This is a genomic window from Methylobacterium oryzae (assembly GCF_036441375.1).
GTDB classification, from domain to species: Bacteria; Pseudomonadota; Alphaproteobacteria; order Rhizobiales; family Beijerinckiaceae; genus Methylobacterium; species Methylobacterium oryzae_A.
Map to the genome: position 1 here is coordinate 240,353 of NZ_MLCA01000001.1, position 54,787 is coordinate 295,139.

Genomic DNA, 54,787 nt, shown 5'->3' on the forward strand with positions numbered 1-54,787 from the left:
GTACGTGGCCTACGTGTCGGAGCAGAACCTCCTGCCCGACACGTCGGGCGAGGCCCTGCGCCACGCCGGCATCGCCGAGATGTTCGAGCGCGACGCGGGCGGCGCCTACCGGATGCGCGACCGCGCCACGAACTGAGCCGGTTCCGGGTCGTCAAGAACCTGGCAAGCCCGCCGCGCTAGCCTCCCGCGACGGCCGGTGCCGTCGCACGGGCCCGACGCCATGATCCGCCCCGCCGCCGCGCTGCTCGCCGCCGGACTGCTCGCTGCCCCGGCCCGCGCCAACGACAGCGCCGCCGAGCTCGATGCCGGCGGCCTCGTCCTGCGGCGCGAGCCCGGCATCGCGCTGGCGAGCGAGGACCTGTCGATCGCCCCCGGCCGGATCAGCGTGGCGTACCTGTTCCGCAATCAGCTCCAGGAGCCGCGCACGGTCCGCGTCGCCTTCCCGCTGCCGCCGATCGACGGGCGCGAGCTCAGCTTCTCGGCCCTCGCGCTGCCGCATCCCGAGAGCCCGAACTTCGTCGGCTTCACCGTCACGGTCGACGGCAAGCCGATCGCGCCGGAGCTGGAGGAGCGCGCCTTCGTGGGCGAGCGCGAGGTGACCGACCTGCTGCGCCGCCACGGCCTGCCCCTGAATCCGCTGCGCTTCGACGCGATCAACGTGGCGGCCAAGCGCATCGGCGCGCCCGAATGGGCCGAGCTGGTCAAAGCCGGCCTGTTCCCGGACGCGGACGGCATGACCGAGGGCCTGTGGCGCGGCGAGGCGAAGTTCCACTGGCTGCAGACCTTCCCGGCCGGCCAGGAGGTCCGGATCGCGCACAGCTACGCGCCGGTGAGCGGGTTCCACCTCCTCGACCTCAAGGAGGCGGCCCGCGAGGGCTACCGGACGACCTACTGCCTGGACGAGGCGGGCCTGACCGGCATCCGGCGGCTGCTCGCGCGAGCGCCGAAGGACGGCGGCTACCTGCGCGCCGCCGTGGTGCCCTACATCGTGACGACCGCGCGCAACTGGGCCGCGCCGATCGGGCGCTTCACCCTGACGGTCGACAAGGGCAGCCCGGAGGCGGTGGCGAGCTTCTGCCGCACGGGCATCCGGAAGACCGGGCCGACCACGTTCCGCTGGGAGGCCCGGGACTACGTGCCCGACCAGGACCTGCGCGTGCTGATCGTCCAGCCGGGCTCGGGGCCCGCGGGGAAGCGGTAGAGCCCGCCGCCGGACGGATCCAACGCGAAGGGCCGGACCTCGCGGCCCGGCCCTCGACGACCCGCCAGGGGCGGGCCGGTGCACATCGCGTGTCCGAGTCGCTTACTTGGCGGCCGGGGCCGCGGCGCCGGCGGCCGGAGCGGCGCCCTGCTGCTGCTCGAGCTTCTTGCGCATGTCCTCGGAGCGCTTCTCGAGCTCGGCCTGGAGCTTCTTCTGCTGCTCCTCGAGCACCTTCGGGTCGATGGCCGGGCCGTCGAAGGCCTTGCCGAAGCCGGCCAGCGGCACCGCGAAGGTGACCTCGCGCTGGGTCTGGTTCTGGACCGAGACGTTCAGGGTCGTGCCCTTCTTCATCGCGGCGATCACGCCGGCATCGACGCCGCCGGCCTCGGCGAAGCAGCCGTTCGGGAAGCAGACCGCGAAGCGGCCGGCGGTCGCCGCCTGGCCGTCGACGCTGAAGCGGATGCCCGGCTGCAGCAGCAGGCCCAGCGGCAGCAGGTAGCGCACCACGCGCACCTCCTGCTTCTGGGCGGGGTTCTTCATCTCGTAGACCGCCACCGCCAGCACCGGCTGGCCCTGGTCGGACACGAAGTCGCGGGTCGTGTAGCAGATGTCGGTGCCCGAACCCTGGTCCTTGCCGCAGACCTTGGTCCAGTCGGCCTGGCTCGGCTCGGACTTCACGGCGACGATCTGCGGGCCCGTCTGGGCGGCCGGGGTGTTGGCGGCCGGGGTGCCCGGGGCGGTCGGCGCCGGCGCGGCCGGTGCGGGCGCGGCGGGCTTCTTCGGCTGCGCCAGTGCCGGCGCGGCCGCGAGGCCGGCGACGGAGATGATCCAGTCGGCGAGAGCCGAAACCGCGATCGAGCATAGAGCGGGGCTGCATACCGTCTCGATGACTGTGCCCGCGCCCGACGACGCGACTTCCCGGCCGCACGCGGACGGTCGCGAGTTTCCCGTATCTCAGGCGCGCGTGGTGGACATCAGCGTCTGAGCCTTGCTTATTCAGGCTGCTGTTCTGCGGCTGCGGGGACGGGGTGGGGGCGGCCTGTGCGGCCGCGCATCTCGACGCGCTGCCCCTGACCGCGGACGAGCGGGTCCTGACGCTCCTGCCCGGCCACGACCTGCGCGGCCTCGTGACCGGCCTCGGTGCCGCCCTGGCGGCCGGCGCCGGACTGGAGACCGTCCTGCCCTTCGACGAGGCCGGGTTCCGCGCCGCCCTGCTGCGGCCGGTGCCGACCCGGCTCGTGGTCCCGGCGCGGGTCGAATCGGCCCTCGCCGGCCTGCCGCTGCCCTGGACCGTCCGGGTCCTCGACGTGGTCCACCGCGCGCCCGCGCGGCTGACCCCGCGGAGCGCCGGGCCCGCGGGCCCGCAGCGCCTCGAGACCCTGGTCCTGGGCGAGGCGCTGGTGCTCACGCGCCCCGGCCCGGACGACCTCGCCGCGACCCTGGCCGAGCCCGGGCAGGCCTTCCTGCCCCGCGATCTCCTGGACCTCGCCGGCGGCGCCGGCGGCGACCTCGTCTGCCGGGGACCGGCCTGCGCAGCGGCCGCGCTCGTCCGCGGCGAGACCCCGGCGACGGATCCCCTGGCGTGGCGGAGCACGGGCTTCCGGCCGCTCCGCGCGGACGGCACGGTGACGGCGATCGCCGCGACCGCCCCGTCCGCCTGAACGGCGGACGATCGCCGGTTCATCCGCCACTCAGGCGGCGCGGATAATCTCGCATCTGCACACGAACCGACGGATCCGATCCGCCCGTTCGCGGGTTCTGCATCGGATTGTCGTGACGGCTATCTTTCCAAGCCGTCCCGGATGGAGTACCGCTCAAGCTTATGGGTGCGCTGCAACAAGTGCTCGTGGTCGACGACGGCGTCCGCGCCGTGGACCGGTCCCTCTCGGGCGAGCTGGCCAGCCTCGGATACGCGAGCGTGACCGCCTCGATGGAGGCGGCGGACGACGTCCTCGCCGTGATCGCGCGCCCGGCGGCGGTGCTGCTCCAGGCCCCCACCCGCCGGAACCCCACCTATGCCCGCCGCGCCGCTCGCCTCCGCGGCCACCTGCGCGACCGCGGCATCCCGGTGATCCTCATCGGCGATTCGGGCGAGGCCCGCGCCGGCGGCCCGGTCGATCTCGCGACCCGGCTCGGCGCCTACGTGGCCGCCCAGCCGGATCTCTGAGGCCGGTCCCCGCCGTCAACGCGCACGGACGGCTGCCCTGCCCGGCCGCGTGCGACGCGACGGAGGCCGCTTCCGGTGACGGCCGCCCAAACCCCGCCCCGGACATGTAGAGGCGACAGCGCCGCGCGCCTCGAGGGCGCCCTCCGGGGACCGGGCGCCGTCTGGACGGCCCGTTCGTCGCCTCCTCTGGCGCTCCGGCACCCCAGGCCGGGGACGCGAATCGGACCGCCGTCGCCCGGGACGGGGCCGACAGCCGAACCCGTCCGTGCCGAGAGACGTGCGGGTTCCCTCTCCGGCACGGGAGAGGGCGCGCGCCTGTCCCGACCGGAGACGCCTCTCCTCCGGGCTGTTTGCGCGCCGATCGGGAGCGGCCCTAGCGCGCCGCCCGCATCAGCTCCGGCGCGCCGATCCGGGGCAGCACGCCCTCCCGCATCACCAGGCGCCGCAGCGGCCCGAGCTGCGTCATCGCCAGCAGGCCGAGGCCGCGCAGCGCGTCCACCGGCAGCAGGTCGGTGAGCAGGCTGCGGTTGAGGAGATCGACCGCGGCGGTGCGCGCCGCCGTGTCGACGCGGCGCGCCCGCGCGTAGCCGTCGAGCACGGCGCGGGAGCCGGGATCGCGGCGGTCGCGGGCGGCGGCCAGCACCGCGTCGCGCAGGGTCGCGGCGTCGCGCAGGCCGAGATTGAGTCCCTGCGCGCCGATCGGCGGGAAGACGTGGGCCGCCTCCCCGATCAGCGCGAGCCGCGGGGCCACGGGGGTCGCCACCGCGAGGCCGCGCATCGGCACGAGGCCGCGGGGGCCGTCGACCCGCATGGCGCCGAGCATCGCCCGGGCCTGCCGCTCCACCGCCTGCCCCAGCGCCGCGTCGTCGAGGGCGGCGAGCCGCTGGGCCGCCCCCTCCCCGGTCACCCAGACGAGGCTGGACCGGTGGCCGCCCGGCAGCGGCACCAGGGTGAAGGGTCCCGACCGGGTGTGGAACTCGGTGGAGACGTCGCGGTGCGGGCGCGCGTGGGCCAGGATCGTGGTGATCGCGCTCTGCGGGTAGGTCCAGTCGCGCACGCGGACGCCGCTGGCGGCCCGCAGCGGCGAGCGGGCTCCGTCGGCCCCCACCACGAGCCGGGCCTCGACGCTGGTCCCGTCCGCCAGAGCGACGCGGGCGGCGGTCTCGCCGGCCACGGCGCCGGCGGCGTCCGCCTCGACCAGGGTCAGGTTGTCCTGCGCCCGGGCGCAGGCGCGCAGGCTCTCGACCAGGCGGGCGCTCTCGACGTTCCAGCCGAAGGCCTCGAGGCCGATCTCACCGGCGCGGAAGCGGGCCGGCGGCGGCCGGAACAGGCTGCCGGTGTCGTCGACGATCTGGAGTTCGCAGAGCGGGCTCGCGTGCGGCGCCACCGCCGCCCAGGCGCCGAGCGCCTCCAGGAAGCGCACCGACCCGTCGAGGAGCGCGACGGTCCGCCCGTCCGCCACCGGGGCGTGGCGGCCGACCAGCNCTTGGGAAATGGTCGGCACGAAGCAGCTTGAGCTCCGCACCCGCGACGGTATGTACATCCCAATCGGCACCGTGACGTTCACCCCGGGGGCGGACGCCACGCGGTTCGTCGTCACCCTCGTTCCGGGCCGGCGGCCGACTCAGCGCAGGAACGCCGCCAGCTCCGCGAGAACCGCGTCCGGCCGCTCCTCCTGGAGGGTGTGGCCGCAATCGAGGGCCCGGCCCGACACGTCGGTCGCCTTCTCGCGCCACGTCTCCAGCACGTCGTAGGTCCGGCCGACCACGCCCTTCGCGCCCCAGAGCGCCAGCAGCGGCGCCGCGATCCGGGCCTCCGCATCGGCGGCGTCGTGCTCCAGGTCGATCCCGGCCGCCGCCCGGTAATCCTCGCAGATCGCGTGGCGGCAGGCCGGATCCGAATAGCAGCGCAGGTACTCGGCGAAGAGCTCCGGCGGGGTCGAGCCGGGCGTCTTGGACTGGCCCTCGACGTGGTGGCGCAGGAAATATTCCGGATCGGCCCCGATCAGCGTCTCCGGCAGGGGATGGGGCTGGATGAAGAAGAACCACCAGAAATAGCGGGTGGCGAAATCCTTGTCGGTGCGCGCGTACATGGTCGCGGTGGGCGCGATGTCGAACAGGGCGATCCGCTCCACCGTCCGGCTGTGGTCGAGGGCGAGGCGGTGGGCGACGCGGCCGCCCCGGTCGTGCCCGACGACGGCGAAGCGCGCGTGCCCGAGCGCCCGCATCAGGGCCGCCGCGTCCGCCGCCATGGCGCGCTTGGAATAGGCGGCGTGGCGCTCGCCCCCCGGCGGCTTCGACGAATCGCCGTAGCCGCGCAGGTCCATCGCCACCACGGCGTGCCGCTCCGCGAGGCGCGGCGCGACGTGGAGCCACGTCGACAGGGTCTGGGGATGGCCGTGCAGCAGCAGCACCGGCGGCCCGGATCCGGCCGAGCGGGCGTTGATCGTCACGCCGGGCGCGGTCTCGATCCGGTGCCGGTCGAAACCCGGCAGGAAGTCGCGGGCCATGGATTCGGTCTCCGGGGTCGGTCTCCATCCTGCCGCACTGGCGCGCCGGGATGCACCGGATGATAAGGCGCCTCCGGCACCATGTCCGCCGAACCGCCATGACAGATGCACGCCCGACTCAGGACCCGGCCTTGAAGGATTCCGACGCGGCCGAGGCGCCGGAGGCGGAGGCCGCCCCCGCGCCTGCCGTCGCCCCGACTCTGCGGCCGAGCATCCTCGACCCGCTCTTCGCGCCGGCCCGCGCCCTGCCGGGGATCGGGCCGAAGATGGCGCCGCTCATCGAGAAGCTGCTCGGCACGCCCGAGCGCGAGGCCCGGGTCGTGGACCTGCTGTTCCACCTGCCCCAGGGCGGCGTGGCGCGGAAGCTCATGGGCTCGATCAGCGAGGCGCCCACCGGCGAGCCGGTGACGATCGGCGTCACGGTGGTGGCGCACCGCCCGGCCCAGGCCGGGCCCGGCCGGCGCCCGCACCGGGTGCTGGTGGAGGATCCCTCGGGCGAGATCTCCCTGGTCTTCTTCGGCATGCCCCGCGCCCGGGTGGAGAAGATGCTGCCGCTCGGCGCGCACCGCTACATCACCGGCCGGATCGACCTCTGGGACGGCACCCGCCAGATGGTCCACCCGTCCCGGATCGTGGACGAGGCGGGCCTGGCCGAACTCCCCGCCGTCGAGCCGGTCTACGGCGCCACCGAGGGGCTGACCTCCCGGGCGATCAACAAGCTCGCGGTCGCGGCCCTCGACCGGCTGCCGGTCCTGCCGGAATGGCAGGACGCGGCCTGGCTGGAGCGGAATCGCCTGCCCGCCTTCGCGGACGCGCTCCGCCTCGAGCACCGCCCCGAGGAGGCGCCCCCGAAGGCCGAGGACCCGCTCCAGCCGCCGCCCGCGACGCCGTCCCGGAAGCGGCTCGCCTACGACGAGCTCCTCGCCTCGCAGCTGGCGCTCGCCCTGCTGCGCGCCCGCCAGCGGCGCAAGGCCGGCCGGGTCAATGCCGGCGACGGCGCCCTGAGCGCCCGCCTCGAATCCGCCCTCCCCTTCGCGCTGACCGGCGCCCAGGCGCGGGCGGTGGCGGAGATCCGGCAGGATCTCGCGGCGCCCCGCCGGATGCTGCGCCTGCTCCAGGGCGATGTCGGCTCGGGCAAGACCGCGGTGGCGCTGCTCGCCATGGCCTCGGCGGTCGAGGCCGGGCGTCAGGCCGCGCTGATGGCGCCGACCGAGATCCTGGCGCGGCAGCATTTCGAGCGGCTGAAGCCCCTGGCGGGTCCCCTGCGCCTGCGCCTGATGACCGGCCGCGACCGGGCCGCGGAGCGGAAAAGCACGCTCGCCGACCTCGCCGCCGGCGAGATCGACATCCTGGTCGGCACCCACGCCCTGTTCCAGGAGGCGGTGACGTTCCGCGACCTCGGCCTCGCGGTGGTGGACGAGCAGCACCGGTTCGGCGTGCACCAGCGGCTGGCCCTCGGCGCCAAGGGCGAGGCGGTCGATTTCCTGGTCATGACCGCGACGCCGATCCCCCGCACCCTGGCGCTGACCTTCTTCGGCGACATGGACGTGTCGATCCTCGACGAGAAGCCCGCGGGCCGGCAGCCGATCCGCACCATCACGCTGCCGACCGAGCGGATCGACGAGGTCGTGGCCGGCCTCGCCCGGGCGATCGCCGGGGGCGAGCGGGTCTACTGGATCTGCCCCCTGGTCGAGGAATCGGAGTTCGTCGACCTCGCCGCCGCGGCCGAGCGCTTCGACGACCTGCGGAAACATTTCGGCGACGCGGTCGGGCTGATCCACGGCAAGATGCCGGGTCCCGAGAAGGACGCCGCCATGGCGCGGTTCGCCGCCGGGGAGACCAAGCTCCTGGTCTCGACCACGGTGGTGGAGGTCGGGGTCGACGTGCCCGAGGCGACCATCATGGTGATCGAGCACGCGGAGCGGTTCGGGCTGGCGCAGCTGCACCAGCTCCGCGGCCGGGTCGGGCGCGGCTCGAAGGCCTCCTCGTGCCTGCTGCTCTACCGGGGCCCCCTCGGGCAGGTGTCCCGGGCCCGGCTGGAGATGATGCGCGCGAGCGAGGACGGCTTCCGCATCGCCGAGGCCGACCTGAAGCTGCGCGGCGAGGGCGAGGTGCTCGGAACCCGGCAATCCGGCATGGCCGCGTTCCGGCTGGCGCGGCTGGAGAGCGACGCCGCCTTGCTGGAGGCCGCCCGCGACGACGCGCGGATGATCGTGGAGCGCGATCCCGGGCTGAAGAGCCCGCGCGGGCAGGCGCTGCGGGTGCTGCTCTACCTGTTCGAGCGGGAGGCCGCGATCCGGCTGATCGGGGCCGGATGAACGGATTCGTTCAGCTTCGCCCGGCTTTCCTGAACGGCCGGGGCCGGAAACGCCGCCGCTCGGCCGGATCGGTAATCCGATGCGGCAATGTCACAGGCGTTCCGAAAAGTTGAGCTCTGTCAGAGGCTTGGCGGGACCGTGCGGAAGCTTGGCGGCGCCGGGCTGGCGGTCCGGCGGGCGCCGGACAGGCCTCGTGACCTTGCATCAGCCATATTCTTCCCTTAACTGGAGATGAACGAATGGCCCGGTAAGCCGGGACATCACGGACGAATCTGGAGGACGGACATGTCGAACGGACTGTTCCAAGGCCTGCCGGGCTCCCACGAGATGGCCGGTGCCCACGCCCTGCCGACCGAGCCCTGGCTTCTGCCGATCTCGGATCGCGCCGCCGAGGCGGCGAGCAAGACCGCGGACGAGCTTCAGGCCGCCGTGCGCCGGGCGTCCCGGCCCTTCTGGCTGGCCGCCAACGGGCTCTGCATCGCGCTGGGGCTGGCTCTCACGCTGCAATGCGCGTCCGGCTGGGGCCCGGCGGCGCCGCGCAGCGCCGTGACGGTCGCGCAGGCGACGCCGCCGACCATCGCGCCGCAGACGGCCTCGCTGCAGCGCTGAGCCGCTTCAAGCAGCCCGACCCTTCAGGGCCGTCCCGCGCGAGCGGGGCGGCCTTTCTCGTGGCCGGCATCCGCCGTCGGGCGACCGGCCGTAGGTGCGGGGCGGACGATCACGCGGTGCCGCGCGCGTGGACGGAGCAACCGCTCGCGCGTCTCGATCAACGATCGAGCGCTTCGGGCCCGGCGCTCACGCGTCCTGCGGTTCCCGCCGCGGCACCGGGCCGCCGGCCTGCTGGGCCGTTCGCAGGGTGGCCGCCATGGCGTTGAGGCGTCCCTGTGGGTCCTCCGGCTGGATCACCCCGGCCGACATCACCAGCTTGGCGGCGTCGTCCACGCTGATGGCGAGTTCCACCACCTCCGCGCGCGGCAGGTAGAAGAAGAAGCCGGTGGTCGGGTTGGGCGCGCAGGGCAGGAAGACGCCGACGAGATCCTCCGCGGGCGCCCCCCGGGCCCGCAGCGCCCCCTCGACCTCGTGGGCCGCCGGGGCGGACAGGAACACCACCGACCACGTGCCCTTCACGGGGAACTCCACCAGCCCGACCGTCCGGAACGAGGTGCCGTTGGCCGAGAACAGCGTCTCGAAGATCTGCCGCAGGCCCTTGTAGAGGCCGGAGATCACCGGGGTCCGGGCCAGCAGGACCTCGCCGAACTCGATCACCGAGCGTCCGACGAGGTTCGCCGTGAGGAAGCCCAGCAGCGTCACCGCCAGGAACGCGATCACGAGGCCGAGGCCCGGGATCGAGAACGGCAGGTAATGGTCCGGCAGGTAGCTCGCCGGCACCAGCGGCTTCACGAACGAGTCGATCAGCGCGATGAACCACCACGTGATGTAGGCGGTGATGGCCAGCGGGCCGGCGACGATGATGCCGGTGAGGAAATAGGTGCGCAGCCGTCCGCGCGCGCTGACCCGCGTCTTCGGGGCACCGCCCGCCGCGGCGGTATCGGGCTCGGGAACCTGGATCGGCGGGGGAATCGGCGCCACGGGTGCCCTCTCGGCCGCACCACGCGCGGCGATGACGCTGCGAGGGTCGTCCCCCGCTGGTCAGAGAGGTAGCGGTTGCGCTTGCCCGCCTCAAGGGCGGCCCCGCGGCCCTCAGGCGTGCGGGCCGGGCGGTCGGGCGGCGGGGACCGGCATCGCGTCCCGGGGAATCACGGCGCCGCGATGCCCGATCACCGCTCCGGCCAGGCGATGCGCCTCGGCGGCGGCGGCTTCCGGCACCAGCCCGGCGATGCGCGCCGCGAGGTAGCCCGCCGCGAAACTGTCGCCCGCCGCCGTCGTGTCGACGACCCGCGCCGCGCGCCCGGCCGGCACGGCGGTGTCGGCCGTACCGTGCAGCACCCGGGCGACGGGGCCGGACCCGTCGGAGGCCTTCAGCACGATCTCGGCCCGTCCGCGGTGGCGCAGCACCTCGTCCGCGCCGGACGGGCCGAAGAGCCAGTCCAGATCCTCCGCCGAGGCGAAGATCACGTCGGCCAGCGCCAGGGCAGCGCGGAAGGCCGCCCAGGCCTCGTCCCGGTCGGGCCAGCCGCGGGGACGGTAATTGGTGTCGAAGGCGACCTGGCCGCCCCGGCCCCGCAGGCGCGACAGCGTCTCGAACAGGGCGGCGCGGCCGGTCTCGCCGTAGAGCGAGAGGCTGATCCCGGACAGGTAGACGAGGTCGTAGCGCTCCAGCTCCGCCTCCGTCTCGGCCGCGCCCGGCTCGGTGAAGAGGTCCCGGGCCGCCGCGCGGTCGCGCCAGTAGTGGAAGCTGCGCTCGCCGTCGGCATCCGTGCGGATGATGTAGAGTCCCGGCATCCGGCCCTGCAGGCGCCGGACCCGTTCGAGGCCGATGCCCTCGCGGCCCCAGGCCGCCGCCATCTCGTCGCTCCAGATGTCGTCGCCCAGCGCCGTCACGTAATCCACCGCGACGCCGAGGCGCGCGAGGTAGAGCGCGGTGTTCAGCGTGTCGCCGCCGAAGCCCCGGACCAGGTTTCCGTCCGGGCGTTCGGACAGTTCGACCATGCACTCGCCGATGCAGGCGACTCTCATGCGGTTTCTCCCCGTGCGCGACCTCGTCTCCCCGCATTGTTCGGCCCGACCTGTCAATCGCCGGCCTGTCTCCATCCCGGCCCGACCGAGGACCTACTCCCTCCCGTGGCGCGATCCGCTTCCGGGGCGCGCCGATCTGCGGACTTGCGCGCCTGTCGGGCGGTTCTCGATGTCTTCCTATGTCATTTCACGTCAAAATCTGATTGTATTAGAACTAATATTGTCCAAAAGCTCAGATAAAAACGTACAAAAACTCAAAAATAGAAGCCTTTGCCCGTTGATTTGGCTCGATAATCTCCCTGGCCGGGCGATTTTCCCGCGGGTCGATTCAAATTTGACACGGGACATGACGATTCTGAAACGCCCTATGCTCAACATCGCCTTCGCGGCAGGGACGTGCCCGAGCTGCCCGGGGGGCAGAGCTCGCTTCACGCCGTCGGAAACTTGTTTCCACGGAGATATAGAATTAAATCTGCCAACTTATAATAATACGTATGATTGTCACATGTTAAAATACGGACTTCGTGGAATAAATGCGGCTGTGAAATGACATCATGTATCCACTGGTCGTTATTTTCAGCTGAAATTTGAATTTTTATGCTGGAAAAATTCTCGTGGCCGAACGGAGGAAACGGTGATACGGCTCAGGCGGTGCTGAGATGTTTCATACTGCTTTAAGCGCTCTGACTTTTTCGTCGGGAGAGTTCCTGACTCTCACGGAAAGCCGGGGCATGAGCGGTGCCTGGAGCTGGATCTTCGCGGGCGGGGAGCAGGTCTGGTCCCCCGGGTTCTACCGGCTGCTCGGGCTCGTTCCGAATGCCGCGAGGGCGCGCTACGAGCTGTTGCTGAGCCTGATCCATCCGGAGGACCGGCATCTGATGCCGGCGCTCGCCGATATCCGGCAGGGGCACGTCCCCCGCGAGGTCATCGTCCGGGTGATCCGGACGAACGGCACGGTGCGCACCCTCTCGCTGACGATGGAGGTGCGCGTCTCGGCGGAAGGGCGCCCCGTCGCCCTCAACGGCACGGCGCTCGATGTGAGCGACCGCGAGCAGCTGGCGCGACTGCGCCAGGAGGAGCGCCGCCGACAGAGCGCGCTCTACCTCACGGAGCATATCGCGGCCTTCTCGATGGGGCCCGACCGCATCCGGGACATCCCGTTCGCGGTGGCCCAGGTCCACGGGCTCTCGCTGGAGGAGATCTGCGCCGAGCCGTACCTCCTGATCGTTCCCGAGGAGCGCGAGGTCTTCCGGGCGGCGGCCCTGGAGCAGATCGAGCGGCGGGCGTTCTTCCAGGGGAGCGCCCACGAGCGCCTCGCCACTGGCGAGCTCTGGCACTTCCGGATCCTGACGATGCCGGTCTGGGATCCGGATGGAACCTATCTGGGCCGCTGCGGGCTCAAATACCCCCTCCGCAACCACGCACCGCCCCTGATCGGCCTGCAGGAGGGGCTGGAGCATTGCGTGACCGGTCACCACCTGCGCGCCGCGCGGGCGCTCCTCGACTGGTCGATGATGGAGCTCGCCCAGGCGAGTGGCCTGTCGCATTCCACGGTGCGGCGTCTGGAAGAGGACAGCGAGCATCGGGGAAGCCGGTCCCGCCTGCACGCGGTCGAGGCGCTGCGCCGGGCGGGTGTCCGCTTCGTCCCCATCGATGACGGGACCCTGGCGGTCGCGCGGGTCTGAGCGCCCCCGCGCGGGTCTGAACGCCCCGCGCGGTCGACGGGCGCTCGTGGGGGCCGCCCTGCCCTCCCTTGCCCCGCGCGTTGGAGACCGGCTCCGCGCCGGTGCCCCCTGAGGGACCCTCGACGCAGGCGCGGAGACCGGACGGGCGGATCGGGCGATCCGCCGGCGGGCGCGTCCGCGCTCGTGTCCCGCGGCGGCCCGGACGGGGCCGCCGATCCAGGGCGGTGCGGGCCTGGCCGCCTCAGGCCGCCTTGTGTCCGAGCTGGATCGCCTTGGCGATCTCCGAGCGCTTGGCGGCGTAGCCCGGGGCCACCATCGGGTAGTCGGCCGGCAGGCCGTACTTCGCCCGGTAACGCTCCGGCGTGAGGCCGTGCGCCGTGAGGTGACGCTTCAGGGTCTTGTAGGACCGGCCGTCGATGAAGCTGATCAGGCCGTCCTGCTGGATCGAAGCCTCGATCTGCGCCGCCGTCGGGCCGGTCCAGCCGGGACCGGATCCCGAGCCGCCGCCCTGCAGCACCGATATGGCCGTGTGCACCTGGTCGATCAGAACCGGCAGGTCGCCCACGCCCACCGCATTCCGAGACACGTAGGCCGCGACCAGTGATGCCGTGCACTTGATCAGGTCTGTGTTCAGGTCCGAGGTCTTTTCGTTCAGATCGATGGTGTTCATGAATCCCACAGTACCGAAATTCGAGTCATGAAAACCGGCGCATCGATAAAACTGAGGCTAGGATCAGCTTTTAACGCCCAAGCATGCGCCGAATTGCTTCGAGTGTGCCAAGATTGGCGCGTAACTATACAAAAACTGTCTATTTTGTCTATACTTTATCTTAGGATGTTCTTTGAACATTTTCTGTTCTTGCGAGGCAACATGAGGTTGCCAGGCCGGCGGCGTCTCGCAAACAGTGCGCAATTTCGGCCTCCGGTCCGTGAGGCTGTCCGCGATGACTGCGAACGGCCGCGCGATGACGGGCTGCAGGGGCGCGAATCAGCGGCGGAGACAGGGACGGATCGCGGATGCCGCCCGGTTACGGGTCGATCGGACCGCGGCCTGCGTCCCTGCTGACCATCGGTCGGGCGGCGCGCGGCGGGATTCCGGGGGCCGTGGGGCCTCTCCACGGCCTCTCCGCGGGCGCTGACGCCGCGACCGGGCCGCGATTAACAAAGTTCTCAGGCAAGGCGTGGATCGTGCGCGCCGGGCGCGTCGCGAAACGCTCGCGCGTCGGGAGCCTCGTTCCGGCCGTGACGGCACGGCGGCATCCGTGCGAGAGGCTCGTCGACGCGCGCTATCGAGGGCGACCCCTATGTCCGGACCCTGTGCGACCACTATCCCGCGCGCGCTCTCCGCGCTCGAAGCGCCCGGACCGGGCGCCGCGGACGCGGTCGGCGGCCGGATGCCGCCCCTCTGGATGCTGCTCGTCGGCCGGGCCGCGGTCCGCCGTCACTGGCACCTCATCGCCGCCACCGGCCTGCTGTGGTCGTCGCTCGGCCTCCTGGTGGTGATCGATTCCCTCGACGGTGCGCTCCACGTCCCGGACCGGTGGTTCGGCCTGATCCTCCTGGCCGAGGGCGTGAGTTCCCTCCTCGTCGGCGCGTCCGCGATCGGCGCCGCGCGCCGCCTACGCCTCGCCAAGGGCGCGCTGCTGTCGGTCATGGCCGTGCTGATCATGATGGCCACGAAGCACAGCACCTTCCTGCTCGCCATGATCTTCGGCGTCGCCTTCGTGGCCGACGGCCTCGTCCGGATCACGATCGCCGGCCTGCTGAAATTCGCTGGCTGGCGGATGTCGGTCGCCCTCGGCGGCCTCAGCATCGCCTTCGGCCTGTTCCATCTCCAACCCTGGCCGACCTGGTACGCCGGCACGGTCGGCTACTGCATCGGCATGTTCCTGATCCTGAACGGCGCCAACCTCGCGCTGGTCGGGCTGCGCACCCGGCGCCTGGGCACCGCCGAGCCGGCGGTGTCGGTCGGCGGCGACGAGCCCGGCAGCCTGACGGTCTATGTCTGGACGCCCACCGGGCAGGCGACCACCCCCGCCGGCCAGCGGCTGATCCGGCGCTACGTCGCCTCCGTCGACAAGGCCGGGCGGTTCTCCACCGGCCACGCGGCCCTGCAGCAGGGCGACGACCTCTACGTCAGCCACTACCCCGCGGTGGAGATCGACCGCTCGCCCACCAACCTGCGCTCGAGCCTGCGCGCGGGCCCCGAGAACGACGTGCCCGGGCGGTTCCTGCCCTCGCACGCGGCGGAGGTGGCGGATTGGTGCCCGGCGACGGTGGCGGTGACGCTGAACGGCATCGACGCCGCCCGGCTGCGGGCGTTCTGGGCGCAGTACAGCCGCGACACCACCTACAACTTCATCAGCCGCAACTGCTCGACCACGGTGGCGCGGGCGCTGGACATCGCCGTGGAGGGGGCATTCAGCCGCGGCGGCCATCCCTGGCGTCGGCTCGCCGCGGCGCTGACCACGCCGGAATTCTGGGCGGCGGCCTTCCTGCGCAACGGGGCGCGGTCGATGACCTGGACCCCGGGCCTCGTGCTCGACTACACGCGGGCGCTGAGCGCCCTCGTGGACCCGGCCTCGCCGGTGCCGTCGATCGCCTGGAAGCGGGTCGGGTGGCGGCTCCTGCGCAACTGGCGGGCGCGGGACCTGACGCCCTTGAGCCCGATCGCCCGGAAGCCCTCCGTGCCGGGAGCCGGCCCGAGAGAGGCGTGATCGAGGCCTGATCGAGGTCTGATCCGGACCTGAGCGAGTCCTGATCGAAGTTCGACCCCGGTCTCCCGCTCAGGGGGCCTCGCGGGCGGCGGGGCGGCCGGCCGCGAGATCGCCCGCGATGGCCTGCATCACCGCCAGCGTGTCGACCTCGTCCTGCTCGGCGCCGTGGTCGCTGAGCTTCACGATCACCGTGCCGGTCGCGCGATTCACGTAGATGTACTGGCCGTAGACGCCGATCGCCGAGATGTCGTCGTCCTCGCCACCCGGCGCGTGCCACCACTGGGCCGAGTATTGCCAGCCGTCGACGTCGCGCCGCGCCGGCGTCATGATCCGCTCGATCCAGCGGCCCGGGATGATGCGGTGATCGCCCGACCGGCCCTGGTCGGCCACCAGAAGGCCGAGGCGGGCGAAGTCGCGGGCCGTCGCGTTGATGCAGCAGAACGCCTTCTCGATGCCGCCGGGCCGGTCGAGGTTCCAGGTGGCGTCGGCCTGGGCGCCCATCGGCTTCCAGATCCGCTCCGAGAGGATGTCGGCCAGCGGCTTGCCCTCGACCCGGGCGAGGATCAGGCCGAGCAGCTCGGTGTCGATGCTGCGGTAGCGGCCCTTGGTGCCGGGCTTGAACGCCAGGTGGGCGTTGTCGCGCACGAAGGCTGTCAGATCGCGCGTCAGGTACATCCCGGCGGTGCCGGTCAGGGGATGCCGGGGATCGTAGTTCTCCGGCACCGCGATCCCGCTCGCCATGTCGAGGAGGTTGCGCACGGTGATCTGGCCGAAGACGGCGCTGTTCCTCAGGTCGGGTAGGAGGGTGGAGACCCGGTCGGTCTCGGCGAGCTGGCCCCGCGCCACCGCGGCGCCGACCAGCAGCGAGACGATGGACTTCGCCACCGACCACGAGGGGAACAGCGTCTCCGGGCCGGTGCCCGCGCGCTGCCATTCGTGGATCAGGACGCCGTCCTGCACCACCAGGAAGGCGTTGGTGTGGGTCGCGTCCAGCACGGTCGTCAGCGGGACCGTCCTCCCCTTCCAGGGGACGCGGTCGAGGATCGGGCGCGGCCGCACCGGCAGGTCGCTCGCCCGGGCCGGGGCCTGGACGATCCGGCTCGGGAACCACGTGCCCACCGACGACGGCTCGATGACCGCGAGCGCCGTCAGGGTGACGGGGTCGGGGACGTTGATCAGCGCGGCGGCGGTCCAGGCGCAGCCCGCGACGGCCGCGCCGCCCGCCGCCGCGATCACGCCCCAGCGGCGGCCCCGGCGTGCGCGGGCCGGAGAATCCGGGATCGCCAAGGACGCGGTCATGCTGGGTCTGTATCGCTCTGGATCGTCGCGGTCGCGCGGCCGGCCTCGCGGCGAGGCGGCGCGCGGTCACCTTTATCCGGACGCCTTAACGAAAGCCCCAATCGGCCCGTGCCCGCACGCGCTGCCGGGCGCGGCGCACCGGATCCGTCGCCCGCGAAGCCCCGGTGCGCCGGTTCGGAAATGTTCACGGATCTGTGGCCCTGTGTCCGGCGGCCGCCGATGTCCCGCGGCCGATTCGACGCAGATTCGAGCCGGCCCAGCGCCTCTCCGTCTGCTCGGGCGTCCGATGCGAACCTGGTTCTCACGCCTCGCTGCCCGACTCACCCAGCCTGTGCAGCCCGAAAGTCCGCCGTGCCATGAATCCGTACCTGATCCTCGGGCTCGCCATCGGCGCGGAGGTGACCGCCACCCTGGCGCTGAAGGCCGCCGAGGGCCTCACCCGCCCGGGGCCGACCGTGATCGTGGCCGTCGGATACGGCACCGCCCTGTGGCTGATGTCGACCAGCATGGACATGCTGCCGATCGGGGTCGTCTACGCGATCTGGTCGGGAATCGGCATGATCGGCGCGGCGCTCGGCGGTGCGTGGCTGTACGGCGAGCCGATCAACCCGACGATGCTGGCGGGCATCGGGGTGATCGCCGTGGGCGTGACCATCCTGGCCGCCGGCCAGGGCCAGCACTGAGGTCGGGGTCCGGGCCGGTCCCGAAACGGGACGCCCTCGCCACATCCTCGCCGCGAACGTGCCGTCAAGCTTGGCCCTCGCCGGTCGGAGCGGAACACCGCCCGACGGGTCAGGCCGGAGGAGCACGGAGCGCGGATGCATGCGGGGTAGCGAGAGGACGAAGGTCGGTCCTGCACTGATCGTTCTGGCGGCGGCCGGCGGCCTGGGGGCCTGCAACACCGCGTCGCCGGTGCTCACGACGGGATCGATCCCCGACCGCAAGCCGCCGATGGTCGTCAGCGACACCGAGCGCGATTGTCTCGGCCGCGCCATGTACTTCGAGTCGAACCGGAGCGACAGCGACGGCCTGGTCGCCGTCGGCACGGTGGTGATGAACCGGCTCGAGAACGCGATCTTCCCGGGCGGCATCTGCGCGGTGGTCGGGCAGCCGGGACAGTTCGCGCCGGGCGTCCTCACCAAGCCGATGCAGGAGAAGGACCTGCAGAAGGTCGCCGACGCCGCCGACGCCGTCCTGGCCGGCGAGCGGCACCCGAAGGTCGGGAAGGCGATGTACTTCCACACCGCGGGCCACCACTTCCCCTACACGAACATGCACTACGTGGCCGTCGCCGGCGGCAACGCCTTCTATGAGAAGCGCGACAGGCGCACGGCCAAGCTGGACAAGCAGGAGAGGCCGGCGCAGCTGGACAAGCCGGCCACGCCCGCCCTGCCCGCGACGGCCCTGACCTTCGCGGCCGTACCCGCGCCGCCCGCCGCGAGCCCCTGATCGAGCCGGCCTGATCCGATCGGACCCGTCGCGATCCGGTCGCCGCGCGCCAGGGTCTCGGCGACGGGGTCCGGTCAGCCGGCCGCCGCATCCTCCGCGCGGGCCGCGCGGAGGGTCCGGGCCTCCTGCCGGGCGGCGGCCAGCACCCGCTGCCGGCTCACCGGCTCCCGCAGCGTCTCCCACAGACGGAGCAGCTCCAGCGTCGGCAGCGCGTCGCAATCCGGAAATGCGTCGCCGGAGGTGCACCCGGCTGCGTGTGTGGACTGGGGAAAGAAGATTTCCACCGGGCACCCCAGCGCCTCGGCCAGTCTCCCCAGCAGCGCGTCGGCCTGGACGGTCGGGATCATGGGGAATCCTGTTTCTGCGCGGGCGGTCGAACCGGATCCGTACCTTTAAGTTGTATGCTCGGCATTCAACCAGGTTACTGCGCCGCCATGTCCGACGACGACGGTTTTGACCGCATGGTGGAGGCGGCCATCCTGGCCCATCAACTCGTGGCCGCGCACGGCACGGAGACGATGCAGCTCCTGTCCCGGTTGCTGCTCCTGGAAATCGGGACGGAGATCGCGGCGCGACGCGGCACCGACCCGGCCGCCAACGACAATCCGGACGCCGCGGAGGATTAGAGCGCGCTTCGCCGGCACCGCCGCGGCCGGCTCTCACCGGGAGAACCGGTGCGACCCGTAATCCTTCGGGCCGTGCAATGGAGCGGGCGCCAAATCTGTTGATCGGCCCATCGATCCGAGCAGGCGGCATTTACAACGATGGATAACGGCCTAGCTTCTGGGTAGAAACTACCCACGAATCACGGATCCTGCGCCGATGATCGCCAAACGGGTAGCACTCGCTGGTGCGCTCCTCCTGCTGAGCATCACGCCCTCGCTCTCCCAGCTGCGCCGTCCGATGACGTGTACGGTGGAGGCGTCGACCGGTCTCGAGGGCGCCGCACCCGAAGGGGCGAAACCGCAGCCCCTCAAGGCCCGGACATTCTCGCTGGTCTCCAGCGGCGGCCTGCTGACCGTGATCTCGGCCGGACGCTCCGACTATTACGAGTGTCAGACCGCCTCGCCGCGGCTGAACGAGCGCACGCCGCGCAACGCGATCAAGTGCCAGAACGGCGTCTACTTCCTGCTGATCGATCTGAACAAGATGAACTTCGTCGAGGCGCAGCTCAATCCCGAGGATCGCAACGATATCAAGGTCAGCTACGGGAATTGCCGGACCCTGTAGGAGCGTCGCCCGGCCGCCTAGTCCATGTGGATCAGGATGTAGGCGGCGGCGACGACGGCCGTGAGGGTGAGGGCGACCAGCAGCGCCGTCTTCCCGGACGGCCCGTCCGGCGGGTCTGGGTCGTCGGTCATGCGGCTCCTCCAGGCCGGTGAACTGACGGGGCCTCTGCCGAAAGGCCCCGGTCTGTCCCTTGGTTCCCCGTCCCGCTCCGGTCCGGGGCCGCCCTCCCGGCCTCGCAGGGCCCATCACCGGCAGAAATGCGCCGCAGCCGGCGTCCACTGGCCGAAGCCCGTCGCGACCATGTTCGCCACGACCCGGCAGATGTAGATCCTCTGCGCCGCGTTGTTGTGCGGGCCGGCGTGATAGCGCGCCACGGCCATCGTCCAGCTGCCCTCCCGCTGCTTCAGGTCCCTGAGGAATTGCGTCGCGTAGTCCACGTTCGCGTGCGGGTCGATCATGGCCTCGACCGAGGCGAATTTGCCGCCGTGATAATGGTGGTTGATCTGCATGCAGCCGAGATCGATCAGGCGCGCGCCCCTGCGGCGCGCCGCGGTGAAGTGGGCGAGCACGTCCTGGGGACCGGTCGCGAAATAGGCCGCCCCTTCGATGTTCATGGCATAGGGCTGGAGCGACCCGCGCTTGCCCGTCTCCGTGAGGCCGACCGCGTAGAGCACGCCGAGGGGCACGCCGTAACGGGCCGAGGCACGGCCCATCTCGGCCTCGCACACGTTCGCGGCGACCGGGGCGGCGCTACAGATAAACGCCGCCGTCACGAGGACGCACCGTCTCATCCATCCGCTCCACGTCGCGTCCGTTGATCGCCGGCCGCTGCTCCGCCTGCCGCTGCCCGCCCCCGCCGTGACCCGACCGGGGACCGCCGTCGGTGAAGGCGGATTGGCCCTGTGACTGTGATCCTCCCGCGGAAGGCCCGGCGTCACCCGGGCGAACCGGCCCGACGGTGATCTCGGGCCGGTAGTGGGCCTGCTTGAGCAAGTCCGTGAGGATCGCCGAATCCCTCTGCAGCATCGCTGCCGTCTCGGGGCGCGAGGCGCGCAGGTGCGTCTCGAGCTGGCCGTTGGTGAGCCGCAATTCCACGGTGACGGTTCCAAGGTCCTCCGGCCGGAGCTGGATCTTGAGCACCCGCAGCGGTCCGTCCGGAGCCGTGGGGATCGCCGGATCGGCGCTGACGCGCAGCTCCGGTTCGGCCGCGGCCGCGCGCTCGATCCCGTCCTTGATGGCCGCCGCGATCGTCGGCAGGGCGGGGGCGAGTTGGCCCGGCCCGGTCCCGGATCCGTAACTCCCGCCCTGGACGGGATCGCCCGCCGGCCCCTGGCGGCCGGTGGCGGCGAGGACGGTCCTGGCGATCCCGGAGCGGGAACGGCTGTCCGCGCCGGTCGCGAGGTCTCCCTCCACGTCGAGCCCCGTTGCAGCGGCGCTGGCCGTCGCGGGCCCGGATCGCGGCTCACGATCGGTGTCGAGAGGGACCGCCGCCTTCGCCGCGGCGGCGACCTTGTCGGTCAGCGCGATCCAAGCCGGCTGAGACTTGGCGGCAACCGGATCCGGCGACCCGGAGCGGCCGGGTTGAAGCTGCGCGTCCGCCGCGTCCGCCGCGTTCGGGGCGGCCGGCAACGGGGACGGCGCCGATACGGGGGCCGCGCGTGCGCGCCGGGCCGCATCGGGGAGGACGGGCCTGAAGTGAACCGCCCGGTCGAGCACCTCGACCTTGAGGGGGCTGCCCGGGTTCGGCCCGGCGCGCGGTGACGCGTCCGCGCCGGCCGCCTCGCCGTTCCCCACAAGCGTGATCTCCGGGGCCGCGTCGGGTCCCACCGGGGAAGCTGCGGACGGGGCCGCTCTCGGAGCGTCGGTTCCGTGACCAGCCACGGTATCCGGAACGGCCGACGAGACGGCGCTCAGGACCTCGGCCAGCGCCGCGGCGGCGTTGCTGGGATCGACCGGCGACGGCGGCGCCTCGGACGCCGCGCCTGCCTCGGCCCTCGGGTCCGTCCCGGACGCGCCGTCCGATCCGCCCGCCTCACCGGTTTCGGTCTCGGATCGAGGTGCGGTCGCTCGCCCCGAGACCGCGCGCAGAACCAGGTCAAAGGCGCTCCGTGCCCCCGGATCAGGCAGCTTCTGAAGGTCCCCCGCGGAACATTGGGACGGGGCGGGCTCCCGATCGGGTTTGGGGCGCGGTTTCTGGACCGCGGCGGAGATCGTGTTCACGGGGTCGCCCTGCTGAGCATCAGATCGATCCGGTCGATCGTGGCTTGCGCCTTCGGGATCAGGCTCGCGGGCCCGTCGGCGGGATCCGGCGCGGTCCGCGCCGGCCTCGAGGCGCTGTCGGCCTCCGGCAGGCCGGGCTGACCGGCGAGCCCGCGCCCGATCTCCTCGGCCGTCGACAGGGCCGTGTCGAGGAGGAGCTGGTCGCGGGACGTGAGCTTGGCCCGGTCGAGGGATCGCAGCGTTCGCGACCCCGATTGGAACGTCGCCAGGTTCACGATCTCGGCGGCCGCCCGGTAGAGCTGGCCCTGGATCGCCTCGGCGCTTCCGGGCGCGCAGAGCGCGAGGGCCTTCTCGCTGGCCCGTAGCGCCGAGGCGGTCTTGCCCTCTTGGATCGCCGCCCGGGCGACCAGCAGATACAGGTCGCGCCGGCTGTCGGGACGGAGTTCGTTCAGGATCCTGTTGAGGGTCGCGAAGCGCGCCTCGTCGTGGCCAACATCGAACTGGGTCAACTGATAGGCCAGTCGCTGCCGGAAGTTGCCCGCGTAGATCGAGTGCGGGAACCGGCGCAGGTATTGAATCGTCAGCGCCTCGAACTTCCTCAGGTCGCCGGTCTGGCCGAGGGTGAAGATCTCGCGGCGCAGGGCACCCTCTTCGGTCAGGGTTCCCGGCAACAGCAGCCGAACGTGATCGAGCAGGGCGATCGCCCGGACCGGCTGCTCCGTCACGGCGAGCGACGCCTGCGTCAGGCCGATGGCGCCCGCCAGCGTCGGGGGCAGGTCGGTCGTGTCGACATCCTGGAGCAGGCGCTTCGCCTCGGCTTCCCGCCCCTCGACATAGGCGAGCGCGCCGCGCGCGAGCGTCGCTTCGGGCTCACCGAGGCCGTCCCGGGCCGTCAGGCGTCGCAGGATGGCCGGACCGCCGCCGCTCAGGGCGAACGTGATGGCGGACCGGAGATTGTTCCGGTGGCCCCAGATTTCGGGCGGGGCGCCCAGGAGATCCGCGTTGATCCGGGCGATCAGGAGCGGCTGGCTCTCGTGGGCGGCCAGGGAACCGGCGGCGACCCGATCCTGCAGGAGCTGGAGGGTGCGCACCCAATGCACCGGATCCCCCGTCCCCGCCTGCGGCTCGGCGCCCGGGCCGGTCGACGGCCCGGGTGCAGGTTCTGCGGCGACGGGGCCCGCTGTCCCTGCGATGAACAGGCCGAGGGCGGCCGACACGATCCGAGCGATCCCGGGAGCCCTCATCCTGGCGATCCCTGCAGAAGAATCTCGATCCGGCGGTTCTCCGGAGCCTTCGGATCCGCGGCGTTGCGCGGCATCCGGTCCGCGGCACCCTCGACGCGCCAGATCCGCGCTTCGTCGATCCCGGCCCGGGTGAGCATGTAGGACGCTCGATCTGGGACCGCATCTCCAACGGGTCCGAGACCGCCCTGGCGGGCTACCTGATGAAGGAGCATCCCCAGACGGCGGCGCTGGTGCTGTCCAAGGTCAAGCCGGCCTGCGCCGCCAAGGTGATGGCGCAGTTGCCGCCGCCGCTGCGCAACGGCGTGATGCGGCGGATGCTGACGTTCAAGCCGATCGTCGATACGACGATGAAGATGATCGAGCAGACCATCCACGAGGACTTCATGATCAATCTGGCGCGCAATGCCGCGGCGGATACCCATTCGCGCATGGCCGATATCGTCAACAAGATGGAGCGCCAAAGCATGGAGGAGGTCCTGGACAATCTCACGCAGACGCGCCCGAAATCGGCCGAGATCCTGAAGGGCCTGCTCTTCACCTTCGACGACATCGTCCATATGACGCCGCGGGCGCGGACGACGCTCTTCGACCAGGTTCCGCACGAGAAGGTCATCCTGGCCCTGAAAGGCACGAACGGGCCGTTGCGGAACGTGGTCCTCAGCGCGCTGACCGCCCGCGCTCGGCGCCTCGTCGAGCACGAGCTGGAGGGTGGCGAGCCTGCCTCGCAGCGGGACGTGCTCGATGCGCGCCGCGCGATCACCGACCAGGCGCTGGAGATGGCGGCGCGCGGCGAGATCGAACTCACCCCGGCCGACTCGGATGAGACCTACATCCGCTAGCGTCGTCCCCGATCGGGGACGGTCCCGGAACCCAGGTTCGAGGCACGCGTCCCGTCGCGCTGGTCGGCGCAGTACCGGCGGCGGCCCGAGATCGGGTCACCGCGATGTCTGAGGACAAGGAGAGCAAGACCGAGGCGGCGAGCGAGAAGAAGATCAGCGACGCGGTCGCGGAGGGGAATACGCCCTTCTCGCGGGAAGCTCCCGTCTTCGCCTCCATCCTGGGTTTGCTGATCTTCCTCGTCTTCGTGGCGCGGGATCAGGGACTCCCCTTCGTGCGGAGGCTCGCGCTGATCCTGGAACATCCGCGCAACTTCAGCGTGGAGACGAGTCACGACGCGATGCGCCTCGTCCACGCCCTCGCTCTGGAGATGGGCCGGTTCCTGCTGCCGGTCCTGGTCATCCTCCTCGTGGCCGGCATCGCCGCCTCGATCTTCCAGAATGCACCGCGCATCGTGTTCGATCGAATCCAGCCGAAATGGTCCCGCATCTCCCCCGCCGCCGGTTGGAACCGGATCTTCAGTTTGCAGGGATTCATCGAGTTCGGGAAAAATCTCTTCAAGTTCTTCGCGATCGGCGGCATGTCCTACATGGTCCTGCACGCGGACCGCCACGAGATCGTCAATGTCATGTTCGTGGATCCAGTCGGGTTGCCCGAATTCCTGCTGACCCTGTCGGTGCGCCTCGTCTCGGCCGTGAGCGTCGCGACGATCGCGCTGGTCGCCGGCGACTTGGTCTGGACCCGCCTGCGCTGGCAGCGCGATCTGCGGATGTCGCGGCAGGAGGTGAAGGACGAGTTCAAGCAGCTCGAGGGCGATCCGCTCGTCAAGGCGAAGATGCGCTCGCTGGCGCAGGACCGGCTGCGCAAGCAGATGATGGCGGCGGTGCCCCGCGCCACGATGATCCTGGCAAACCCGACCCACTACGCGATCGCGCTGCGCTACGACCAGAGCGAGAACGACGCCCCGATGGTGCTGGCCAAGGGGGCGGACCTGATCGCCCTGCGCATCCGGGAGATCGCCGAGAAGCACCGGATCGAGGTCGTCGTCGACAAGGCGCTCACCCGGGCGATGTACGACCATGTCGAGATCAACCGGGCGATCCCGGCTGAATTCTACCGGGCGGTGGCGAACCTGCTGGTCTACGTGATGACGCGCAAGCGCCGCTGACGGGAGAGGAGCCGTGACCATGTCGCTGGACCGATCTGGTCATTCCGGCCGACCGGCGGACGCCGCGGACCGTGGCGGGCCTGCTCGGCAGGGCTCCGGAGCAGAGGCCGGACGCGGCGGAGGATCTCCGCGCCGCCCGGCCAGCGCCGGATAGGCTTGCTCGCGCCTCGCGGGTTCGCGTCGCGGTGTTCGGGCCCAGGAGGCTTGCCGGTTCACGGGTCAGGCGCTGCCCGACCGGGCCTGGCAGATCGCTCCGCCGAGGGGGCGGTGCGAGAGGGGCGCGGCACCGTCGCGGAGGCTCGGCCCGGAGAGGTGCTCGCCCGTCCGGACGAGCCGGATCCCGCTGCCCGGATCGTCCGGAGGGCCTCGCCCGCCATAGGAATGGCGAGCTCTGCGCGCGGGACCGTGCGCTGCCGCAATTCCACCGTCACGCGGCCGGCGCCGACGCGATCCTGCCGCGCGTCATCGCCGTCGGCGAGGCCGACGACGTGCCGCACAGGACCGCGGATCGCCGCGGCGGATCCCGAGGCGCGCCCGGGTTCCGGGACGGCGTTCAGGCTGCCCGAACGCGGGCTTCCAGGCGCTTCGCCTCGCGGCGGAACCGGTGCAGCACGAACTCGGTGTAGCCGTTCGGCTGGCCGGCGCCCTCGAAGATCAGGGCCTGCGCGGCCCGGAAGGCCGGCCCGTCGAAGCCCGGGGCCATCGGCCGGTAGGCCGGATCGCCGTCGTTCTGGCGATCCACCACGGCCGCCATCCGCCGGAGCGCCGCCTCGACCTGATCGCGGTCGACGATCCCGTGGCGCAGCCAGTTGGCGATATGCTGGCTGGAGATCCGCAGGGTGGCGCGGTCCTCCATCAGCCCGACCTCGTGGATGTCCGGCACCTTGGAGCAGCCGACGCCCTGGTCCACCCAGCGGACCACGTAGCCCAGGATCCCCTGGCAGTTGTTGTTGAGCTCCTCCCGCACGGCCTCCGGCGCGAAGGCGCCCTCGGCGAGCGGCAGGGTCAGCATGGCGGCGCGGGTCGCGGGCGCCCGTCCGGCGAGCGCCGCCTGGCGGGCGCGGACGTCGGTCTGGTGATAGTGCAGCGCGTGGAGCGTCGCGGCGGTCGGGGACGGGACCCAGGCGGTGTTGGCGCCGGCCTCCGGATGGGCACCCTTGGCGTCGAGCATCGCGGCCATCCGGTCCGGGGCGGCCCACATGCCCTTGCCGATCTGCGCGTGGCCCGGCAGGCCGCAGGCGAGGCCGGCATCGACGTTGCCGTCCTCGTAGGCCTTGATCCAGGCGGTCGCCTTCATGGTGTCCTTGCGGACCACGGGGCCGGCCTCCAGCGAGGTGTYGATCTCGTCGCCGGTCCGATCGAGGAAGCCGGTGTTGATGAAGAACAGCCGGTCCGACGCCGCGGCGATCGCCGCCTTGAGGTTCAGCGTCGTGCGCCGCTCCTCGTCCATGACGCCGATCTTGAGCGTCCGCGGCGCGAGGCCGACCAGCGCCTCGACCCGTCCGAACAGCTCGACCGCGAAGGCGACCTCGTCGGGACCGTGCAGCTTGGGCTTGACCATGTAGACCGAGCCGGTCCGGCTGTTGCGGAGCGGACCGGTGCCCCTCAGGTCGTGCAGGGCGATCAGCGCGGTGACGGCCGCGTCGAGGATCGTCTCGGGGATCTCGGTGCCGTCGAGGGTCACGGCGTCGGTGTACATGTGGTGGCCGACATGGCGGACCAGCATCAGCGACCGTCCCGGCAGGGTCAGGCTCCCGCCGTCGGGGGCCGTGTAGGTCCGGTCCGCGGCGAGGCGCCGCTCGATCGTGCGGCCGCCCTTGGACAGGCTGGCGGTGAGGTCGCCGCGCATCAGGCCGAGCCAGCTGCGGTAGACCGCGACCTTGTCGGCCGAGTCCACGGCGGCGACCGAATCCTCCATGTCCATGATGGTCGACAGGGCGGATTCCAGCACCACGTCGGCGATGCCGGCCGGGTCAGTGCGGCCGATCGGGCTCGTCCGGTCGATCACGATCTCGACGTGCAGGCCGTTGTGGCGCAGCAGGAGCGCGGTCGGCGCTTCGGGCGCGCCGGTGAAGCCCGCGAACGCGGCGGCGCCGGTCAGGCCGGCGCTGCGGCCCGCCCCTAGGTCGACGGAGAGGCGGCCGCCCGCGACCGAGAGGCCCACGGCATCCGCCCAGGAGCCGACGCTGAGCGGCGCGGCCGCGTCGAGGAACGCCTTGGTCCGAGCCACGACCGCGGCGCCCCGGGCCGGGTTGAACCCGGTGCCGGGCGCGCGGTCGCCCTCCTGCGGGATCGCGTCGGTCCCGTAGAGGGCGTCGTAGAGGCTGCCCCAGCGGGCATTGGCGGCGTTCAGCGCGTAGCGGGCGTTGGAGATCGGCACGACGAGCTGCGGCCCGGCGATCTCGGCGATCTCCGCGTCGACGTTCTCGGTGGTCACCCGCACGGTCTCGGGCTCCGGCTGCAGATAGCCGATCCGCGTCAGGTAGTCCGCGTAGGCTGCCGGATCGTGCGGCCGGCCGCGATGGTCGCGGTGCCAAGAATCGATGTCCGCCTGCAGGCCGTCGCGCTGGTCGAGCAGCGCCCGGTTGTGCGGTGCGAGGTCGCGGATCAGCGCGGCGAAGCCCGACCAGAACTGGTCGGCCGAGAGGCCGGTCCCGGGCAGCACCTCCTCGGACAGGAAGGTGCGGAGATCCTCGGCGACGACGAGATTCGACATGGCGATCCTCTGGAATGGGTGGCCCGGCACGTCAGAAAAAATCGAACGTGCGGTGAAAAATTTTTGATCTCCCTCGATAGATCGCTTGGCAGCGGCGAGAAAGGCGGCAAAAAGGATTTGATTTTTTCCGCAGCGTTGAGAATGCACGATCAGAGCGACCTGGAGATCTTCGCCCGGGTGGTTCGCACCGGCAGCCTGACCCAGGCCGGGGCGGAACTCGGCCTGTCGGTCGCGGTGGTCTCGAAACGGCTGAAGCGGCTGGAGGAGCGGCTCGCCGTGCGCCTGCTGCACCGCACCACGCGGCGCGTCGCCCCGACCGATGTCGGCGCGGCCTTCTTCGAGCGGATCGCCCCGATCGTCGACGCCATCGCGGAGGCCGAGAGCCTCGTGTCGCAGACGGCGACGCGGGCCCGGGGGACGCTCCGGGTCACGGCGCCGAGCTCCTTCGGGCGCCTGCACATCGTCCCGCATCTGCGGGCCTTCTTCGCCCTGCACCCGGACCTCGTGCTGAACCTGGAGCTGAGCGACGATTTCGAGTCGATCGTCGAGCGCGGCTACGACCTCGCGATCCGGGTCGGCGCGCTGGAGAGTTCCGGGCTGACGGCGGTGCGACTCGCGCCGGTGCGGCGGGTCCTCTGCGCGCGGCCGAGCTACCTCGACGCGGCCGGGCGGCCGCAGAGCCTCGACGACCTGCGCGGCCATGTCTGCCTCGCCACCGAGAATCAGAACCCCTGGCGGCTCACCGGGCCGGAGGGGCCCTGCACGGTGAGCGCGTCGGGCCCCCTGCGCACCCATTCCAACGAGGTGGTGCGCGAGGCCGTGATCGGCGGCCTCGGGATCGCGCTCCGCTCCACCTGGGACGTGCACGCGGAGCTGCGCGACGGGCTGCTGGAGGTGGTGCTGCCGGCCTACACGGCCGCGGCCTCGGCGGGCATCTTCGCGGTCTATCCGAGCCGCGCCTTCGTGCCGGCCAAGACCCGCGCGTTCATCGCGTTCCTGAAGCAGACCTACCGGTCGAGCAGCGCCTGGGCGGCGGGGTGAGGCGCGTGCCGCGGCGTCTCGCTCCTGCGGGGACGGGAGCGCCCGATTGGCGTCTCATACCCTCTCCGGTCGATGACTGCGGCACCGCCGTCCTCGCGCGCGGAGCGAAGCAATCCAGCAACGCCAAGCGGGCCGGAATCGCGCTGCCCTGGGTCGCTTCGCTGCGCTCGCGACGACGGAGAGGGGCGCGTCGACCGAACTGTCGGCCGGCGACAGTTCCGCTCTCACCCCTTCGCGAAGAAATCCGGATCCGTCCGCGCCAGCATCCGCTTGAACGCCGCCCACTCGTTGTCGGGCGCCCCCTGGACCACCACGCGGTCGTAGCCGGCGGCGTATTGCCCGGCGGTCTTGGTGGCGACGGCGGCGGAGGGCCGGATCACCGGCGCGCCCGCCGCCTGGATCGCCAGCTGCGCCCGGCACGAGCGCTCCATGTTGTGCATCAGCCGGAACGCCTCGCCGACCGTGCGCCCGCAGGTCAGCAGGCCGTGATTGCGCAGCACCATCACGGGCTTGTCGCCGAGATCGGCCACCAGCCGCTGCCGCTCGTCGAGGTCGAGGGCGATGCCCTCGTAGGCGTGGTAGGCGACGCGCCCCGTGAACTGCATCGACCACTGGTTCAGGGGCAGGAGCCCCTCCTCCTGGCAGGAGACCGCCACGCCCGCCACCGTGTGGGTGTGCAGCACGCAGATTGCGTCGTGGCGCGCGGCGTGGATGGCGCTGTGGATCGTGAACCCGGCCGGGTTGATGCCGAGCCCCATCGGATCCTCGAGCACCTTGCCGTCGATGTCGACGGTGACGAGGTTCTCCGGCGTCACCTCCTCGAAGCGCATCCCGTAGGGGTTGATCAGGAACCGGTGCCCGCCGCCCGGCAGCCGCGCCGAGATGTGGGTGTAGATGCTGTCGTCGAGGCCCAGCCGATGGATGAGCCGGTAGGCGGCCGCGAGGTCGACGCGCATCGCGCGGATCGCGGCGTGATCGGTGGGACCCGTGCCCCGGTCCGCGACGATCGACGGTGTGGCTGCGCTCATGCGACGGCTCCCTGCCGGTCGGCCCTATCGGCCCTCCGGGATCGCCGCCCGGCGCAGGCGGTCCCGCGATCCCCGGGCGCGGGTGCCTGAGCCGGGTGCTCGGGGCGCGGTCCGGGCGCGGGAATCGCCGGCAGGGTGCACCAGGGCGCGCGGCCCGGCAATGCCGCGGGCCCCGGGATGGGGCGGCCGCGTCCTGCCGGCCCGTCGCCAGCGCGGGCGGCCGCTCGAGCCGTCTTCCAGGCCGTTGCTCGGTCCGGCGCCGTTCTAGAAGCGCTGCTCGGTGCGGCCGGGATTGGGGCCGCGGCCGTGATAGGCCGCCATGCACAGGTGCCAGATCTGCGAGCCGAGGTCGTAGAGGCTGAGGTTGTTCGGGTTGGGATAGCTGAAGATCTGGGCCCGCGCCTGCTCCCGGCAGGCGGCGTCCTGCGGGCTCTGGATGGGCGGCTCCGGCACGGATTGCGCCGCCGCCCCCGTGGTCAGGGCGATCGCGGTCGCGCAGGCAATGAGCGGGAGGCGCATGGTCACAGGTCTCCGGATACGGCGCCGCGGCGGCAGCTGTCCGGCCGGCCGCGGATCTGGGTAGCGGTAGATGGTGCGGGCGGCACTCCGGGACAGACCGTCCGGAGCGCCGCCCGCGCGCGCGTCGGCGGCGACGCCAGTGGTAGCCGCGATGCCAATGATAGTCGCGGTGCCAGCGATCGTTCTAGGTCCCATAAAAGCGCCGGCCTCCGTAGGAGCGGGCCCGGGCCGCGCGGGGCGCTCACCCCGCCAGCACGGCCTCGATCCCGGCCCCGATCGCCAGGAGTCGGCGGTCCTGCCCGTGCCGGGCCAGCAGCATCAGGCCCGCGGGCCGGGACAGGCCCGACATCGGCAGGGACAGGCCGGTGAGATCGAAGAAGTTGCCGAAGGCGGTGTTGCGCAGCATCAGGCGGTTGGCCGCCAGGAAGGCCGCGTCGTCCGTCTCCAGCGGGGCAGTGAGCGGCGCCGTGGTGGCGGTCGCCGGGAGCGCCAGCACGTCGAGAGGGGCGAGATGCCGGTCGAAGGCGGCGATCAGCGCGGCCCGCCGGCGCATCGTCCGGATGTAGCCCGCGGCCGTCGCGCTCCGGCCGGCCACGATGCGGCGGTGGACCCGCTTGTCGTAGCGGTCGGCCGCGCTGTCCAGCCAGTCGGCGTGGATCGCCGCGGCCTCGATCGCCGCGAGGGAGCCGTCCGGGAGCGCCGCGTCCATGGCGGCGAGGTGGTCGTCGATCGGGTGGTCGGCGATCCGGGCGCCGGCCCGGGACAGGCGGGACAGCGCCCGCTCGAACGCCTCGGCGACGGGCGGCTCCGTCTCGGTGAACAGCAGGCCCCGCGGCACGCCGACGCGCAGGCCGGCGACGGCGAGCGCCTCCAGCGGCGCGGGCTCCGCGCCCGCCATCACGGCGTCGGCGGCCGCGCAAGCCGCGACCGTTCGGGCCAGCGGCCCCAGGGAATCGAGGGCGTAGGACAGCGGGAAGGCCCCCTCCAGCGGCACGCGGCGGGCGGTCGGCTTGAAGCCGACGACGCCGTTCAGCGAGGCCGGGATCCGGACCGAGCCGCCCGTGTCGGACCCGATCGCGATGTCGCTCGTCCCCTGCCCCACCGAGACCCCGGCGCCGGAGGACGAGCCCCCCGGGATGCGCGCCGGATCGGCGGCGTTGCCGGGGGTGCCGTAATGCGGGTTGAGGCCGAGTCCCGAGAAGGCGAACTCGGACATGTTGGTCTTGCCCAGGATCACCGCGCCGGCCCGGCGCAGCCGGGCGACCACCTGGGCATCCGCCCGCGCCGGCGCCGCGTCGGCCAGCAGGGCCGAACCGGCGCGCGTCGTCTCGCCCGCCACGTCGAACAGGTCCTTGATCGAGACCATCGCGCCGTCGAGGGGACCGAGGGAGATCCCGTCCCGGCGGCGCGCATCGGCGGCGTCCGCCGCGGCGCGGGCCTGTTCCGGGTAGAGCCGGGTGAAGACCGCCGGGTCCCCCTCCCCGATCCGGGCCAGACGCTCCTCGACGGTCTCGCGTACGCTCATGATTCTCACCGGATGACAGACCTGCGCGGCCATGCAAGCGGGAGGCCCGCCTCAGAACGTGCCGGGATAGGCGCCGCCATCCATCAGCAGGTTCTGCCCGGTGATGAAGCCCGCCTGCTGGCTGCACAGGAACGCGCAGGCGGCGCCGAACTCGTCGGGGTGGCCGAAGCGGCCGGCGGGGTTATCGCGCGCCCGGGCCTCCAGGAACGCCTCCACGGTGGTGCCCGCCTTGGCGGCCCCCGCCGCGGCGTTGCTGCGGATCCGGTCGGTGTCGAAGGGGCCGGGCAGCAGGTTGTTGATCGTCACGCCGTGCCGCACGGTCTTCCGCGCGAGCCCGGCCACGAAGCCGGTCAGCCCCGAGCGGGCGCCGTTCGACAGGCCGAGATGCTCGATCGGCGCCTTCACGGCGCCGGAGGTGATGTTGACGATCCGGCCGAACTTGCGGGCGATCATGCCGTCGACCGTCGCCTTGATGAGCGCGATCGGCGCCAGCATGTTGGCGTCGAGGGCCCGGATCCAGGCGTCGCGGTCCCAGTCGCGGAAATCGCCTGGGGGCGGGCCGCCGGCGTTGTTGACCAGGATGTCGGGCTCGGGGCAGGCGGCGAGCGCGGCGGCCCGGCCGGCCTCGGTGGCGATGTCGCCCGCGACCGCGGTGACGGTGACACCCGTCGCGCCGCGGATCTCGTCCGCGGTTCGCTCCAGCGTCTCCGCGTTGCGGGCCGTGATCGTCACCGCGACGCCCTCCCGGGCGAGCGCCAGGGCGCAGCCCTTGCCGAGCCCCTTGCTCGCCGCGCAGACGAGCGCCCGGCGCCCGCTCAAGCCGAGATCCATGGGAAGCCTCCGTGAGCCGGCCCTCGCCGCGAGGGCGTCCGGCGCGTCATAGCGCGCCGGGTGCCATCCCCGGAAGCGGCCCGGGACGGGGCCGGGCCTCCCCGAAGGTCCTCGGCGTGTCCTCGGCGTGTCCTCGGAATGTCGTCGCCACCGGGGAGCCGGTTCGGCGGAGGCCTTATCGCGGGGCCTGCGATCCGTGCCGATCGCGTCGCGGCCGCGCGCGGACGCCCGGCCGGTTTCCGGCGCTCACCACGTGCGCAGGTCGCGGACGCCGGGCACGTCCGGACGCTCCTCCCGCTCCGGAGCGACGAACCCCGCCCACAGCAGGGCCACCGCCCCGGTGAGGAGCGGAAGGGACGTGCTGAGGACGAGGCTGAGGGTCACTGTGATCCTGCCGGGTGGACGGTGTCGAAGCGACGAGATCTGAATTCCTTGGACTGAGAATTGTTTTCGCGGGCTTAAGGCGCGAACTCGCAATTGCGGTAGCCGCGGGAAAATCTCTGCGCCGCGCCGGCGCGGCCGGCCCGGGGGCGCGGCAACCGCCGCGGTTCATCGAGGTGGTGTGCGGTCGTCCGAGGCCGGCCCGCCGCGGATCCGTGGGGGAGACCGACCGGGGCCCGCGCCCTCCTGTCCGACGCGCGCCGGTTCAGGGCCTATCCGCCGCTCCGGACAGGGCGCCGAACTCGCTGACCATGCACTCGTGCATCCGGCGCAGCCACGCCCGCGCTTCCGCCCGCTGGGCCTCCGCCCGCCCGGCCCGCTCGTCCGACGCGCGGGCCTGCGCCTCGGCCTGCTCGGCCCGCGCGAGCGCCGCCTGAAGGAGTGCCTCGGCGTGGCGGGCCCGCCCTTCCGCGGCTCCGACGCGCGGGCCTGCGCCTCGGCCTGCTCGGCCCGCGCGAGCGCCGCCTGAAGGAGTGCCTCGGCGTGGCGGGCCCGCTCTTCCGCGGCGCGGAGCGCCGTCTCGGCCGCGCGCACGGAACTCTGCGCCTCCCGGACGGAGTCCCGGGCGCTCGACTGCAGGGCGCGCACTCGCGCCGCGGCGCCGCGCACCGCGGTGAGGGAGGCCGACCAATCATCCTCGGCCGCGGGGGATGCGGGCGCGGGCGAGGCGGCGCCGGAGAACAGCGCCACGACCCGGTCGATCGGATCGGCGTGGCCGTCGCGCGGTCCGGCCGGGTTGGCCGATTGGTGGGGCTCGGTCGGCTCGGCCCACGCTCGGGCGGCGCCGCTCATGCCGCAGCCTGCTCGGTGAGATCCGAGAACTCGGACAGGATCGCCTGCTGGACCCGGTCCAGCCATTCCTCGGCCTGTCGGGCACGCTCCTCGGCGGTGCGGGCCCGGCCCTCGGCCGCCTTGGCGCGCTCCTCGGCGGCGATGACCTGCGCCTCGGCGCGCAGCTGGGTCTCGCGCGCCTGCATCTCGGCCATCCGGGCGCGCTCGTTGGAGGCGTGAATCTCCTCCCGGACCTGATCCAGCACCTGCTCGATGCGCGCCTCCCGCTCGCGCGCCTGAGCCTCGATCACGCGCGCCTGGCGGGCGGTGGCCTGCACCCGGTGGATGAGCGCGTCCCAGTCCTGCGGCGCGGCCGGCGGTGTCGGAGACGCGGCCCGTGACTGCATCGACGCGACGACGCGCAGGGCATTGCCGAGGTCGGGTTCGGGCGCGGCACCGGCGTTGCGCTTGGCCTTGTCTGCGGACCGAAACCGAGGATCGCTCAGAAGCCTCTGCAGCTCGCTCACGGGTCCCCTGCTCCCTGTCGACGCAATTCTGATCCGACTAAACTGTTTAGAATGGTTAATGAATGATTAAACGGCGAGCGGCAGGGTGTTGGAATATTGACACTTCGGCTGATCCGATCCGGGCGGCCGCGGCCGGGCGGGCATGCCTTCCTCCGGACCCGGGTCGCCGGACCGGGGCTGGCGCCAGCAGGGCCGGCACATGCGCCGGATGTGTTGTTTGATACGGAATTCGCTCCCGGAATGACCCCGTATTCAGCTCATCGTTACGGGCTGAAATGGTCGAACCTCAGGAGGTCGCGATGACCGGGAGCCGCTCGGAAGAGGCCTGGAGGCCAGCCTTCAAGACGGGGCAGATCTTCTTCGGAGACCCTCAGGAATGCTGCGACTGCCTCATCTGGGAGCTCAGGACATCCGGCGCGAGGATCGAGGTCCAGCCGGAGGCGAGGCCGCCGCACGCCGTCCGGCTCATCTCGATCGCCCTGCTGCTGAACCAAGCCTGCGAGGTCGTCGCGCGCGAGGGCCGGAAGATCGAGCTGCGGTTCTCCGCCTGTCCGGCGCCTGAGGCCGCGGCGGCCGCGTCGACGGGCACCGGTCCCGCACGCGGTGCGCCCGACGCGACGCGGCCCGTGCTCGGCCGCACGCAGTCCTGACGGCGCCGGCCATAAGTCTTCCCGATCACCGCGAGGCACCCGAGGAGGTGCGCCATGACCGCTCCGCAAATCATCGCAACGATCTTCTTCCTGATCTCGGTCGGCTCGGCGACGGCGCTGGCCCTCATGGCGGCGGCCTCGGCCGTGCTGGACGCGGCGGCGAGGTCCTGCGACCGCGTGCGGCCGGACGGAGAACGGCACCCGACGCGCGGTGTCTCGGAGGCCGCCTGCCGGCTGCGCCGCGCGGCCCTTGCCCGCACCTCGATCCCGTAGGCCTCGATTTCGCCGGAGACGCGTCCCTCGTCGTGGCCGAGGCCGCCTCGGCGGGATGCCGGCCCGGTGCGCCTTCGCTACGAGACCCCAGGCCCCTCCGCAGGGTCGGAGGCAGGCGGGAGCGTGTCGCCTTGACCGTCGTCGAGATCCACCGTTCGCCCTGGAGGGCGGCCGGGCTGTTCGCGGCCGCCTGCGGCTTCGTCGCCGCCTGCGTCCGGCTGCTCTCCGACGATCCCGGAGCCGGGCTCCGGACGGTGGCGCCCGGAAGCTTCACCGGAGGCGCGGCCTGTCTGGGAATCGGCGTCTTCGGTCTGTGCGCGGCGCGCGTCCTCCGCACGCTGTTCCAGCGCGGCCCTGTGGTGTCCGTGGGGCCGGGCGGGATCTTCGATCGGAGGCTCTCCACCGACTGGATCCCCTGGACGGCCATTCGCGGCATCACCACGGTGCAGATCCGGCGCCAGCGCTTGATCGCTCTCGAGGTCGATCCCCGGATCGCGGCGTCTCTGCCGTGGACGAAGCGCGCGCGGCGCGTGGCGCGCTTGAACCGGATCCTCGGCGATCACCGGTACTGGATCGCGTCCATCGACCTGCGCGGCGGATTTCCGACCCTGTCCGACGCGGTCGCGCGCGGCTGGTCCGGGCGGAACGCCTGGGTCGCATCGGACGGCAGGATCTGCGATGGCTCCGGTGGGCCGGTAGATTGCCGTCCCGCTTCAGCGCCGCTGAAGCCGTCTTCCGCCCGCGGCCTTGCCGGGACGTGCGGATCGTAGCGGCCGCGCTGCATCACGCTCGGGGCCGGCTTCGCAGCCCCCCGGTCGCCACGTCCAGTCGCTGTGCGCATCGGCGTCGATCCGACGTCGTCCGGCCGGCGCTCGGGGCGAGCGCCTGTTCGGAAGCGGGTCCCCTCCGGCCGGAGGCAGTCGCGATGAGCCTCGGCCCGCCCGGTTCGCCCGGGGCAGCTTTCTCGTGCCGCTCTACCAGAGCCAGAGGACGCGGCCGGACACCGCGTCGATGACGAGCCAGAGCCCGACGGCCAGGATCGTCGACGCTGTGACCAGGGCGCGATGAGGCCCTCTGCGGGTGCCATTGGGTCGGGTCGGGGCGATCTGATCCATGCGCGAGGCGGGCGACGAGGACGTGGCCGCACGACCAAACTCTGCCGTCGCTGTCCGCATCACAAGACGAGTTGACGCCGCGCGGGGCCGCGCCAAAGTTCACCGCTCTTCGAGTTCTCTCCGTCTGCCGGTGCGGACTCCTCGTCAGCGGTCGCAGGAACGTTTCCTTCACTGTCCTGGATGGAGCGATGGGACCAAAACAGGCCGGGCCGGTTCAGTGTGCATGGCACACACCACACTGACGCTAGAGGACTGCCCGACGTCCAGCGCAGATGCGGCGGCCGATCTGCCTGCCGCCGTCTTCGTCGAACGCTGGCGCCTCATTACGGGTGAGCCCCCGGCGGCGATGCTCAGTTCACGCTCCGAGATGCTGACGCTGCTGGTCGAGAGCACGCCCGCGGCGCCGCTCGAGCCTCCGGTCTCGGCCTGGAAGCACCCGCCGGCCGGCAGTCGCGCAGACCGTTGATCGCCGCCGGCCCGCCTGCCCCGAGCCGAGTTGCGGATCCGCTCGGCATTCGAACCGGCATCGCTGAATCGGGTTTGCGGCATAGGAAAGCGTTGAATCGGACGCTCCCTGCGGGGCGCGATCGAACGGAAGCGCTCGCCGGTCAGTGCATATGCCGCCGCCGGTTCAGCACTTCGCGCTGAGCAAGCTTGCGACCGAGCGACATCAGAAGTGCATCGGCCTGCGCTTTCAAAGCCGGATCCTGCAGCTCCGTGATCGCCTCCTGTGCGGCGATCGCATGCTCGGCCGCCCGGTCCAGCTGGGTCTCCCCGATGCTGGGCACGGTGTCCCCGAACGTGCCCTCGCTCACGCGCAATGACGTGATGTCCACGAGGATCCCGCTTCCGCCCACCGGTCGTCCCTGATGATCCGCGGTGAAGCGCCCCCGCGCCAGAACCCAGCGGGTCTGGCCATCGGCCGAGACCACCCGATACTCGGTCAGGAAGGTGTTGCCTTCGCTGGCGCTGCGGCGGATCAGGTCGAGAACCCGCTCCCGATCCTCAGCATGCATCGCCTCGACGTAGGCGGTGAGCGGAACGCCGGCCTCAGCCCCCTCAGGCTCGATATCGAACAGCAGCGCCACGAAGGCGTCCGAGCGTGCACAGTCCGTAGTTGCATCCCATTCCCATCGACCGATCACGTCAAGTGCGTCGAGCGCTGACTGAAACGCCTTCGGGCAGGTCTGACCACCAAAGGATCTGGGCTTCGGCACCGTGCGTCATCCGTATCCATATCGGGAGCAGTCTGAGTAATCGACGTCGAGCCACAACCTCAAGAGGATCACCTCGAATGGCCGCAACTGTTGCGTGTTGAGCACTACCTATCCCGGTGGATTGCATTATGGATGCGTTCAAGCGGCCGCTCGTGCGCCGGTGGGGTTGCCCAATGGGATCCAAGGCGCCGCTCCCGAACGGAAAGTCCTCGACGTATCCTTCGGAGGATAGACACGCCGCGCGTCCGTCCCTGCCAAATCAATCGGCTCCGCACCGGCTTCTGCTGCGCATCTCGGACGCTCTCCGAGTGCCGCCCGAAATGCTCTGCGGACCATCGCCTCTGACCGCGTCAGTTCATGGGGCTGGCGAAAGCGAGTTCGCGCTCGATCGAGGGTGCGAGGAACTGCTTCTGGCCTACAGCCGCATCCGAGATCCCGAGGAGCGACGGCGGCTTCTGTCGCTCGTGAGGGCGGCAGCCGAGCGCGACTGAACCTAACCCTCCGCTGCCCCGCACCGTGATCGGATCGAGGCCGAGCGGACGGTTAGCGGACCGGCAACCATTCGGCCCTACCCCGCCGGCATGTCCGACCTCCCGCCCGCCGTCGCCTCGTGGCGCGACCAGATCGAGCGTCTGTCTGAGCACGCATCGCCGTGCCGATATCTCCTGCCGGCGAAGTGGCCGCCCATGCGGGCGAACGCGCTGGCTTTCATCGACCAGTTCGGCGCCGAGGCTCACCGGCTCGGCTGGACGGCGCCGCAGCTGTTCGGCGTCCATCCGGAGCACGGCTTCCTGCGGGTCGAGTATGCCGGCGCCCTGATGGTCAACGACAGCCGGGTCACCGGCGTCGAGCCGGACCGGGTCGTGTTCGACCGCTTCTCAGGCTACCGAACGAAGCCCGGGCAGACCTGGGGGCCACCGGTCTGGGAGTTCGCGGCGCGTGGGCTAGGGCGGTAGGCCTACTCCACCTCGGCAGCCTCCTCGCCGTCCCTCACGCCCAGCGCAGCCTTCTCTGCGAGCAGCGTCGCCAACGCGGACCGGACGCGGTCGCACTGTTCAGCGCGGGGAAGGTCCGCCGCGTCGAGCAGCGCGTTGCGGTACCGCGTCTGGATCGCGGCCAGTTGCGTCGGCAGCCCCACTTTCCGGGGCGCCTTCTCGGCGACCTCCGCCTTGAGCGGCTTCTTCTTGGCGGGCGTCTTCCCAGGCATGGCGAGCCAAGCCGCATGCAGGTTCTTGGTTCCGTCGCGTCGCGTTCTCCACCGATCGTGGAGGCCGGATAACGCTCGGCCGCGGCATCCGAGATCGGCCGCCATTCCCATTCGTCCACCGGTCGCGAAGATCGTCGGCGCCGGCGGCTTGAACGGGGTGCCTCGGCAATGTGCAGCCCGGTCGAGTGTGCGTCGATTGCGCCACCTGCAGGCGCTCGGGACGCTGCAGCGTCGCGAGCCTGCTCGAGCCCTACGGGCCAGATGTCTCGACTGCGGACCTGCTGCGGTACCTGACGGCGTCAGGTCGGATCAGCGTAAGCCCGGGACGCCGCCCGCGCGCACGTGCGGGCACCTCCGTCTCGCCGCGATCCACCCTACCCTCGCACGGGCAGACCAACGCTCCGGTGCCGCCCGGCACCCCCTACACGATCGAGGTGTCCACCTAAGCTGTCTCGGCGGATTCACGCCGCGCTATCCCTGCAGCCACATCATGTGCGGGATGGCGGCTCGCTCGCGGCCGAGGCAGGTGGCGTCGCTCATTCTCTGACCGGGTGCGTCAGCAGGATCGCGGACCGGACCATGTTGCGCTCCCCGGCCGGCTTTCAGGTGGTGAGCGCTTCGGCTGCACGGGTGTTTGTCCGGAGCGTCTCGACGTGGTCGAGCGTCCAGCCCTTCGCGAGTGGCTGGGCCTCTGTCGCCAGATCCGCGAGGGCCGCGTCGACCGCGACGTCAATCTCGTGGTCGGTGATCTCGACGGCTTTCCGGAGTTCGGAGACGGTTGAGTGGCACCGCGCGAACCTGCCTGCGAGGTCCGCCAAACCGGTCTCAGGTTCGCTGAACCTGAGTAAACTCACTCACCGTCTGTAAAAACCATCGAACCTCAGGAGGTAAGATGGTGGGCGCGACAGGGATCGAACCTGTGACCCCTACCATGTCAAGGTAGTGCTCTCCCGCTGAGCTACGCGCCCGGGCCGGAGCCGTTCGAGCTCCGGTGGGCGGGGCCTATAGCGGCTGCCCGGCGAGGGCGCAAGCGGAACCTGCAAGCCGAGGCCGATCGACCGCGTCCCCCGCGGGGCCGGCCGAGGCGCGCGCCGCTCCGTTCGCCCCGCGACCCGATCGGATAGCGCATTCTGCATCAATGGCTTAGAGACGGGGTCCTCGAGCCGGTTGGTTCAACCCACCGGGATCCGCCTCCGGGCCGAACGCGCCATGGTGCACGCCGACGGAAAAATGCGCTATGGCCCTGCCGCTCGGCATCCGGCCGCGCCGCGACACATGGCGGACACATGGCGCCGGCATGCCGCCGCCTCACGCTTCAGGACATGCGCTACTTCATCGACCACGATCAGGGCGATTCGATCCGCGGCTGGATCGTGCCGGACAATCCCCTCGCCATCAGCCGGGTCGTGGTCGCGGTCGACGGACGACGCGTGGCCGAGGTCCCGGCCAGCGTCATCGACGAGGCCTTCAAGCGCAACGGTTGGCACGCCACCGGGCAATGCACCTTCGTGGTCACGGAGGCCGAGGTGCCGGGGCTGTCCGAGATCCCGCGGCTCGAGCTCTACGACGCCGACACCAACGTGCTGGTCTACCGCCGCGTGCCGACCGAGGGTCAGGTTCGGCTGCGGACCATGCTGATCAACACCGGCATCGAGCCCGAGATCGTCCTCCAGACGGCGCTCTTCCCGTATTTCCAGCACTGCTATTTCGGCATCCACAAGCTGCCGGACGAGATCCTGAGCTGCGTGCTGGCCGGGCCGGCCGCCCCGTCGGCCCTTCTGTCGGGCGCCGTGACCATCCCGCGCTACGAGAACTTCATGACGCCGGACCTGATGGTCACGGCCATCCTGCTCCAGGAGCCGCAGATCGAGATGGCGGCCCGGATGCGCTGGCTGAAGGCCCGGGCCGCGGATGCCGCCGATCCCGCGCGCAGCTGGCGCCTGGGGCCGCTCGCCGAGGCCGCCGCCTTCGCGGACGGGTACGACTTCTCCGACGTGAAGAGCCTCAAGCGCTTCTTCCGCATGCTGCCCGAGCCCGCCTACCGGCTGCTCTACAACCCGCTGACCCGCCAGCTCGGGACCCGCATGCCGGACGACCGGCTGCATCCCGGCAACTCGATCGCGGCGATCGAGATTCTCGCCCGCGTCGGCATCGTCGGCCACAAGACCCGGTTCCCCGCCTTCGCGTCGACGCTGTTCGACCGCCTCGGGATCGGCACGCCGATCCCGACCCTGCCGCCGGTGCCGGCCGAGACGCTGGCGCTGGCCGAGCGCCTGAAGAGCGTCAAGGCGGTTGAGGACATGATCGTGTTCGACGTGGCCATGTCGGACGCCGTGAAGGCCTCGGTCGACAAGAGCTGGAGTTGATGGTGCGTTCGACCGGGCCGGCGGCGCCCGAATTCCGCCTCCCGACGGCGCAGGTCACGGGGCCTTGGAGCAGGCGGCGCGCCCTCGCGGCGCGGGCGGGCTCCGACGGGCTGCGCGTCGCGCTGCCGGATCTCGCGGGCCAATGGGTCGAGATCATCCTGTCCAACGACCCGGCGGAGGCCCGCGACACCCTACCCGACATCAGCCTCGTCGGCCCCGACGGGCGACCGGGCACGCTGCTGCCCCAGGAGGCCCGGGGGGGCGGCGCCTTCGCGTGGATCGGCTGCCTGCCCGAGGACGTCGTCGAGCTGCGCGTCGCCGATCCGGCCGGGCGGGTGCCGGTCCGGCTGCGCCGGATCGCCGTGCGCCGCCTCGCCCGGCCGGTCCTGGCCGCCCGCGGGCTCCTGCGCGATCCCGGCCTGACGATTCAGGCGCTCACCTGGCGGATCCTCGGCAAGAAGGTGCGGGCGCGGGGCTTTCTCGGCCGGGCGCTGCGCCACCGGCGCGTGAGCGGCTACGAGGCGTGGCTCGGCACCCACACGCTGCGCCGCGCGGAGCGGGACGGGATCGCCGCCGAGATCGCCGCCTGGACCGATCCGCCCCTGATCTCCGTGCTGATGCCGGTCCACAATCCGGACCCGAAGGTGCTGCGGGCGGCCCTGGCGTCGCTGCGCGCGCAGCTCTACCCCCACTGGGAATTGTGCGCCGTCGACGACGCCTCCACGCGCCCCGAGATCCCGCGGATCCTGAGCCGGGCGGCCGAGGCCGACCCGCGCATCCGCGTCCTCACCCGGTCGGAGAACGGCCACATCGCCCGGGCGACCAACGACGCGCTGGGCATGGCCCGGGGCGCGGTCTGCGCCTTCATGGACCACGACGACGCGCTCACCGAGGACGCCCTCTACGAGGTCGCCCGGGCGCTGCGCCGCGACCCGGGCCTCGTGCTGATCTACAGCGACGAGGACAAGATCGACCGGCGCGGCCGCCGGTTCGACCCGCATTTCAAGTCCTGCTTCGACCGCGAGCTGCTCTACGCCCAGAACTACATCAACCACCTCACGGTCGTGCGCACCGAGGCGCTGCGCGCCGTCGGCGGCCTGCGCCCCGGCTTCGAGGGCAGTCAGGACCACGACCTGCTGCTGCGGCTGACCGACGGGCTCGACCCCGCCCGCATCCGCCACATCCCCCGGATTCTCTATCACTGGCGCGCCGCGCAGGGCTCCGGCACCTTCTCCGACCGGTCGCTCGCCCGGGCGGAGGCCGCGCGCCTGCAGGCCCTGGAGGAAGTCGTGGCTCCCTGGGGCGGCCGGGCCGAGCGCGGCCCCGGCGGCTTCAACCGCCTGATCCGGCCGCTGCCGGCGCCGCCGCCGCGGGTCTCCGCGGTCATCCCGACCCGGGACCGGGCCGAGATCCTGTCGGTGACCCTCGACGGGCTGCTCGGCGCGACCGACTACCCGGACATCGAGGTGATCATCGTCGACAACGACAGCCGCGAGCCCGAGACCGCCGCGCTGTTCGCCCGCTACCGGGACGATCCGCGGGTGCGCGTCGTGCCGGTGCCGGGAGCGTTCAATTTCTCGGATCTGTCGAATCGCGGCGCCGCCGCCGCCACGGGCGCGGTGCTCCTGTTCCTCAACAACGACATCGAGGTGCTCGAGCCCGGCTGGCTCGCCGAGCTCGTCCGCCACGCGGTGCGGCCGGAGATCGGGGCCGTCGGGGCCAAGCTCCTCTATCCGGACCACACGATCCAGCACGGCGGCATCGTCCTCGGGATCGGGGGCGTGGCCGGCCACAGCCATCTCGGCGTCGCGGACGCGGATCCGGGCTATTTCTGCCGCATGGTCATCGCCCACGAGGTCTCGGCGGTCACCGGCGCGTGCCTGGCCATGCGGGCGGACGTCTTCGCGGAGGTCGGGGGCTTCGACGCCCAGGCCCTGAAGGTCGCCTTCAACGACGTCGATCTCTGCCTGAAGATCCGCCGGGCCGGCTACCGGATCGTCTGGACGCCCTTCGCCAAATTGGTTCACCACGAGTCGAAGAGTCGCGGGGCCGAGGACACGCCGGAGAAGCAGAAGCGCTTCGAGGGCGAGGTGCTGACCATGCTCGACCGCTGGGGTCCGGAGCTGCGCGCCGACCCCTATTACAACATCAACCTGTCACGGAATTCGGCGCATTACCGCGTGTGAGCGGTACGGGCCCCGGGTCGCCGCCGATGGCCGCGACCGCGCGGTGCTATGCATGCGTCAGTGGGTGAACTTGCGTCCGGAGCCGGTTGCGATACCTCTGGACATGCCGCAAGAGGCAGTTCCGGCCAAGGCGTCCCCACGGGCGCGCGGCGAGGGCGACAATCAGAGATGAGTGCGAACACCCCTACGGTCACGGGCCTGGAGCGCGACGCCCAGCAGGCGATGGGAGACCACAAGGTCCATCCCAACGAGATCGCCATCGGCGTGGTGATCGGACGCGCGTCCGAATACTTTGATTTCTTCGTGTTCGGCATCGCCTGCGTGCTGGTCTTCCCGAAGGTGTTCTTCCCCTTCGTCGACCCGCTGAAGGGCACGCTCTACGCCTTCTCGATCTTCGCCCTGGCCTTCATCGCCCGGCCGGTCGGCACCGTGCTGTTCATGGCGATCGACCGGCGCCACGGCCGCAGCGTCAAGCTGACCACGGCGCTGTTCCTGCTCGGCGGGTCGACGGCGGCCGTGAGCTTCCTGCCGCGCTACGACAGCATCGGCATCTCGGCGGTGTACATCCTGGCCGGCCTGCGGATCCTGCAGGGCCTCGCCCTCGGCGGCGCCTGGGACGGCCTCGCCTCGCTGCTGGCCATGAACGCCCCGCGGGAGCGCCGCGGCTGGTACGCGATGATCCCGCAGCTCGGCGCGCCGCTGGGCTTCATGGTGGCGAGCGCGCTGTTCGCGTTCTTCCTGGTCAACCTCGACGAGGCCGACTTCATCGACTGGGGCTGGCGCTTCCCGTTCTACTGCGCCTTCACCATCAACGTGGTCGCCCTGTTCGCCCGGCTGCGCCTCGTCGCCACCGACGAGTTCGCCCGGATGATGGACCTCGACCGGCTGCGCCCGGTCCCGGCCCTGGAGCTGTTCCGCCATCACGCCGGCGACGTGGTCCGCGGCGCCTTCGTGCCGCTCGCCGCCTTCGCGCTGTTCCACCTCGTGACGATCTTCCCGATCGCGTGGCTGGCGCTGAACAGCACGACCCGCTCACCGGGCGAGTTCCTGATCGTGCAGTTCTCGGGCGCCATCGTGTGCGCCGGCGCGGTCGCGGCCTCCGGGCTTATCGCCGACCAGATCGGCCGCCGCAACTGCCTGATCATGAGCTCCTCGCTGATCGCCTTCTTCGCCCTCGGCAGCATCATCGCGCCGCTCCTGTTCGGCGAGAGCGCCATCGGCCAGACCATCTACGTCACGATCGGCTTCATGCTGCTCGGCCTCGCCTACGGCCAGACCGCGGGTGCGGTGAGCGCCCGCCTCGGCAACCACTACCGCTACACCGGCGCCGCGCTCACCTCCGACTTCGCGTGGCTGATCGGCGCCGGCTTCGCGCCGCTCGTGGCCCTGTTCCTGTCGCAGCGCTACGGCCTGGCGATGATCGGCGTCTACCTCCTCTCCGGCGCGGTCTGCAGCCTCGTGGCCCTGTTCACCGACCGGTCGGAACTGCGCCAGATGTAGGCGGCGGGCGGCGCTGGCCGCCCGACCCGCCCGTAGCTGACAGGAACGCCGCCTCGCGCGGCACGGCAGAAGCGCCGCGGCAGCGGCATGGGATAACGAGACGCGTGCTGTGACCTCTTCGACCCATCGACCGGACAGGACTGAGACCGCGACGCGCCGAGGCGGTCGCGGGCGGCGCCTCCTGCCGTTCCTCGCCCTGCCGCTCCTGACCCTGCTGGGCGGCTGCAACTTCGTCGTGCTGCACCCGGCCGGCTACGTGGCCGAGCAGCAGCGCAACCTCGTGCTGGCGGCGACCGGGCTGATGCTCCTGATCATCGTCCCGGTGATCGCCTTCACGCTGATCTTCGCGTGGCGCTACCGCGCCACCAACGAGGACGCGGTCTACGACCCCGAATGGCACCACTCGACGCAGCTCGAGGTGCTGATCTGGACGGCGCCGCTGATGATCATCATCGCGCTCGGCGCCCTCACCTGGATCGGGACCCACACCCTCGACCCGTTCCGGCCGCTCAGCAAGATCGACCCGAAGCGCGACGTCCCGGCCGGCACGGTGCCGCTGGAGGTCGAGGCCATCGCGATGGATTGGAAGTGGCTGTTCCTCTACCCGCAATACGGGATCGCCACGGTTAATGAGCTGGCCGCGCCCGTGGACCGGCCGATCCGCTTCAAGATCACCGCCACCGACGTGATGAACACGTTCTACGTGCCCACGCTCGCCGGCATGGTCTACGCGATGCCGGGCATGCAGACCCAGCTCCACGCGGTGATCAACCGCGAGGGCGCCTACGAGGGCCGCTCGGCGCATTACAGCGGCGCCGGCTTCTCCAACATGTTCTTCAAGTTCCACGGCCTCACCAACGAGGGCTTCGACCAGTGGATCGCCAAGGCCAAGGCCCAGGGCGGCGAGCTCACCCAGGAGGCCTACCTGAAGCTCGAGGAGCCGAGCGAGGCCGAGCCGGCGCGGTTCTACAAGGCGTACATGAAGGGCCTCTACGACCGGATCATCGGCATGTGCCCGCGGCCCGACCAGATGTGCGTCGGCGAGATGGTCAAGATCGACGCGCAGGGCGGTGCCTCCGGCACGGAGGCTGCCGAGAACTACAAGCGGCTTCAGTACGACAACCGCCTCGCCGAGCGCGGCGTCGAGGGGCCGGGCGCCACGGCGCCGGCCTCGGAGACCGGGCCGCACGGCCAGACGCAGCCGCAGGGCATGCAGCCGCGGCCCGACATGGGCAACCCGGACGTCCGGGGTCAGAAGTCGCCCGACAGCCAGGGCAAGGGCTCCGGTGAGGGCCAGAGCGAGGGCGGCCAGGTCGCCCCGAAGCAGCTGAACCAATGAGGCCGCGCGCGATGACAGCGGACTCCACACACAAGACCGGCGGTCGCCGTCGAACCCACTGAACGGGCCGATCCCATGTTCGCAAACCTGGACCTACAGCAACTGCTCCTCGGACGATTTACGATCGAGCAGATCCCCTACCACGAGCCGATTCTGCAGGCGACGTTCGCCGGCGTGGCCGTCGTCGGCCTCACCGTTCTGGGCGTCATCACCTACTATCGCTTCTGGGGACCGATGTGGCGTGACTGGATCACGTCGATCGACCACAAGAAGATCGGCATCATGTACTGCATCTTCGCGGGCGTGATGCTGCTGCGCGGCTTCGCCGACGCGGTCCTGATGCGCTCGCAGCAGGCCGTGGCGTTCGGCCAGGAGCAGGGCTTCCTGCCGCCGCACCACTACGACCAGATCTTCACCGCCCACGGCATGATCATGATCTTCTTCGTGGCGATGCCGTTCGTCACGGGGCTCATGAACTTCGCCGTGCCGCTGCAGATCGGCGCCCGCGACGTCGCCTTCCCGTTCCTCAACAACTTCAGCTTCTGGATGACGGTCGCCGGCGGCATGCTGGTGATGGTCTCGCTGTTCGTCGGCGAGTTCTCCCGCGCCACCTGGCTCGCCTACCCGCCCCTGTCCGGGGCGGCGATGAGCCCGGGCGTGGGCGTCGACTACTACATCTGGGCCCTGCAGATCGCCGGCATCGGGACGCTGCTCTCAGGGATCAACCTGATCGCCACCATCGTGAAGATGCGGGCGCCCGGCATGACCATGATGAAGCTGCCGATCTTCGTCTGGTCGTCGCTGTGCACCAACATCCTGATCGTGGCCGCCTTCCCGATCCTCACGGCCGTTCTCGCGATGCTGTCGCTCGACCGCTACGTCGGCACGCACTTCTTCACGAACGACCTCGGCGGCAACGCCATGCTGTACTTCAACCTGATCTGGATCTGGGGTCACCCGGAGGTCTACATCCTGATCCTGCCGGCCTTCGGCGTGTTCTCGGAGATCACCTCGACCTTCTGCGGCAAGCGCCTGTTCGGCTACACCTCGATGGTCTACGCGCTGGTGGTGATCACCATCCTCGCCTACCTCGTGTGGCTGCACCACTTCTTCACGATGGGCTCGGGCGCGGACGTGAACTCGTTCTTCGGGATCACGACCATGATCATCTCGATCCCGACCGGCGCGAAGATCTTCAACTGGATGTTCACCATGTACCGCGGCCGGATCCGGTTCGAGGTACCGATGATGTGGGTGGTGGCGTTCATCGTCACCTTCGTGATCGGCGGCATGACCGGCGTCCTCCTGGCAGTGCCCCCGGCCGACTTCGTCCTGCACAACTCGCTGTTCCTGATCGCGCACTTCCACAACGTGATCATCGGCGGCGTGCTGTTCGGCATGTTCGCCGGCGTGACCTTCTGGTTCCCCAAGGCCTTCGGCTTCAAGCTCGACGAGTTCTGGGGGAAGATGGCGCTCGTGTTCTGGGTGACCGGCTTCTACGTCGCCTTCATGCCGCTCTACGTGCTCGGCCTGATGGGCGTGACCCGGCGCATGCAGCACTTCGACGACCCGTCGCTGCAGATCTGGTTCGTGATCGCCGCCATCGGCGCGGCGCTCATCGCCTGCGGTATCGCCTCGCAGATCATCATGTTCGTGGTCTCGATCCGCAACCGCGACAGGCTGCGTGACCTCAGCGGCGACCCGTGGGGCGGCCGGACCCTCGAGTGGTCCACCTCCTCGCCGCCGCCGGACTACAACTTCGCCTTCACGCCGGTCGTCCACGATTCCGACGCGTGGTGGGACATGAAGAACCGCGGCTTCGACCGCCCGCTCAAGGGCTACAAGCCGATCCACATGCCCAAGAACACCGCGGCCGGCGCGATCCTGGCGGGTCTGAACTTCACCTTCGGCATCGCCATGGTCTGGTACGTCTGGTGGCTGGCGGCGCTCAGCTTCGTGGCGATCTTCGTCGTCGCGATCGCCCACACCTTTAACTACAATCGCGACTACTACATTCCCGCCGACGTCGTCAGTCGGACGGAAGGTCAGCGGACGCGCGAACTGGAGATGGCGTGATCCGATGATGCACGCGGAGACTGCACCCCCCGGCGCCGCGGCGCCGGTCTTCTACCAGACCGACGAGGAGGGCCATCACTCCGAGGGCTCGACCATGCTCGGGTTCTGGCTCTACCTGATGAGCGACTGCCTCATCTTCGCGACCCTGTTCGCGACATACGGGGTGCTCGGGCGCAGCTACGCGGCCGGCCCCACCCCGAAGGAGCTGTTCGACCTGCCGGGCATCGCGGTGAACACCGCCATGCTGCTGTTCTCGTCCATCACCTACGGCTTCGCCATGCTGGAGATGGACCGGAACCGGGTGAAGCAGACGCAGATCTGGCTCGCCATCACCGGTCTGTTCGGCGTCGCCTTCGTGGCCCTGGAGATCCGGGAGTTCGTCCACCTGTTCCACGAGGGCGCGCCGCCCTGGCGCAGCGCGTTCCTGTCCTCGTTCTACACCCTGGTGTCGACCCACGGCCTGCACGTCTCCATGGGCATCCTGTGGCTGGTCGTGCTGATGGTGCAGGTCAGCAAGCGCGGCCTGATCGTCGAGAACAAGCGCCGGCTGATGTGCCTGTCGATGTTCTGGCACTTCCTCGACCTGATCTGGATCGGCGTGTTCACCGTCGTCTACCTGATGGGAGTGCTCGAATGAGCGCCGACGCACACCGCCTCACCGGTCACGGTCAGGACACGCACGACGCCCACGCCCACAGCGAGGGCGGCCACGGCACCTTCCAGAGCTACATGACGGGCTTCGTCCTGTCGGTGATCCTGACGGTGATCCCGTTCTGGCTGGTGATGGGCAACGTCCTCGACAACAGCCTCGTCACCACCCTGGTCATCCTGGCGCTCGGCGGCGTCCAGATGGTCGTGCACGTCATCTACTTCCTGCACATGAGCACGAAGTCGGAGGGCGGCTGGACCTTCATGGCGCTGATCTTCACCATCACGCTGGTGGTGATCATGCTCGCCGGCTCGGTGTGGGTGATGTACCACCTCAATCACAACATGATGCCGATGGATGCCCACGACGTCATGAACAACGCCCGCTGAGCGCGCGTCCGGAGATGAGGCCCGCGGGGCCGGGAGGGGGGGCTGATCCCGGCTCGGCCCCCTCCCCGGCCCCGCTCTCGTTGCGGCGGCGCGCGGTGTTCGGCGTCGGCGCTTGCATCGTGTTCCTGGTCCTGCTGGGGCTCGGAACCTGGCAGGTCGAGCGGCGGGCCTGGAAGCTCGACCTGATCGCCCGGGTCGACGCGCGGGTCCACGCCCCGCCCGTGCCGGCGCCGGGCCACGCGGACTGGCCGCGGGTCGGCCCCGACGACGCCTACCGGCACGTCCGGCTCTCCGGCACTTTCCTGAACGATCGCGAGACCCTGGTTCAGGCCGTCACCGAGCTGGGCGGCGGCTTCTGGGTGCTGACGCCGCTGCGGCGTCCGGACGGGACCCTCGTGCTGGTCAACCGCGGCTTCGTGCCCGGCGACCGGCGCGATCCCGCGACCCGGATGGCCGGGCAGGTCGCGGCTGAGACCACGGTGACCGGCCTCCTGCGGCTGACCGAGCCCAAGGGCGCCTTCCTGCGCTCGAACGATCCCGGGGACGACCGCTGGTATTCCCGGGACGTCGCCGCCATCGCGGCCGCGCGCGGACTGAGCGACGTCGCCCCCTACTTCGTGGACGCGGACGCGACGCCCAATCCCGGCGGCCTGCCGGTGGGTGGCCTCACGGTGATCGCCTTCCCCAACAACCACCTCGTCTACGCGATCACGTGGTACGGGATGGCGCTGATGCTGGCCGGCGCCGGACTCTACCTCCTGCGGCGCGGCCCGGGGGCCCGGGACGCCGAGGCGCGCTGAGGCACCGGCGCTGCGCGGCCTTCCCCGGAAGCTTGACCGATAGGGGAGTAGCCCGCTCCGAGCGGGTCCCTATAATGGCGTGACAAACGCCACAACGAGTCAACGCCATGACCTCCCGCATCCCGAACTTCGCCGAAATCCCGCTCGCCGGCGAATCACTCGCGATCGCGGCCCCGGCGCTCGGCGAGCCCTGGATGACGCCGGAGGGCATCCCGGTGAAGGGCCGCTACGGGCCGGAGGACCGGGAGGGCCTCGAGTTCCTCGACACCTATCCGGGGATCGCGCCGTTCCTGCGCGGCCCCTACCCGACCATGTACGTCACCCAGCCCTGGACGATCCGGCAGTACGCCGGCTTCTCCACGGCCGAGGATTCGAACGCCTTCTACCGCCGCAACCTCGCGGCCGGGCAGAAGGGCCTGTCGGTCGCCTTCGATCTCGCCACCCACCGCGGCTACGATTCCGACCATCCCCGCGTCTCGGGCGATGTCGGCATGGCGGGCGTGGCGATCGACTCGATCTACGACATGCGCACGCTGTTCTCCGGCATCCCGCTGGACGAGATGACCGTGTCGATGACGATGAACGGCGCCGTGCTGCCGATCCTCGCCCTCTACATCGTCGCCGCCGAGGAGCAGGGCGTGCCGCCGCAGAAGCTCGCGGGCACCATTCAAAACGATATTCTAAAAGAATTCATGGTCCGCAACACCTACATCTATCCCCCCAAGGGATCGATGCGGATCATCTCCGATATCTTCGCCTACACGTCGAAGAACATGCCGAAGTTCAACTCGATCTCGATCTCCGGCTACCACATGCAGGAGGCGGGCGCCACGAACGACCTGGAGCTCGCCTACACGCTGGCCGACGGCGTCGAGTACATCAAGGCGGGTCTCGCGGCCGGGCTGACCATCGACCAGTTCGCCCCGCGCCTGTCGTTCTTCTGGGCGATCTCGACCAACTTCTTCATGGAGGTCGCCAAGATGCGGGCCGCGCGCCTGATCTGGGCGAAGCTGGTCAAGAGTTTCGATCCGAAATCGGAGAAGTCGCTGGCCCTGCGCACCCACTCGCAGACCTCGGGCTGGTCGCTCACCGCCCAGGACGTGTTCAACAACGTCACCCGCACCAACATCGAGGCGATGGCGGCGACGCAGGGCGGCACGCAGTCGCTCCACACCAACGCGCTGGACGAGGCGCTGGCCCTGCCCACCGACTTCTCGGCCCGGATCGCCCGCAACACGCAGCTGTTCCTGCAGCAGGAGAGCGGCACCACCCGGATCGTCGATCCCTGGGGCGGCTCCTACTACGTGGAGAAGCTCACCGCCGACATGGTCGCCCGGGCCTGGGAGCACATCCGCGAGGTCGACGGGCTCGGCGGCATGGCCAAGGCGATCGAGGCCGGCATCCCGAAGCTGCGGATCGAGGAGGCCGCCGCCCGCGCCCAGGCGCGGATCGATTCCGGGCGCCAGACCATCGTGGGCGTGAACAAGTTCAAGGCCGACGACGACATGGCCATCGAGCTGCTGCGGGTCGACAACGGCAATGTCCGCCGCCTGCAGATCGACAAGCTCAAGCGCCTGCGCGCCGAGCGCGACGAGGCCGCCGTGACGGCCCGGCTCGACGCCCTCACGAAGGCCGCCGACGGCGCCGGCAACCTGCTGGAACTCGCCGTCGAGGCCGCCCGCGCCAAGGCGACGGTGGGCGAGATTTCCGAGGCCCTGGAGAAGGCCTGGGGCCGGCACCGCGCCGAGATCCGCTCGATCTCCGGCGTCTACAAGCGCGAGGTGGGGGGCATGTCGCCTGTGGTCGAGGAAGTCCGGGCGCTGGTCGAGGCGTTCGAGGAGAATGACGGCCGCCGGCCGCGCATCCTGGTCGCCAAGATGGGCCAGGACGGGCACGACCGCGGCCAGAAGGTGATCGCCTCGGCCTTCGCCGATCTCGGCTTCGACGTGGATATCGGGCCGCTCTTCGCGACCCCGGCGGAGGCCGCCCGGCAGGCGGTGGAGAACGACGTCCACATCGTCGGCGTCTCGTCCCTGGCGGCCGGCCACCTGACCCTGGTGCCGGAGCTGAAGGCGGCGCTCACCGAGCAGGGCCGCGACGACGTGATGATCGCGATCGGCGGCGTCATCCCGCCCGGCGACTACGCGGCGCTGACGGCGGCCGGCGCGGCGGCGATCTTCCCGCCCGGCACGGTGATCGCCGAGGCGGCCGCCAAGCTGATCCGCGCGCTGAACGAGCGGCTGGGCTACGCGGCCCGGCAGGCGGCGGAGTAGGTCGCGCCGCCTCGGCTCGCGCCGCGACCCCTCCCACGCGCATCCTCATCCTGAGGTGCCGGAGCGAGAGCGGAGGCCTCGAAGGAGGCCTCCAGGGATCGCGCGGTGGCTGGAGCCCTCCTTCGGGGCGGCTTCGCCGCACCTCAGGTTGAGGGCGTGGGTCGGATGTCCGTGCCCGCGGACTCCGCTCAGTTCAGCGCCTGCGGATCCGCCTCCGTGAGGAAGGCCCCGACCGCGTGGAGGAACTGCATGCGGTTCTTCTCCATCATCACCGTGTGGGTGCCCTCCCCCAGCTCGACGAAGCGCTTGTAGGGGGCGTGCGTGAGCTTCGTGAAGTATTCCTGCGCCTGGTAGCTCGGCAGGTCGGCGTCCCACTCGGCGTGGATGATCAGCACCGGCACGCGGATCTCGCCCGGGTCGTAGAGCGGCTTGCCGGCCGCCCAGTAGGCGTCCTTGTCGGCGACCGTGCCGTTCGGCGCGCGCAGGACCGGCGGCGATTGCTGCGCGCCGGCCTGGTCGGTGGCGAAGGTCGCGTCGGCCCACTGGTCGAACCAGCCCGCCGGGATCAGTTCGGCCTTCTTGTCCTCGGGCACCCCGGTCAGCCAGCGCGCCCGGGCGCTGTCCCGGCTGACGGTGCGGTAGGCCCCCACCTTGCCGCCGCCGCCGATCAGGCCCGGCGTGCGCGCGAGCCATTGCGGCGCGTAGAGGACGAGGCGGTTGACCGCGTCGTTGTGGGTGCTGGTGTAGAGACCCATGGTGGAGGTCCCCCAGGACCAGCCCATCAGGTCGATCTTCTCGACGTTGCGCCGCTTCCGGATGAAGTCGACCACCTGCCCCACCACCTTGGCGGCGTCGGGCGTGCGCATGAGCGGCGGGTTGTCGTCCGGCGGCGCGTCCATGGCGGCCGGGCGCCCGGACAGACCGTAGCCCGGCAGGTCCACGCAGTAGACGTCGAAGCCGAGGCCCGCGAGGTAGTCCATGGCCGACATCCCGCCGAGCGGCAGGTCGAAGGCCGTGGAGGACGGGTAGGTGGAGCCGTGTACGTAGAGCAGGATCCGGTCGCCCGGGAACCGGTCGGTCCCGGCCGGGCGCTTGTTGCGCACGTAGATGTCGACGCCGGGCTCGCTCCAGGGCAGGCGGAACTCCTCCGTCGTCAGCCGGCTCGACGGGGCGGCGACGGCCGGTGCCGCCGCGGCCGCGACCGCCGCACCGGCGGCGAGCGCCCCGACCAGGTCGCGCCGGGCCAAGCCCCGGCCCGGCCGTGCCGCGTTCGGATCTGTCCGCATCGGTCTGTCCGCCATGATTTCCTCCGGCCCGCCTTGTCTGGCGGCTCGGTCGATACAATCGGCGGCTGTCGGCCGGCGCAACGCCTCGAGCCGACCGCCGGCGGACAGGCGGCGGATTCCGTCGCCCGATCCGGCGAAACCGCGTGAAAAAAGTCCGCCCCTGTCGCCGGGACTGGTGACGCCGCGCCTCCGCACGGGCATGGAGGCCGTAGATCCCGGGAGACGCCCGCTCATGACGACTCCGACCACCGTCGCCACCACGCCCTTCCCCGACCAGAAGCCGGGCACCTCCGGCCTGCGCAAGAAGGTGCCGGTGTTCCGGCAGCCGAACTACGTCGAGAACTTCGTCCAGGCGATCTTCGACACCCTGCCCGACAAGGCCGGCGCCACCCTGGTGCTCGGCGGCGACGGGCGCTTCCTCAACCGCGAAGTGGTGCAGAAGACCCTGCGCCTCGCCGCCGGCAACGGCTTCGGCCGGGTCCTGGTCGGGCAGGGTGGCCTGCTCTCGACGCCCGCCGCCTCCTGCGTGATCCGGAAAGCCAAGGCGCTCGGCGGCATCGTGCTGTCGGCGAGCCACAACCCGGGCGGGCCGGACGGCGATTTCGGCATCAAGTTCAACGCCGCCAACGGCGGCCCGGCGCCGGAATCCGTCACCGACGCCATCTTCGCGCGGGCCAAGGCGATCACGGAATACCGCCTCGTCGAGGCCCCGGATCTCGACCTCGACCGGCTCGGCGACACCCGCCTCGGCGCCATGACGGTCACGGTGATCGATCCGGTGGCCGACTACGCCGAGCTGATGCGCACGCTCATCGACTTCGACGCGGTGTCGCGCCTGTTCGCCTCCGGCTTCCGCATGCGCTTCGACGCCATGAGCGCGGTGACAGGTCCCTACGCGACGGCGATCCTGGAGGGGATGCTCGGCGCCCCCGCCGGCACCGTGGTCAACGCGACTCCGAAAGAGGATTTCGGCGGCCACCACCCGGACCCGAACCCGGTCCATTGCCACGACCTGTTCGACCTGATGCAGGGGCCGGACGCGCCGGATTTCGGCGCCGCCTCGGACGGCGACGGCGACCGCAACATGATCGTGGCCCCGGGCCTGTTCGTGACGCCGAGCGACAGCCTCGCGCTGCTCGCCGCCCACGCCCACCGGGCGCCGGGCTACGCGGGCGGCCTGTCGGGGGTCGCCCGCTCCATGCCCACGAGCCGCGCCGCCGACCGGGTCGCGGCCGCCCTCGGCATTGAGGCCTACGAGACGCCCACCGGCTGGAAGTTCTTCGGGAATCTCCTCGACGCGGGCCTCATCACCCTGTGCGGCGAGGAGAGCGCCGGCACCGGCTCGAACCACGTCCGCGAGAAGGACGGGCTCTGGGCGGTG

General features: G+C 71.1%; 53 protein-coding genes, 1 tRNA gene and 2 pseudogenes (2 of these 56 cut by a window edge). 32 read left to right on the forward strand and 24 right to left on the reverse strand.

All coding sequences use genetic code 11. The features are described 5' to 3' along the window. On the forward strand, positions 1 to 136 hold the final stretch of the coding sequence (gene hspQ, locus MOTC310_RS01045) for a heat shock protein HspQ (RefSeq protein ID WP_331300507.1). 203 nt of this gene lie to the left of the window's left edge; only the last 136 of its 339 coding nucleotides appear in the window; its start codon lies off the left edge, out of view; its stop codon occupies positions 134 to 136. A gap of 84 nt (positions 137 to 220) precedes the next feature. Next, entirely contained in the window at positions 221 to 1,201 is a 981-nt protein-coding gene (locus MOTC310_RS01050; RefSeq protein WP_331300508.1) for a DUF4424 domain-containing protein, read from the forward strand. 102 nt (positions 1,202 to 1,303) lie between these two features. Here MOTC310_RS01050 and MOTC310_RS01055 read toward each other — a convergent pair whose 3' ends face one another. Continuing rightward, entirely contained in the window at positions 1,304 to 2,029 is a 726-nt protein-coding gene (locus tag MOTC310_RS01055; RefSeq protein ID WP_331301443.1) for an invasion associated locus B family protein, read from the reverse strand. Here MOTC310_RS01055 and MOTC310_RS01060 point away from each other — a divergent pair. From MOTC310_RS01060 to MOTC310_RS01070, 3 genes are all read left to right on the forward strand, one after another. Beyond that, a complete protein-coding gene (locus MOTC310_RS01060; protein WP_331300509.1) occupies positions 1,917 to 2,186 on the forward strand; it encodes a hypothetical protein in 270 nt (89 codons plus the stop codon). The genes MOTC310_RS01055 and MOTC310_RS01060 overlap by 113 nt on opposite strands. A 43-nt stretch (positions 2,187 to 2,229) precedes the next feature. After that, entirely contained in the window at positions 2,230 to 2,862 is a 633-nt protein-coding gene (locus MOTC310_RS01065; protein WP_331300510.1) for a hypothetical protein, read from the forward strand. Positions 2,863 to 3,023: 161 nt separating this feature from the next. Continuing rightward, on the forward strand, positions 3,024 to 3,368 hold the full coding sequence (locus MOTC310_RS01070) for a hypothetical protein (protein WP_331300511.1): 345 nt from the start codon (positions 3,024 to 3,026) through the stop codon (positions 3,366 to 3,368). 373 nt (positions 3,369 to 3,741) lie between these two features. Here MOTC310_RS01070 and MOTC310_RS01075 read toward each other — a convergent pair. Continuing rightward, positions 3,742 to 4,863: pseudogene (locus MOTC310_RS01075) on the reverse strand (FAD-dependent monooxygenase); the annotation flags it as partial. Positions 4,864 to 4,992: 129 nt separating this feature from the next. Further along, positions 4,993 to 5,877, reverse strand: a complete 885-nt coding sequence (locus tag MOTC310_RS01080) for an alpha/beta fold hydrolase (protein WP_331294328.1) — start codon at positions 5,875 to 5,877, stop codon at positions 4,993 to 4,995. A 98-nt stretch (positions 5,878 to 5,975) separates the two neighbouring features. Here MOTC310_RS01080 and recG point away from each other — a divergent pair, with 98 nt between their 5' ends. Continuing rightward, a complete protein-coding gene (gene recG, locus MOTC310_RS01085; protein WP_331300512.1) occupies positions 5,976 to 8,195 on the forward strand; it encodes an ATP-dependent DNA helicase RecG in 2,220 nt (739 codons plus the stop codon). 285 nt (positions 8,196 to 8,480) lie between these two features. After that, entirely contained in the window at positions 8,481 to 8,804 is a 324-nt protein-coding gene (locus tag MOTC310_RS01090; RefSeq protein ID WP_331294326.1) for a hypothetical protein, read from the forward strand. A 186-nt stretch (positions 8,805 to 8,990) separates the two neighbouring features. Here MOTC310_RS01090 and MOTC310_RS01095 read toward each other — a convergent pair whose 3' ends face one another. Together MOTC310_RS01095 and MOTC310_RS01100 are read right to left on the reverse strand one after the other, a co-directional pair. Continuing rightward, positions 8,991 to 9,785, reverse strand: coding sequence for a DUF502 domain-containing protein (locus tag MOTC310_RS01095; RefSeq protein ID WP_331294325.1), 795 nt, complete (start codon positions 9,783 to 9,785; stop codon positions 8,991 to 8,993). Positions 9,786 to 9,896: 111 nt separating this feature from the next. Then, positions 9,897 to 10,832, reverse strand: a complete 936-nt coding sequence (locus tag MOTC310_RS01100) for a sugar kinase (protein ID WP_331300513.1) — start codon at positions 10,830 to 10,832, stop codon at positions 9,897 to 9,899. Between the two features lie 731 nt (positions 10,833 to 11,563). Here MOTC310_RS01100 and MOTC310_RS01105 point away from each other — a divergent pair. Next, positions 11,564 to 12,517 carry a PAS domain-containing protein gene (locus MOTC310_RS01105; RefSeq protein ID WP_331300514.1) on the forward strand — a complete coding sequence of 318 codons (954 nt, stop codon included), beginning with the start codon at positions 11,564 to 11,566 and terminating at the stop codon, positions 12,515 to 12,517. Positions 12,518 to 12,758: 241 nt separating this feature from the next. On the opposite strand, the gene MOTC310_RS01110 is transcribed toward MOTC310_RS01105, so the two are convergent. Beyond that, the gene (locus tag MOTC310_RS01110; RefSeq protein ID WP_020093268.1) at positions 12,759 to 13,187 is read right to left on the reverse strand and encodes a Ros/MucR family transcriptional regulator; all 429 of its coding nucleotides are present in this window, start codon (positions 13,185 to 13,187) and stop codon (positions 12,759 to 12,761) included. Positions 13,188 to 13,821: 634 nt separating this feature from the next. Between MOTC310_RS01110 and MOTC310_RS01115 the strand changes: the two genes are divergently transcribed. Then, the gene (locus tag MOTC310_RS01115; RefSeq protein ID WP_331300515.1) at positions 13,822 to 15,234 is read left to right on the forward strand and encodes a DUF4105 domain-containing protein; all 1,413 of its coding nucleotides are present in this window, start codon (positions 13,822 to 13,824) and stop codon (positions 15,232 to 15,234) included. A gap of 69 nt (positions 15,235 to 15,303) precedes the next feature. On the opposite strand, the gene MOTC310_RS01120 is transcribed toward MOTC310_RS01115, so the two are convergent. Then, positions 15,304 to 16,533, reverse strand: coding sequence for a serine hydrolase domain-containing protein (locus MOTC310_RS01120; protein WP_331300516.1), 1,230 nt, complete (start codon positions 16,531 to 16,533; stop codon positions 15,304 to 15,306). Positions 16,534 to 16,889: 356 nt separating this feature from the next. Between MOTC310_RS01120 and MOTC310_RS01125 the strand changes: the two genes are divergently transcribed. Continuing rightward, positions 16,890 to 17,216: a DMT family transporter gene (locus MOTC310_RS01125; RefSeq protein WP_331300517.1), complete on the forward strand. Its 327-nt coding sequence runs from the start codon at positions 16,890 to 16,892 to the stop codon at positions 17,214 to 17,216. A 139-nt stretch (positions 17,217 to 17,355) separates the two neighbouring features. Next, positions 17,356 to 17,982, forward strand: a complete 627-nt coding sequence (locus tag MOTC310_RS01130) for a cell wall hydrolase (RefSeq protein WP_331294319.1) — start codon at positions 17,356 to 17,358, stop codon at positions 17,980 to 17,982. Between the two features lie 74 nt (positions 17,983 to 18,056). Here MOTC310_RS01130 and MOTC310_RS01135 read toward each other — a convergent pair whose 3' ends face one another. Then, the gene (locus MOTC310_RS01135) at positions 18,057 to 18,329 is read right to left on the reverse strand and encodes a hypothetical protein (protein WP_331294318.1); all 273 of its coding nucleotides are present in this window, start codon (positions 18,327 to 18,329) and stop codon (positions 18,057 to 18,059) included. A gap of 87 nt (positions 18,330 to 18,416) precedes the next feature. Between MOTC310_RS01135 and MOTC310_RS01140 the strand changes: the two genes are divergently transcribed. Then, positions 18,417 to 18,608: a hypothetical protein gene (locus tag MOTC310_RS01140; protein WP_331300518.1), complete on the forward strand. Its 192-nt coding sequence runs from the start codon at positions 18,417 to 18,419 to the stop codon at positions 18,606 to 18,608. A 196-nt stretch (positions 18,609 to 18,804) separates the two neighbouring features. After that, a complete protein-coding gene (locus tag MOTC310_RS01145; RefSeq protein WP_331294316.1) occupies positions 18,805 to 19,212 on the forward strand; it encodes a hypothetical protein in 408 nt (135 codons plus the stop codon). 245 nt (positions 19,213 to 19,457) lie between these two features. Here the strand turns inward: MOTC310_RS01145 and MOTC310_RS01150 are convergent, their stop codons facing one another. From MOTC310_RS01150 to MOTC310_RS01165, 4 genes are all read right to left on the reverse strand, one after another. Next, on the reverse strand, positions 19,458 to 20,003 hold the full coding sequence (locus tag MOTC310_RS01150) for a transglycosylase SLT domain-containing protein (RefSeq protein ID WP_331300519.1): 546 nt from the start codon (positions 20,001 to 20,003) through the stop codon (positions 19,458 to 19,460). After that, on the reverse strand, positions 19,963 to 21,006 hold the full coding sequence (locus MOTC310_RS01155; RefSeq protein WP_331300520.1) for a flagellar hook-length control protein FliK: 1,044 nt from the start codon (positions 21,004 to 21,006) through the stop codon (positions 19,963 to 19,965). Before MOTC310_RS01155 ends, MOTC310_RS01150 begins: the two co-directional genes overlap by 41 nt. A gap of 422 nt (positions 21,007 to 21,428) precedes the next feature. After that, a complete protein-coding gene (locus MOTC310_RS01160; protein WP_331300521.1) occupies positions 21,429 to 22,649 on the reverse strand; it encodes a chemotaxis protein in 1,221 nt (406 codons plus the stop codon). Positions 22,650 to 22,672: 23 nt separating this feature from the next. Next, a complete protein-coding gene (locus MOTC310_RS01165) occupies positions 22,673 to 22,813 on the reverse strand; it encodes a hypothetical protein (protein WP_164891281.1) in 141 nt (46 codons plus the stop codon). A 6-nt stretch (positions 22,814 to 22,819) separates the two neighbouring features. On the opposite strand from MOTC310_RS01165, the pseudogene MOTC310_RS01170 reads away from it, so the two are divergent. After that, a pseudogene (locus MOTC310_RS01170) lies at positions 22,820 to 23,515 on the forward strand (flagellar motor switch protein FliG); the annotation flags it as partial. Between the two features lie 104 nt (positions 23,516 to 23,619). Beyond that, positions 23,620 to 24,681: a flagellar biosynthesis protein FlhB gene (flhB, locus tag MOTC310_RS01175; RefSeq protein ID WP_331300522.1), complete on the forward strand. Its 1,062-nt coding sequence runs from the start codon at positions 23,620 to 23,622 to the stop codon at positions 24,679 to 24,681. A gap of 553 nt (positions 24,682 to 25,234) precedes the next feature. Here flhB and MOTC310_RS01180 read toward each other — a convergent pair. Then, complete coding sequence (locus MOTC310_RS01180) at positions 25,235 to 27,397, reverse strand: malate synthase G (RefSeq protein ID WP_331300523.1); 2,163 nt, start codon at positions 27,395 to 27,397, stop codon at positions 25,235 to 25,237. A gap of 141 nt (positions 27,398 to 27,538) precedes the next feature. On the opposite strand from MOTC310_RS01180, the gene MOTC310_RS01185 reads away from it, so the two are divergent. Then, positions 27,539 to 28,438 (forward strand): LysR family transcriptional regulator, encoded by a 900-nt coding sequence (locus MOTC310_RS01185; RefSeq protein WP_331300524.1) that lies wholly within the window; start codon positions 27,539 to 27,541, stop codon positions 28,436 to 28,438. Positions 28,439 to 28,662: 224 nt separating this feature from the next. Here MOTC310_RS01185 and MOTC310_RS01190 read toward each other — a convergent pair whose 3' ends face one another. The 5 genes from MOTC310_RS01190 to MOTC310_RS01210 form a co-directional block, all read right to left on the reverse strand. Continuing rightward, positions 28,663 to 29,466, reverse strand: a complete 804-nt coding sequence (locus tag MOTC310_RS01190; RefSeq protein WP_331300525.1) for a class II aldolase/adducin family protein — start codon at positions 29,464 to 29,466, stop codon at positions 28,663 to 28,665. Between the two features lie 264 nt (positions 29,467 to 29,730). Further along, positions 29,731 to 29,985 carry a hypothetical protein gene (locus tag MOTC310_RS01195; RefSeq protein ID WP_331294309.1) on the reverse strand — a complete coding sequence of 85 codons (255 nt, stop codon included), beginning with the start codon at positions 29,983 to 29,985 and terminating at the stop codon, positions 29,731 to 29,733. Between the two features lie 241 nt (positions 29,986 to 30,226). Further along, positions 30,227 to 31,510, reverse strand: coding sequence for an amidase (locus tag MOTC310_RS01200; protein ID WP_331300526.1), 1,284 nt, complete (start codon positions 31,508 to 31,510; stop codon positions 30,227 to 30,229). A 51-nt stretch (positions 31,511 to 31,561) separates the two neighbouring features. Then, complete coding sequence (locus MOTC310_RS01205) at positions 31,562 to 32,341, reverse strand: SDR family oxidoreductase (protein ID WP_331300527.1); 780 nt, start codon at positions 32,339 to 32,341, stop codon at positions 31,562 to 31,564. A 246-nt stretch (positions 32,342 to 32,587) separates the two neighbouring features. Continuing rightward, complete coding sequence (locus MOTC310_RS01210; RefSeq protein WP_331294307.1) at positions 32,588 to 32,725, reverse strand: hypothetical protein; 138 nt, start codon at positions 32,723 to 32,725, stop codon at positions 32,588 to 32,590. Positions 32,726 to 33,041: 316 nt separating this feature from the next. Between MOTC310_RS01210 and MOTC310_RS01215 the strand changes: the two genes are divergently transcribed. Next, positions 33,042 to 33,251 carry a hypothetical protein gene (locus MOTC310_RS01215; protein WP_331300528.1) on the forward strand — a complete coding sequence of 70 codons (210 nt, stop codon included), beginning with the start codon at positions 33,042 to 33,044 and terminating at the stop codon, positions 33,249 to 33,251. A 319-nt stretch (positions 33,252 to 33,570) separates the two neighbouring features. On the opposite strand, the gene MOTC310_RS01220 is transcribed toward MOTC310_RS01215, so the two are convergent. Further along, entirely contained in the window at positions 33,571 to 34,080 is a 510-nt protein-coding gene (locus tag MOTC310_RS01220) for a hypothetical protein (RefSeq protein ID WP_331300529.1), read from the reverse strand. Positions 34,081 to 34,379: 299 nt separating this feature from the next. On the opposite strand from MOTC310_RS01220, the gene MOTC310_RS01225 reads away from it, so the two are divergent. The 4 genes from MOTC310_RS01225 to MOTC310_RS01240 all read left to right on the forward strand — a co-directional run bounded on the left by MOTC310_RS01225 (position 34,380) and on the right by MOTC310_RS01240 (position 36,584). Beyond that, entirely contained in the window at positions 34,380 to 34,730 is a 351-nt protein-coding gene (locus MOTC310_RS01225) for a hypothetical protein (RefSeq protein ID WP_331294304.1), read from the forward strand. A 54-nt stretch (positions 34,731 to 34,784) separates the two neighbouring features. Then, on the forward strand, positions 34,785 to 35,003 hold the full coding sequence (locus tag MOTC310_RS01230) for a hypothetical protein (protein WP_331294303.1): 219 nt from the start codon (positions 34,785 to 34,787) through the stop codon (positions 35,001 to 35,003). A 32-nt stretch (positions 35,004 to 35,035) separates the two neighbouring features. Beyond that, complete coding sequence (locus MOTC310_RS01235) at positions 35,036 to 35,773, forward strand: STM3941 family protein (RefSeq protein ID WP_331294302.1); 738 nt, start codon at positions 35,036 to 35,038, stop codon at positions 35,771 to 35,773. A gap of 568 nt (positions 35,774 to 36,341) precedes the next feature. After that, positions 36,342 to 36,584 (forward strand): hypothetical protein, encoded by a 243-nt coding sequence (locus MOTC310_RS01240; RefSeq protein WP_331294301.1) that lies wholly within the window; start codon positions 36,342 to 36,344, stop codon positions 36,582 to 36,584. A gap of 142 nt (positions 36,585 to 36,726) precedes the next feature. Here the strand turns inward: MOTC310_RS01240 and MOTC310_RS01245 are convergent, their stop codons facing one another. After that, positions 36,727 to 37,206 (reverse strand): PAS domain-containing protein, encoded by a 480-nt coding sequence (locus tag MOTC310_RS01245; RefSeq protein WP_331300530.1) that lies wholly within the window; start codon positions 37,204 to 37,206, stop codon positions 36,727 to 36,729. Positions 37,207 to 38,021: 815 nt separating this feature from the next. Between MOTC310_RS01245 and MOTC310_RS01250 the strand changes: the two genes are divergently transcribed. Continuing rightward, positions 38,022 to 38,291: a hypothetical protein gene (locus MOTC310_RS01250; RefSeq protein ID WP_331300531.1), complete on the forward strand. Its 270-nt coding sequence runs from the start codon at positions 38,022 to 38,024 to the stop codon at positions 38,289 to 38,291. A 2-nt stretch (positions 38,292 to 38,293) separates the two neighbouring features. On the opposite strand, the gene MOTC310_RS01255 is transcribed toward MOTC310_RS01250, so the two are convergent. The 3 genes from MOTC310_RS01255 to MOTC310_RS01265 all read right to left on the reverse strand — a co-directional run bounded on the left by MOTC310_RS01255 (position 38,294) and on the right by MOTC310_RS01265 (position 39,510). Next, positions 38,294 to 38,542 carry a hypothetical protein gene (locus tag MOTC310_RS01255; protein WP_331300532.1) on the reverse strand — a complete coding sequence of 83 codons (249 nt, stop codon included), beginning with the start codon at positions 38,540 to 38,542 and terminating at the stop codon, positions 38,294 to 38,296. 602 nt (positions 38,543 to 39,144) lie between these two features. Beyond that, positions 39,145 to 39,360, reverse strand: coding sequence for a hypothetical protein (locus MOTC310_RS01260; protein ID WP_331294297.1), 216 nt, complete (start codon positions 39,358 to 39,360; stop codon positions 39,145 to 39,147). A gap of 75 nt (positions 39,361 to 39,435) precedes the next feature. Next, a tRNA-Val gene (locus MOTC310_RS01265) sits at positions 39,436 to 39,510 on the reverse strand. Between the two features lie 354 nt (positions 39,511 to 39,864). On the opposite strand from MOTC310_RS01265, the gene MOTC310_RS01270 reads away from it, so the two are divergent. The 9 genes from MOTC310_RS01270 to scpA all read left to right on the forward strand — a co-directional run bounded on the left by MOTC310_RS01270 (position 39,865) and on the right by scpA (position 52,120). Next, a complete protein-coding gene (locus tag MOTC310_RS01270; RefSeq protein ID WP_331294440.1) occupies positions 39,865 to 40,908 on the forward strand; it encodes a hypothetical protein in 1,044 nt (347 codons plus the stop codon). After that, on the forward strand, positions 40,908 to 43,094 hold the full coding sequence (locus MOTC310_RS01275; protein ID WP_331300533.1) for a glycosyltransferase family 2 protein: 2,187 nt from the start codon (positions 40,908 to 40,910) through the stop codon (positions 43,092 to 43,094). Before MOTC310_RS01270 ends, MOTC310_RS01275 begins: the two co-directional genes overlap by 1 nt. A 168-nt stretch (positions 43,095 to 43,262) precedes the next feature. Then, positions 43,263 to 44,594, forward strand: coding sequence for an MFS transporter (locus MOTC310_RS01280; protein ID WP_331294295.1), 1,332 nt, complete (start codon positions 43,263 to 43,265; stop codon positions 44,592 to 44,594). 109 nt (positions 44,595 to 44,703) lie between these two features. Next, entirely contained in the window at positions 44,704 to 45,933 is a 1,230-nt protein-coding gene (gene cyoA / locus MOTC310_RS01285; RefSeq protein ID WP_331300534.1) for a ubiquinol oxidase subunit II, read from the forward strand. Between the two features lie 75 nt (positions 45,934 to 46,008). After that, a complete protein-coding gene (cyoB, locus tag MOTC310_RS01290; protein ID WP_331300535.1) occupies positions 46,009 to 48,009 on the forward strand; it encodes a cytochrome o ubiquinol oxidase subunit I in 2,001 nt (666 codons plus the stop codon). A 4-nt stretch (positions 48,010 to 48,013) separates the two neighbouring features. Beyond that, positions 48,014 to 48,646 carry a cytochrome o ubiquinol oxidase subunit III gene (gene cyoC / locus MOTC310_RS01295; RefSeq protein ID WP_331294292.1) on the forward strand — a complete coding sequence of 211 codons (633 nt, stop codon included), beginning with the start codon at positions 48,014 to 48,016 and terminating at the stop codon, positions 48,644 to 48,646. Then, positions 48,643 to 49,047 (forward strand): cytochrome o ubiquinol oxidase subunit IV, encoded by a 405-nt coding sequence (gene cyoD, locus MOTC310_RS01300; RefSeq protein ID WP_331294291.1) that lies wholly within the window; start codon positions 48,643 to 48,645, stop codon positions 49,045 to 49,047. Before cyoC ends, cyoD begins: the two co-directional genes overlap by 4 nt. Before the next feature lie 14 nt (positions 49,048 to 49,061). Beyond that, the gene (locus tag MOTC310_RS01305) at positions 49,062 to 49,847 is read left to right on the forward strand and encodes an SURF1 family protein (protein ID WP_419539839.1); all 786 of its coding nucleotides are present in this window, start codon (positions 49,062 to 49,064) and stop codon (positions 49,845 to 49,847) included. 107 nt (positions 49,848 to 49,954) lie between these two features. After that, positions 49,955 to 52,120 (forward strand): methylmalonyl-CoA mutase, encoded by a 2,166-nt coding sequence (gene scpA / locus MOTC310_RS01310; RefSeq protein WP_331294289.1) that lies wholly within the window; start codon positions 49,955 to 49,957, stop codon positions 52,118 to 52,120. A 188-nt stretch (positions 52,121 to 52,308) separates the two neighbouring features. Here the strand turns inward: scpA and MOTC310_RS01315 are convergent, their stop codons facing one another. Further along, on the reverse strand, positions 52,309 to 53,421 hold the full coding sequence (locus MOTC310_RS01315) for an alpha/beta hydrolase (protein WP_331300537.1): 1,113 nt from the start codon (positions 53,419 to 53,421) through the stop codon (positions 52,309 to 52,311). A 217-nt stretch (positions 53,422 to 53,638) separates the two neighbouring features. On the opposite strand from MOTC310_RS01315, the gene MOTC310_RS01320 reads away from it, so the two are divergent. Next, positions 53,639 to 54,787, forward strand: partial view of an alpha-D-glucose phosphate-specific phosphoglucomutase gene (locus MOTC310_RS01320; protein WP_331300538.1) — the 5' portion only. It continues 486 nt past the right edge of the window; only the first 1,149 of its 1,635 coding nucleotides appear in the window; its start codon is at positions 53,639 to 53,641; its stop codon lies off the right edge, out of view.

Excerpts from the sequence above, each read along its gene's own strand:
- MOTC310_RS01105 (WP_331300514.1), top strand. The coding sequence starts at position 11,564 with ATGAGCGGTGCCTGGAGCTGGATCTTCGCGGGCGGGGAGCAGGTCTGG.
- MOTC310_RS01165 (WP_164891281.1), bottom strand. The coding sequence starts at position 22,813 with ATGCTCACCCGGGCCGGGATCGACGAAGCGCGGATCTGGCGCGTCGAG.
- cyoB (WP_331300535.1), top strand. The coding sequence starts at position 46,009 with ATGTTCGCAAACCTGGACCTACAGCAACTGCTCCTCGGACGATTTACG.
- MOTC310_RS01205 (WP_331300527.1), bottom strand. The coding sequence starts at position 32,341 with ATGGATCTCGGCTTGAGCGGGCGCCGGGCGCTCGTCTGCGCGGCGAGC.
- MOTC310_RS01145 (WP_331294316.1), top strand. The coding sequence starts at position 18,805 with ATGATCGCCAAACGGGTAGCACTCGCTGGTGCGCTCCTCCTGCTGAGC.
- flhB (WP_331300522.1), top strand. The coding sequence starts at position 23,620 with ATGTCTGAGGACAAGGAGAGCAAGACCGAGGCGGCGAGCGAGAAGAAG.
- recG (WP_331300512.1), top strand. The coding sequence starts at position 5,976 with ATGACAGATGCACGCCCGACTCAGGACCCGGCCTTGAAGGATTCCGAC.
- MOTC310_RS01150 (WP_331300519.1), bottom strand. The coding sequence starts at position 20,003 with ATGAGACGGTGCGTCCTCGTGACGGCGGCGTTTATCTGTAGCGCCGCC.
- MOTC310_RS01305 (WP_419539839.1), top strand. The coding sequence starts at position 49,062 with ATGAGGCCCGCGGGGCCGGGAGGGGGGGCTGATCCCGGCTCGGCCCCC.
- MOTC310_RS01225 (WP_331294304.1), top strand. The coding sequence starts at position 34,380 with ATGACCGGGAGCCGCTCGGAAGAGGCCTGGAGGCCAGCCTTCAAGACG.
- MOTC310_RS01080 (WP_331294328.1), bottom strand. The coding sequence starts at position 5,877 with ATGGCCCGCGACTTCCTGCCGGGTTTCGACCGGCACCGGATCGAGACC.
- MOTC310_RS01090 (WP_331294326.1), top strand. The coding sequence starts at position 8,481 with ATGTCGAACGGACTGTTCCAAGGCCTGCCGGGCTCCCACGAGATGGCC.
- MOTC310_RS01070 (WP_331300511.1), top strand. The coding sequence starts at position 3,024 with ATGGGTGCGCTGCAACAAGTGCTCGTGGTCGACGACGGCGTCCGCGCC.
- MOTC310_RS01240 (WP_331294301.1), top strand. The coding sequence starts at position 36,342 with ATGGCACACACCACACTGACGCTAGAGGACTGCCCGACGTCCAGCGCA.
- MOTC310_RS01185 (WP_331300524.1), top strand. The coding sequence starts at position 27,539 with ATGCACGATCAGAGCGACCTGGAGATCTTCGCCCGGGTGGTTCGCACC.
- MOTC310_RS01190 (WP_331300525.1), bottom strand. The coding sequence starts at position 29,466 with ATGAGCGCAGCCACACCGTCGATCGTCGCGGACCGGGGCACGGGTCCC.
- MOTC310_RS01135 (WP_331294318.1), bottom strand. The coding sequence starts at position 18,329 with ATGATCCCGACCGTCCAGGCCGACGCGCTGCTGGGGAGACTGGCCGAG.
- MOTC310_RS01050 (WP_331300508.1), top strand. The coding sequence starts at position 221 with ATGATCCGCCCCGCCGCCGCGCTGCTCGCCGCCGGACTGCTCGCTGCC.
- MOTC310_RS01280 (WP_331294295.1), top strand. The coding sequence starts at position 43,263 with ATGAGTGCGAACACCCCTACGGTCACGGGCCTGGAGCGCGACGCCCAG.
- MOTC310_RS01270 (WP_331294440.1), top strand. The coding sequence starts at position 39,865 with ATGCGCTACTTCATCGACCACGATCAGGGCGATTCGATCCGCGGCTGG.
- MOTC310_RS01140 (WP_331300518.1), top strand. The coding sequence starts at position 18,417 with ATGTCCGACGACGACGGTTTTGACCGCATGGTGGAGGCGGCCATCCTG.
- MOTC310_RS01195 (WP_331294309.1), bottom strand. The coding sequence starts at position 29,985 with ATGCGCCTCCCGCTCATTGCCTGCGCGACCGCGATCGCCCTGACCACG.
- MOTC310_RS01125 (WP_331300517.1), top strand. The coding sequence starts at position 16,890 with ATGAATCCGTACCTGATCCTCGGGCTCGCCATCGGCGCGGAGGTGACC.
- MOTC310_RS01255 (WP_331300532.1), bottom strand. The coding sequence starts at position 38,542 with ATGCCTGGGAAGACGCCCGCCAAGAAGAAGCCGCTCAAGGCGGAGGTC.
- cyoD (WP_331294291.1), top strand. The coding sequence starts at position 48,643 with ATGAGCGCCGACGCACACCGCCTCACCGGTCACGGTCAGGACACGCAC.
- MOTC310_RS01230 (WP_331294303.1), top strand. The coding sequence starts at position 34,785 with ATGACCGCTCCGCAAATCATCGCAACGATCTTCTTCCTGATCTCGGTC.
- scpA (WP_331294289.1), top strand. The coding sequence starts at position 49,955 with ATGACCTCCCGCATCCCGAACTTCGCCGAAATCCCGCTCGCCGGCGAA.
- MOTC310_RS01110 (WP_020093268.1), bottom strand. The coding sequence starts at position 13,187 with ATGAACACCATCGATCTGAACGAAAAGACCTCGGACCTGAACACAGAC.
- MOTC310_RS01100 (WP_331300513.1), bottom strand. The coding sequence starts at position 10,832 with ATGAGAGTCGCCTGCATCGGCGAGTGCATGGTCGAACTGTCCGAACGC.
- MOTC310_RS01275 (WP_331300533.1), top strand. The coding sequence starts at position 40,908 with ATGGTGCGTTCGACCGGGCCGGCGGCGCCCGAATTCCGCCTCCCGACG.
- MOTC310_RS01120 (WP_331300516.1), bottom strand. The coding sequence starts at position 16,533 with ATGACCGCGTCCTTGGCGATCCCGGATTCTCCGGCCCGCGCACGCCGG.
- cyoC (WP_331294292.1), top strand. The coding sequence starts at position 48,014 with ATGATGCACGCGGAGACTGCACCCCCCGGCGCCGCGGCGCCGGTCTTC.
- MOTC310_RS01130 (WP_331294319.1), top strand. The coding sequence starts at position 17,356 with ATGCGGGGTAGCGAGAGGACGAAGGTCGGTCCTGCACTGATCGTTCTG.
- MOTC310_RS01250 (WP_331300531.1), top strand. The coding sequence starts at position 38,022 with ATGCGGGCGAACGCGCTGGCTTTCATCGACCAGTTCGGCGCCGAGGCT.
- MOTC310_RS01200 (WP_331300526.1), bottom strand. The coding sequence starts at position 31,510 with ATGAGCGTACGCGAGACCGTCGAGGAGCGTCTGGCCCGGATCGGGGAG.
- MOTC310_RS01115 (WP_331300515.1), top strand. The coding sequence starts at position 13,822 with ATGTCCGGACCCTGTGCGACCACTATCCCGCGCGCGCTCTCCGCGCTC.
- MOTC310_RS01315 (WP_331300537.1), bottom strand. The coding sequence starts at position 53,421 with ATGGCGGACAGACCGATGCGGACAGATCCGAACGCGGCACGGCCGGGC.